Source organism: Frigoribacterium sp. PvP054 (assembly GCF_040547465.1).
Lineage (GTDB): Bacteria > Actinomycetota > Actinomycetes > Actinomycetales > Microbacteriaceae > Frigoribacterium.
In genome coordinates, this window is record NZ_JBEPPU010000016.1 from 1 (window position 1) to 44,595 (window position 44,595).

Here is a 44,595-nt window from a genome sequence, read left to right on the forward strand (position 1 = left end):
GGCCCGCGGGCGGGGGCGCCGAAGCGGGCCCGCGGGCCCCCCGCCCTGTGGCGGGCGCACCGCCGAATGTGGCGGTGCGACGTCCATCCGGCGGTGCGACCCAGGCTCGCCCCGGCGTCAGCCGGCGGGCGCGACCACCACGTCGACGCCGGCGGCCGCGAACCCGGCCAGGGCCTCGGGCGTCGCCGTGGCGTCGGTCACGAGGGTCCAGCCGTCGGGCAGCTCGGCCCGGGCGTGGAAGGTCTCGCGGCCGAGCTTCGAGCCGTCGGCCAGCACGTAGACGTGCTCGGACTGCCGGCACATCAGCTCTTTCAGCCGGGTCTGCACGAGGTCGGCCTCGACCACGTGGCCCGACGCGAGCACGCCGTCCGCGCCGAGGAACACCCGGTCGAAGGTCATGCGTTCGAGCGCGGCCTCGGTCAACGGCCCGACAAAGCCCTGGCTCGCCGGGCGGAGCGTGCCGCCGAGGCACTCGAGGTGGATGCCGTCCGAGTCGGCGAGCTGCTGGATGACGGCGATCGAGGTGGTGGCGACCGTCGCGACCAGACCCGAGCGCGCCTCCCGGGCCAACGCCGCGACCGACGACCCGGCGTCGAAGAGCAGGGTCTCACCGTCGCGGACGAGCGTGCGGGCGCACCGGGCGATCTCGGCCTTGGCCACCCCGGCCTCGCGATTGCGTTGGCGGAAGGTCGGTTCGGCACCGGGCACGCCGAGCGGCATGGCGCCACCGTAGGTGCGCGCGATCTCACCCTGGCGGGTCAGCTCGGCCAGGTCACGCCGGATCGTCGACGGGGTCACCTCGAAGCGACGGCTGAGCTCGTCGACGCTCGCCAACCCCGTGGTGTGGGCCAGCTCGACGATGTCGCGGCGTCGCTCTCGCGCGGTGGTGCTCATGCGGTGACCGTCCTCGTCGTGCGGCGGGCTCAGGCCGACGGCGCCCCGACCCGGGCCGCGTCGGCCGGGCTGGGCGACATCTCGACCGCCTGGCGCAGCGCCTCGATCATGCTACCGACCGCCACGACGCCCGTTCCCGCGATGTCGAACGCCGTGCCGTGGTCGACCGAGGTGCGGATGACGGGCAGTCCGACGGTGATGTTGACGCCGGCCTCGATGCCGAGCACCTTGACGGGGCCGTGGCCCTGGTCGTGGTACATCGCCACGATGAGGTCGTAGTCGCCACGACCGCCGAGGAAGAACGCGGTGTCGGCGGGCAACGGCCCGACCGCGCGGATGCCGTCCGCCTGCAGCACCTCGATCGCGGGCGTGATCTTCTCGGCCTCTTCTCCGTGGCCGAAGAGGCCGTTCTCGCCGGCGTGCGGGTTGATCGCGCAGACGCCGATGCGGGGATCGTCGACGCCCGCCCGACGCAGGGCCTCCCAGCCCCGGCGCACGGTGCGCTCGACCAGGCCCGGCTCGATCTTGGCGATCGCGTCGATCAGTCCGATGTGGGTGGTCACGTGGATGACCTTGATCTTGGGCGTCGAGAGCATCATCGACACCTCGCCGACGCCCATGAAGTGGGCGAGCAGCTCGGTGTGCCCGGGGAACACGTGGCCGGCCTCGTGCAGCGCCGCCTTGTTCAGCGGCGCCGTGCAGATGCCCTGCACGAGCCCCGCCATGCCGAGCTCGCAGGCGATGCGGACGTACTCGTACGCGGCGTGGCCGGCCTCGGCCGAGACGGCTCCCCAAGGCAGGTCGGCCGGCAGGAGGTGCGGGTCGACGACGTTGATGCGGCCCGGCGTGAAGACGGCGTCGGCCGGCCCGTCCACCTCGACGATCTCGGCCTCGACCCCGAGGGCGGCGGCGCCGAGCCTCAACCGGTGCGCGTCGCCGACGACGACCGGTCGGGCGTCCCGGTAGGCGGCCTCGTCGAGCAGGGCGCCGACGGTGACCTCGGGTCCGACGCCGGCGCCGTCACCCATCGTGACGGCGATGAAGGGCCGGCTGTCGGGGGTCGTCGTGGTCATGGGGTTCTCCGTTTCGTGGGGGCGCCGGACGCGGCCGACGCGGCGAGGTCGTGGGGGTCGACCCCGGTGCGCGTGCGGCGCACCAGGTCGACGAGGTCGGCGAGCACTGTCGGCCCGCCGAAGCTGCCGGGCTTCGTGGCGACGAGTCGGTCGTCCGCGGTCGCGCTGAGCACGGCACCGTGCTCGACCTGGGCGAGCGGCCGGAGCGACGTCGTCGCGAGTCGGTCGAGGACGGCCCGCGCCGTCTCGCCGCCGGTCAGGACGAGGTCGACCGCTTCGGCCCCGGCGACGCGGGCGACGACCTCGGCGAGCGTCGTCGCGGCCGCGAGGGGGTCGGGCAGCCGTCGTCCGGTGACGGTCACGACCGCGAGCGGTGACCGGGCCAAGGAGGCGCGGGTCGCGCCGACGAGGTCGCCGACGGCCGCCGCCGGGTCGAGCACGTGCACGTCCGCACCGGTCGCGGCGAGCACGTCGACGTGCCCCCGGGCCACCTCGGCGGCCGAACCGACGACGACGAGGACGGGCCGCTCGGGCCCGGTCCACCCCCGGGGCCCGGCGTCTGCGGACGTGGGCCGATCGACGCCCTCGCCGACCGCGGGGTCGCCCCCGGGGCGGGTCGTGGGCTCGACCGCGTCGGCCAGGGCGGCGGCGAGCGCCGCACTGCCGGCGAGGGCGACCGGCCGGCGCGCCCCGGGGCGCGCCGCGAGCCGGAGCACGGCCGCGACCACGGCGGCCACGTCGTCGTCGGTCTCGGCGTCGACGAGGACGAGGGGTCCCCCGACGAGCGCGTCGTCGAGGCACCCGGCGAACGCGGACGGACCCGAGCGCACGACGTCGAGGCCGACGAGCACCGACGGCTGGTCGACCAGCTCGGCCAGCACCCCGGGGGCGGGGCGCGGCTCGAGGTGCCAGAGGGACGTCTCGGCCAGTGGCCGACCGTCGACCAGGGGGCGCCCGTCGACGACGGTGCGGCCGAGCGCGGGCAGCGCCCCGGCCACGACCACGTCGTAGCCGCGGGCGGCCAGGGCCTCGAGTTCGGGCCCGACGTGACCGCGCCACAGCGAGTCGGTCTTCTTCAGGACGAGGGCGCCGGGTGACAGGGGCAGCGCGTCGATCGCGACCCGCGCCTCCTCGGCGGTGCCCGCCCGGGTGCCGAGGTCGACGACCGTCACCGGCACGAGCGGGCCCGTGGGCACGCCGAGCGAGACCGCGGTCTCGTGACCGCGCAGCCGGAACTGCTCGGCGGTCTCGGCGGCGCCGGACAGGTCGTCGGCGATGACGGTGATCTGGGGCATGATGCGGTCATCCTGACACGGCTGCGCGTTTCGCGCCAGCAGTCTTGCGCAGAACGCGCAGTGATGGCACAGTGTCCCTCAGCCCGGACGAGGGCCTCGCAGCGCTGCGGTACCGGGCGTCGGGTCGACCTCGTCGAACCCCTGGATCGAGAGGTCGATGATGACCGTTCCGTTCGCGGACCACGAGATGTCGCGCCGCACCCTGCTGAGATGGGGTGCCGCGGCCGGCCTCTTCGTGACCACCACCAGCCTCGCCGGCTGCGCCGGTCCGACCGGCCTGCCGGGCCCGGGCACGCTGACGCTGGCCCTCAACCGCTCGTTGGTGAGCCTCGACAACAAGCTCAACCAGTTCGACGCCGCCGTCACCGTGCAACGTGCCGTGCGGCAGGCGCTCACGCGGATCGGCCCCGACATCACACCCGAGCTCGTGCTCGCCGAGAGCTTCGAGCCGACGAGCGACACCCGGTGGACCGTCCGGCTGCGCGAGGGCGTGCAGTACTCGGACGGCACGCCGGTCACGGTCGAGGACGTCGCCACGGCCCTGCAGATGTACGAACAGGTGCAGGGCTCGTTCGTGGCCAGCTTCTTCCCCGAGTTCCCGACCGTCACCGCGATCGACGAGCGCACCTTCACGCTCGACTCGTCGCAGCCGATCCCCGTGCTCGACGCCCTGATGAGCAACATCCTTATCACCCCGGCGGCGGCCAACGCGCCCGAAGAGCTGCAAGACGGCGTGGGCAGCGGGCCGTTCGTCGTCACGCGCTTCAACCGCGGAGCCGGCACCTACAGCCTCACGCGCAACGAGCAGTACTGGGGTGAGGCGCCGGGCGTCGAGCGGGTCGAGGTGAGGTTCCTGCCCGAGGAGTCCAGCCGCGTCATCGCCCTGCGCAGCGGCGAGGTCGACGTGATCGACTCGATCACCCCGGACTCGGCGACGCAGCTGCAGGGCCTGCCCGGCATCGCGCTCGACGAGGCGTCGAGCCTGCGCATCAACCAGATCTTCTACAACTTCCGCAAGCCCGAGGGGCACCCGCTGGCCGACGCCCGGGTGCGTGAGGCGCTCAGCCACGCGATCGACGGCCGCGCCCTGGTGCGCGACGTGCTGACCGACTCGGTGACGCAGGCCGACGGCGTCGTGCCCTCGAGCCTGCTCGGCTACGCGAAGACCGGCGAGTACACCTACGACCCCGACCTGGCCCGCAGCACCCTCGCCGAGCTCGGGGCTAGCGACCTGACCTTGCGCATCATCTGGGAGACCGGCGAGTTCGCGGGCGACACTTTCATCATGGAGGCCCTCGTCGAGATGTTCGGGGCGATCGGCGTGCGGACCACCCTGCAGCAGTTCGAGCCGGGCGGGGACATCCTGCAGTGGCGTCAGGGCAAGGCCGGGGACTGGGACCTGCTGGGCAACGGCTTCTCGGCCCCGACCGGCCTGGCGCTGACCATCTTGCAGGGCATGTACGCGGGCACCGCCGAGAAGGAGCAGACCCGCGACACCTACCAGGGCTATGTGCAGCCCGACGTCGCCGAGGCCATCGCCCGGGCCTCGACCGAGCCCGACGCGACCCTGCGCCAGCAGCGGCTCGCCGAGGCGCAGCAGGCGGCGTGGGACACCTGGCCGTGCGCCTGGGCCTTCGTGCCCAAGTCGGTGCTCGCCCGCCGCGAGCGCGTCGAGGGCCTCGAGCTCGCGTCGTCGAACTCTTACCCGCTCTCGACCGTCCGACTGGGGGCCTGACCGTGGCGACCTACATCCTCAAGCGCCTCGGCCAGGGCCTGCTCACCGTGTTCCTCACGGTGTCGACGGTCTTCGTGCTGATCCGCCTCGCGCCCGGCGACCCCGCCGTCGCCTACGCCGGCCCCCTCGCCACGAACGAGCAGCTGGCCGCCGTGCGCGAGCAGTTCGGCCTCGACGATCCGCTGCTGCAGCAGTACGGCGTGTTCCTCCAGCAACTGTTCACCGGCAACCTCGGCACCTCGTACTCGTTCCAGGCCCCGGCCGTGCAGGTCGTGCTCGAACGACTGCCGTACACGCTGACCCTGTCGTTCGCGGCGATCCTGCTGGCCGCGGTCGTGTCGATCCCCCTCGGCGTCTGGATGGCCCGTCGCACCGACACCCGCAGCGAGACCGGCGTCAACGTCGTCGCGATCGCCGGCCAGTCGATGCCCGACTTCTGGACCGGCATCCTGCTGCTGAGCGCCTTCGCCGTGGTGATCCCGGTCTTCCCCGCCTCGGGGTTCGCGACCTGGGGCGGCCTCGTGCTGCCGACGGTGACGATCGCCATCTTGCAGGTGGCCCTCATCTCGCGGCTCGTCCGGCGCGAGATGGCGACGAACTTCTCGGCGCCCTACCTCACCGTGGCCCGCTCGCGCGGGGTCTCGGAGCGTGCCCTGACCTGGCGCTACGCCATGGGCAACTCGGCGATCCCCGTCTTCACGGCCCTCGGCACCCGCTTCGCGGCGATGCTGAACGGCGTCGTCGTGGTCGAGGTCGTGTTCGCCTGGCCCGGCGTCGGGTCGCTCATCGTGCGGGCGCTCGAGACCCGCGACTACCCCCTCATCCAGGCGACCGTGCTGGTCACGTCGCTGCTCGCCGTCGGCGTGCAGCTGCTGATCGACCTCGCCTACCCCCTGCTCGATCCGCGCGTGCGGCTCGGAAAGGCGAGTGCCGCATGAGCCGCATCGACACCACCGGGGAGGCGCGACCCACCGCGGTCACGCCCCGCCTGCTCTCCAGGTCGGAGGCGGCCCGGCGCTCCTCCGCCGCACGGGTCAAGCTGTGGGTCGGCGCGATCTGCGCCCTCGTGGTCATCGTCCCGATCGTGCTGGCCCAGGCCCTGCCGCTGCCCGACGCGAACGGCCAGGACCTCGGCAACCGCCTCGCGCCTCCGTTCACGGCCGGTCACCTGTTCGGCACCGACCAGCTCGGCCGCGACCTGCTGTCGCGGGTGCTGCACGGCGGGCAGGTCTCGCTCGCGATCGGGGTGCTCGCCGTCATCGTCTCGGGTGCCATCGGCGTCGTGCTCGGCTCGATCGCCGGCTTCTACGGACGCTGGGCCGACACCCTGATCAGCCGCCTGCTCGAGGCCCAGATGTCGCTGCCGCTGCTCATGATGCTGCTGCTCGTCGTGGCCCTGTTCGGCCCGTCGATACCCGTCATCACCTTCGTCATCGCGATCGCCCAGTGGCCGGAGGTCGCGCGACTGACGAGGTCGCTCGTCCTCGTCGAACGCGAGAAGCCCTACGTCTCGTCGGCCAGGACCCTCGGCCTGAACCGCTTCACCATCCTGCTGCGCCACGTCGTGCCCAACGTGATCAAGCAGGCGACGCTCGTCGTGCTGCTGCTGCTCGCGCAGGCGGTGCTGCTCGAGAGCGCCCTGAGCTTCCTCGGGGCGGGCCCGCAACGACCCTTCGCCACTTGGGGCCGGATCATCTCGGACGGCCAGGACTACGTCACCACCGCGTGGTGGATGGTCACGATCCCCGGCCTCTTCATCGTGCTGCTGGTCGTCGGGGTGAACCTGCTGGGCGACGCCCTGCGGGACCGGCCGCGCCGGTCGGCGGCCTCGAACCTCCGTCGGTTCGTCGGGCTGCGCCCCTCGACGCCCGCCGCCCCTCCGACGCCCGCCACCCGTCCGACGACCGCCGCCCCCGAGAAGGGAACACCCGCATGAGCCTCGCGACCGCCGACGGCCACGACCCGGACCTGCTGCTCGAGGTGCGCGACCTGCAGATCGAGCTGATGACGACGAACGGCGTCGTGCGCGCCGTCGACGGCGTCTCGTTCCACATCGCCCGCGGCGAGACCGTCACGATCATCGGCGAGTCCGGCTCGGGCAAGTCGACCACCGCCATGGGCGTGCTGCAGCTGCTGCCCGCCGACCTCGCCGTCGTCTCGGGGCACGTCCGCATCACCGGCCTCGACGTGCTCGCCGACGCCTCGGCGGTGCGGAAGGTCCGGGGGCGGGCCGTCGCCTTGATCCCTCAAGACCCCATGACCGCGCTCAGCCCGGTCCGGTCGATCGGCTCGCAGCTCGGCGAGGCGATCCGCATCGCCGGGGCGGCCAGTGGGCGTGCGGGCGTCACCGCGCGAGCCGTGCGACTGCTCGAACAGGTGCACATCCCCGACCCGACGGCCCAGCTCAAGAAGTTCCCGCACCAGCTCTCGGGCGGCATGCTGCAGCGCGTGCTGATCGCGATCGCGCTGGCCTGCGAGCCGCAGCTGATCGTGGCCGACGAGCCCACGAGCGCCCTCGACGTGACGGTGCAGGCCGGCATCCTCGACCTCCTGCTCGAACTGCAGGAGCAGCGCGGCATCGGCCTGTTGATGATCACCCACGACCTCGGCGTCGCGCGCCTGGTGTCCGACCGCATCCACGTGATGAGGGCGGGCGTGTTCGTCGAGTCGGGCGACGTCCGACAGATCGTCGAGCACCCGGCCGACCCCTACACGCAGGGGCTGCTCGCCGCGGTGCCCACCCTGGGCGCCTGGGACGAGACCCCCGGCGCGCCCACGACCACCCGCAGCAACGACCGCCCGGAGGCCACCCGTGTCTGACACCATCCTCGAGGTCGACGACCTGGTCGTCGACTACGGCAGCGGCACGAGCACCCACCGCGCCGTCGACCACGTGTCGTTCTCGGTGCGCCGCGGCAGCACGTTCGCCATCGTCGGCGAGTCGGGCTGCGGCAAGTCGACGATCGCCAAGGCCGTCATGCGGCTGCTGCAACCGACCAGCGGGCGCATCGTGCTCGACGGCACCGACCTGGCGACCCTGTCGGAGGCGCGGCTGCGGCCCCTGAGGCACCGGTTCCAGATGGTGTTCCAAGACCCCTACGGCTCGCTCGACCCGCACCTCAGCGCCCGCGACATCGTCGCCGAGCCGCTGCGGCTGCGGGGCGTCCGGTCGGCTCAGGACCGCGCCGCGGAGGCCGCCCGCCTGATCGACCGGGTCGGGCTGCCCTCGACGGCGCTCGACCGTCGCCCGCACGAGTTCTCGGGCGGCCAACGACAGCGCATCGGCATCGCCCGGGCGCTGGCCTCGAGCCCCGACCTGCTGATCTGCGACGAGGCGACGAGCGCCCTCGACGTGTCGGTGCAGGCGCAGGTGCTCGAGCTGCTGCGCGAGATCCAGGTCGACACGGGCATCACCTACGTGGTCATCTCGCACAACCTCGGCGTCGTGCAGCAGATCAGCGAGAGCGTGCTGGTCATGAAGCAGGGGGCCGTCGTCGAGCAGGGTGACACCGCCCGGGTGCTCACCTCGCCCGCCGAGGACTACACGCGCCGCCTCCGCCGGGCCGCCCTCGACCCCGCGACCATGACGGGCGTCAAGCCGCGCCACGTGGTCCGCAGCCTCTCGACCGGAGTGACCGCATGACCCGGACCGACACCGTGACGACCGCCGACGAGGCCGGGACGCGCACCGCGCCTCCCCGGCTCGTGCTCGGCACGATGACCTTCGGCGACACCGTCGACGAGGCCACCGCCGGCCGCATGCTCGACACGGCGCTCGACGCCGGCGTCCGCTGGGTCGACACCGCCAACGCCTACGTGGGCGGCGTCACCGAGACCGTGCTCGGCCGGCTGCTCGCCGGGCGACGCGACGACGTCGTGCTCGCCTCGAAGGCCGGCATGCCGCACGCCGACGCCGGCGGGCTGCCCCCGCTGTCGGCCGTCGCCCTGCGGGCGAGCGTCGAGGCGAGCCTGCGCCGCCTGGGCACCGACCGGCTCGACCTGTTCTACCTGCACCAGCCCGACCGGCTGACCACGCTCGACGAGACCCTGTCGACCGTCGCCGCCCTGGTCGACGAGGGCAAGCTGCTCACGCTCGGCGTCTCGAACCACGCCGCCTGGCAGATCGGCGACGTCGAACGCGTGGCCGACGCCGTCGGGGCGCCCCGCCCGGTCGTCGCCCAACAGCTCTACAACCTCGTCGCCCGACGCCTGGACGACGAGTACCTCGAGTTCGCGGGCGTCCACGGCATCGAGACGATGGTCTACAACCCGCTCGGGGGCGGCCTGCTGACCGGTCGCCACCGGTTCGACGAGACCCCCGTCGCCGGTCGCTTCGGCGACTCGGCCCTCGCCGAGATGTACACGAAGCGGTACTGGGACGCCGGGCTGTTCGCCGCGATCGACCGACTGTCGGGCGTCGCCGCCGAGGCCGGGCTGTCACTCGTCGAGCTAGCCCTGCGCTGGGTCGCCCACCGCCCGGGGGTCGGCTCGGTGCTGCTCGGCGGGTCGCGCCCCGAGCAGCTGACCGCCAACGCCTCCGCGATCGCCGACGGGCCGCTGCCGGACGACGTGGTCGCGGCCTGCGACGAGGTCGGACGGTCGCTGCGGGGGCCGATGCCTCCGTACGCCCGGTGACCCGCACCTCCTGACCCCCGCCTCCCGACCTTCCCGCACGCACGCCCCGCACGCCCCGCACGAGAGAGAGAACCATGAGCACCGCCAGCGACTTCGCCCGGACGATCCGCCACCGCGAGAAGGCGGTCGGCTACTGGGTCACCCTCGACGCCCCGCCGGCGACCGAGCGCATCGCGCGACTCGGCTACGACTACGTCTGCCTCGACGCGCAGCACGGCCTCTTCGGCTACCAGGGCATGATGACCGGCCTGCTCGCGATCGACGCCGGGCAGACCTCGGCCGGCCTGGTGCGGGTCGAGGCGAACGACATCACGCCCATCGGCAAGGCACTCGACGCGGGCGCGGCCGGCGTCATCGTGCCGCTCGTCGACACCGCCGAGGACGCCGCGGCCGCCGTCCGCAGCGCCAAGTACCCGCCGCACGGACGCCGCTCGTACGGGCCCATGCGGTCGAGCCTGCGCATCGGCCCCGTGCCCGCCGAGGCGGACGACACCACGCTCGTGCTCGCCATGATCGAGACGCCCGACGGGCTCGCGAACGTCGAGGCGATCGCCGCGACCCCCGGGCTCGACGGGCTCTACGTCGGCCCGAGCGACCTGTGCATCGCGGTCGGCGGCGCCTACCCCGGCGACCCGGCCGTGCAGGAGGCCTTCGACGCGGCACTCGTCCGCGTGGCCGCCGCGGCCGAGGCGGCGGGCGTCGCGGCCGGCATCCACACCCCGCACGGCGACGTCGCCCGACAGCGCCTCGCTGCCGGTTACACGTTCGCCACGGTCGCCGGCGACCTCAACCACCTCGAGGCCGCGGCGCGCGACCACCTGCAGCGCGCGCTGGCGGGCGACGACGCGGACGCGACCGCGGGAGGCGCGGCGTGAGCACCGAGGACGCCCCCGCGGCCGACACGGCGTCGGTCGGCCCGGACGGCTTCGTCGCGGACGGTCGGCTGCGGCCCGACGAGGACGGGCGTGCCTGGGCGTACCTGCCGACGGCCACGGTCCAGTCGCACGCGGCCAACCTGGCCGAGCTGCCCGACGGCCGCCTGGCCTGCGTCTGGTTCGGCGGCACGCAGGAGGGCGTGTCCGACATCCACGTCTGGTCGTCGACGCTCGACGGCGACACGTGGTCCGAGCCCGTCCGCCTGAGCGACGACCTGGCACGCTCCGAGCAGAACCCCGTGCTCTTCGTCGCCCCGTCGGGCGACGTCTGGCTGCTCTACACGGCGCAGCGGGCCGGCAACCAGGACTCCGCCGAGGTGCGCCGCCGGGTCTCGACCGACGGCGGCAGCACCTGGGGCGAGCCCTCGACCCTCTTCGCCGCGGACGAGGTCGGCGGCGTCTTCGTGCGCCAACCGCCGCTCGTGACCCGCGGCGGCGACCTGCTCGTGCCGGTCTTCCGCTGCGTGACGACCCCCGGGCGCGCGTGGGTGGGCGACCACGACACGAGCTCGGTCATGACCTCCCGGGACGGCGGCGCCACGTGGGGTGAGGTCGCCGTCCCGGGCAGCACCGGAGCCGTCCACATGAACGTCCACGAACTGCCCGACGGGTCGCTGCTCGCGCTGTTCCGCAGCCGCTGGGCCGACGCCGTGCACGAGTCGCGCTCGACGGACGGCGGCCGCACCTGGTCGCGGCCCGTCGCGACCGAGCTGCCCAACAACAACTCGTCGGTGCAGTGGGTGCCGCTCGCCGACGGTCGCCTCGCGATCGTCTACAACCACCGCCGTGCGGACGCCACGACCGAGCGCCGGCTCGGGCTCTACGACGAGATCGACGAGTCCGGCATCGTCGAGCAGGCGACGCCGCCCGGCGTGGACGCCGACGCCGATGCCGACGGGGGCATCGTCACCGACCAGGAGGCGCGGGCCGGCGACGGCCGGACGGCGTTCTGGGGCACCCCCCGAGCGCCGATGTCGCTGGCCGTGTCGTCGGACGGCGGCCGCAGCTGGCCGCACCGCGTCGACCTCGAGGACGGCGACGGCTGGTGCCTCTCGAACAACTCGCGCGACGGGCTCAACCGTGAACTGTCGTACCCGAGCATCACGCAGACGAGCGACGGCGCCGTGCACGTGGCCTACACCTGGCACCGCCGGGTGATCCGCCACGTGCGCCTGTCGCCCGCCGACCTGCCCGGCCCGGGCCGGGTGGACTGAGACGTGGCCGACGCAGGGACGGATGCCGTGCCGACGGGGGTCGGGGCAGGTGCCGGCCGGCACGCCGTCGTCACGGGCTGCAGCTCGGGCATCGGGCGGGCTATCGCCGAGTACCTGCTGGCCGGGGGCTGGCACGTCACCGGCCTGAGCCGTCGTCCCGTCGACCTCGGCGACGGGTTCGCCTGGATCGGCTGCGACCTCTCGGTGCCGGCCGCCGTGCGGGCCGCGGTCGCCGACGTGGGGCCGGTCGACGCCGTCGTGCACGCCGCCGGCTACCAGGTCGCCGCGCCGCTGGGCCGGCTCGACCCGGCCGCCCTCGAAGGCATGTGGGCCGTGCACGTCGGGGCGGCGGCCACCCTCGTCGACGCGCTCGTCGACCGGCTCTCGGACGGCGGCCGCATCGTGCTGATCGGCAGCCGCACCGCCGTCGGCGTCGCGGGCAAGAGCCAGTACGCGGCGACCAAGGCGGCGCAGGTCGCGCTGGCCCGCAGCTGGGCGGCCGAGCTGGCGCCCCGCGGCGTCACCGCTAACGTCGTGGCACCGGGCCCCACCGACACGCCGATGCTCGCGGACCCGGCCCGCGCCTCCTCGGCTCCGGTCGTGCCGCCGCTGGGCGCGCTCGTCGACCCGGTCGACGTGGCCGCGCTCGTCGCGTTCGTGCTCGGGCCGCACGGGCGGAGCATCACGGGGCAGGCGCTCGTCGTCTGCGGAGGCGCCTCGCTCTGAGGCCCGGGCGGGCCACGACGTCGCGGGGCGTCGACCGTCGGCCGCACGGGCCGCGGGGGCCGCACCACCGTCGCGTCGTCGAACCACCCCGGAGCGCGGTTCGACGACGCGAGCGTGGTGCGACCTGCCCCGGGTAGATGTCCGGAAACCGATGCGCAGCCCCACCGTTGTTTTGATTCATTCAAAAGAAGGCGTAGAGTGGTGTCCACGCCGACGAAGGCCAGGGCCACCGTCGAGCACCTCGGCGACGCCCTCCCCCGCCGGTCACCGCCCGCTCGATCGAACAGGTCGCGGGCCCCCGACCAGCCGCAACCACCCAGCCCCGAGGAGTCACCGTGAACACCAGCACCACGACCACCCGCACCGCCGTCACCCCCCTCGGCGGCCGCTACGTCGGCACGACCGACCTCTCGACCGTCGGCTCGTACGTCGGCCCGGTCGCCGCCGACGTCGCGCCCGGCGCCTACGTCAGCACGGCCGCCCGTCGCGACCTCTCGATCGGCCGCTACACGGCGAGCGCCCTGCGCCGCCTCTCGACCGTGACGTCGTCCGTCCGGACCGCCACGGGGTCGATCCACACGGCGACCGGTTCGGTCCGCACCGCGTAGTCCCCCACCCCGTCCGGTCGCACGACCTGAACCCGTGCGACCGTGCCCCGAGGAGGCGCGGGTCGCGTCCACGTGGACGCCCCGCCCCCTCACGCGACATGCCGCCCACCTCGAGAGGTGGGCGGCATGTCGTGCGTCGTACGTCGTGTGACCGGCGACCGGCGCCACACGTCAGGCGCCCGGCGAGTCGCGCCCCGCTACAGCGTCTCGGCCGACGGGTCCCAGCCCTCGTCGAGCGGCACGGGCTGCTGCACGGCCGACTCGACGGCGACGGGCGACCCCTGCTCGGCGGCCGACGAGATCGCCAGCAGGACGTCGAGCACGTGCGAGGCGACGGCCCCGCTGGCCCGCTCGGCGTCCCCGCCGCGGATGGCCCGGGCGAGGTCGAGCACGCCCGACCCCCGACCGTAGGTCGAGCCCACGGCCGTCAGGGTCTCCGGCTCGTCCCGGCCGAAGCGCCAGAGGCTCGAGTCGCCCTCGAACGTGTTCGGATCGGGCAGCACGAGGGTGCCCTCGGTGCCGCTGATCTCGACGAACCCCATGCGCGGCAGGGCGTTCTGGAACGAGAACGTCGACTGCGCCGACTGCCCGCCCGCGAACTCGATCAGGGCCGCGTGGTGCGTCGGCACCTCGACGGGGAAGGCCTGACCGGCGCGGGGGCCGCTGCCGACCGTGCGCGTGTCGAACGACTTGGACGACACGGCGCTGACCCGGCTGGCCGAGCCGAAGGCGTGCACGAGCGTCGTCACGTAGTACGGCCCCATGTCGAACAGGGGCCCCGCGCCGATCGCGAACAGGAAGTCGGGGTTGGGGTGCCACGACTCGGGCCCGGGCACGTGGAACATCGTGGTCGCCGTCAGCGGCTGGCCGATGTCGCCGCGCGCGATGGCGCGCATGGCGGTCTGGACGCCGGCACCCAGGACGGTGTCGGGCGCGCAGGCCACGCGGACGCCCGCGGCCTCGGCCGCCGCGAGCAGGTCGCGGGCCGACTCGTGGTCGAGGGCCAGCGGCTTCTCGCTCCAGACGTTCTTGCCCGCGGCGACGATCCGCCGCCCGACCTCGGCGTGCACGGCCGGGATCGTCAGGTTGACGACGATCTCGATCTCGTCGATCGCGAGCAGCTCGTCGACCGTGCCGTGACCCGGGACGCCGTACGTCTCGGCCTGCGCCTTGGCGCGGTCGAGGTCGAGGTCGGCGACGAACAGCACCTCGAGGTCGGCGAACCGCGTCATGTTCTCGAGGTAGGTGCCGCTGATGACACCCGCGCCGATCACGCCGACGCCGACGCGACCCGTGCGGGGGGCCGCGGTGTCGAGGCCGCTCACTTGTCGTTCTCCTGCAGCCAGGCGAACGACTCGGCGACGCCGTCGAAGACGTCCGCCGCGTAGTCGTCGAACTCGACGACGCGAAGCGCGTGCGGCGCCGCGGCGAGCACGGCCGCCACGTCGACGTCGCCCTGGCCGGCCGGGGTCTGGTTCTTGAAGGCGGCGGCGAGCGCGTCGGGCACCTCGAGGGCGCTCTCGCTGCTCGGCAGGGCCGTGGCGATGTCGCCCGAGATCTTGCCGTCCTTGACGTGCAGGAACTGCACGCGGTCACCCAGCGAGCGCAGCAGCGCCGGGGTGTCCATGCCGCCGACGGTCGACCAGAACGTGTCGATCTCGAGGACGACGTCGTCGTTCAGGCGCTCGAGGAAGAAGTCGTAGACGGGCCGGCCGTCGACCTGGTTCGCGAACTCCCACTGGTGGTTGTGGTACCCGAAGCGCAGGCCCGACGCCGCGGCGAGCACCTGCAATTCGTTGACGCGGTCGGCGATCGCCCGGGCGTCGTCGGCGGTCTGCCAGCGGTCGCTCGGGATGAAGGGGTCGATGACGGTGCCGATGCCGAGCTGGACCGCGGCGGCGAAGGCCCGCTCGGGCTCGTCGGAGTCGATGACCGGCGCGTGGCCCGAGGGTGCGGTGACGCCCGAGTCGGCGAAGGCCTTCTCGAACTCGTCGGCGCGCTCGACGAACGAGTACGGCTCGACCTTGGTGAAGCCGATCTCGGCGATGCGGGCGACGGCGCCCTGCAGGTCGGCCGAGACGGCATCTCGGACCGTGTAGAGCTGCACGGAGGGTGACGAGGTCATGGGGGGACTCCTTTGTCGTGGTGACGGCGGGTGGCTCGCGTCAACTCTGCCACTTATGTCGACCGTTGACAAAAGATCGACGCGAATCGACACCGAACGGACATCGGCGACGGCCGTCGCCCGACGACGCGAGTGACGCCTGCGACGCCGAGGCGCGGGAGGCGCGGGTCGGGAGGCGCGGACGGTGGCCGACCCGCGCCTCCCGGGTTCACCGCCGGCCGGCCGTCTCGCGGTCGTCGACCGTGCGCACGGCGCCGGTCTCGACGCGCTCGGCGAGGATGCGCCGACGACGACGGCCGAGCGACAGGGCCCCCGGCACCACGAGGACGACGGCGATGGCGATCCAGAGCCCGACGGTCAGCGGGCTCGACACGAGGATGCCCGGGTCGCCCTCGGACAGGATCATCGCCCGACGCAGCTGCTGCTCGAGCAGCGGCCCGAGGATGAGCCCCACGACGGCGGGCGCGACGGGGATGTCCGCGATGCGCAGCAGCAGGCCGAGCGCACCGATGCCCGCCAGCAGGAAGAGGTCGGTGGTCGACCCGCCCGCCGAGTAGGCGCCCAGGCAGGCGAACACGACGACCGCGGCGTAGATGGCCCACGCCGGGATGGTCAGCACCCGGGCCCACACCTTGACCAGCGGCAGGTTGAGCACGAGCAGCATGACGTTGCCGATGTAGAGCGACGCGATGAGGGCCCAGACGAGGTCGCCGGACTCGGCGAACAGGGTCGGCCCGGGCTGCAGGCCGTACGACTGGAACGCCGTGAGGATGACCGCGGCCGTGGCCGAGGTCGGCAGCCCGATGGTCAGCAAGGGCACGAGCACGCCCGCCGCGGCGGCGTTGTTCGCGGCCTCGGGCCCGGCCACGCCCTCGATGGCGCCGTGGCCGAACTCGTCCTTGTGCTTCGAGAGCCGCTTCTCGGTCGCGTACGACAGGAAGGTCGGGATCTCGGCCCCTCCGGCCGGCAGCGACCCGATCGGGAACCCGAGGGCCGTGCCGCGCAGCCACGCGGGCCACGAGCGCTTGAACTCGTCGCGGGTCAACAGCGCCCGCCCCTTGACCGGCTGGACGGTCGTGCGGCCGGTCTTCGCGAGGACGTGCCCGAGCGCCTCGCTGATGGCGAACAGGCCGACGACCACGAGCACGACGTCGATGCCGTCGAAGAGGCCGCCGTTGCCGAAGGCGAGCCGGGCCTGGCCGGACTGCGCGTCGATGCCGACGAGTCCGATGGTGAGGCCGATCAGCAGGCTGGCGGCGCCCTTCAACAGGCTCGGGCCGAGCAGCGCGGACACGGTCACGAACGCGATCACCATGAGGGCGACGTACTCGGGCGGCCCGAGCTGGACGGCGAAGTCGGCCACCCAGGGGGCGACGAACGTGATGGCGATCGTGCCGACCGTGCCGGCGACGAAGGAGCCGAGTGCCGCGGTGGCGAGGGCCGACGCGGCGCGACCGGCCTTGGCCATCTTGTTGCCCTCGATGGCCGAGACGATCGAGGCGGACTCCCCCGGGGTGTTCAACAGGATCGACGTCGTCGACCCGCCGTACATGCCGCCGTAGTAGATGCCGGCGAACAGGATGAGCGCCGCCGCCGGGTCGAGGCGGAACGTGATGGGCAGCAGCAGGGCGACCGTCAGGGCCGGCCCGATGCCGGGCAGCACGCCCACCGCGGTGCCGATGGTGACGCCGAGCAGCGCCCAGAGCAGGTTCTCGGGCGTCAGCGCCGCCTCGAAGCCCTGCATCAGCAGGTTCAACTGGTCCATGGTCTAGAACCCCCAGGGTCCGGCCGGCAGCGCCAGGCCGATCACGCGGTCGAACAACAGGACGATGACGCCGGCGAGCACGAGCCCGTAGAGCGCCAGCCGCCACCACGGGCGCGGCGAGCCGAGCACGAGGGCCCCGGCGACGAACAGGGCGACCGAGACGACGGTGAAGCCGACGAAGGGCAGCAGCAGCCCGTAGACGACGATGCCGGCCAAGAGGCCGAGCACGCTCCAGAGGCGCGGGCTGACCGGGCCGACGCCGCGACGCACGACGACCAGGACGAACCGCAGGTTCACGACGACGAGCGCGGCACCCACCAGTGCGAGCAGCACCCCGATGATGGTCGGGAAGGCCGCGGGCCCGAGGGGCTCGCTCGTCGGGCGCAGCGACGCGGCGTCGCTCAGCACGACGACCGCGGCCACGACGAGCAGCAGGCCCACGACGGCCGTGACGGCGCCGCTGACCACCGCCGGGTGGTCGACGGCCCGCGCGGCGACGGACGACGGAGGCGCGGCGCGGCGGTCGCGGACCGTCCGCACCTCGGTGGTGTCGAGGCCGGGCGGCCCCGGCTTCTCGCGCCGGCGGGCGCTCATCGGTCGCCTCCCAGCCCGATGTCGTCGAGGACCGTGCCGATGGTCTCCTCTTGCGCGGCGACGAACTCGTCGAACTCGGGGCCGGTCAGGAACTCGTCGCCCCAGCCGCGGGTCTGGACGATGTCGCCCCAGGCCTCGGTGTCGTGCATCTCGGTGAGCATGGTGACCAGCGCCTCCTCGTCTTCTTCGCTGATGCCGGGGGGCGCGGCGACGCCGCGCCAGTTCTGCAGCTCGACGTCGAGGCCCTGCTCGTGGAAGGTCGCCACGTCGGGCAGGTTCTCGACCCGCTCGGGGCTCGACACCGCGAGCGCCCGCACCGAGCCGTCGGCGATGTAGGGCGCGATCTCGCTGATGCCCGAGATGCCGGCGGTCGACCGACCCGAGAGGAGGGTCGTGAGCGCCTCGCCGCCACCCGAGTGGGCGACGTACGAGACCTCGGCCGGGTCGGCACCGGCCGCCTGCGCGAAGAGGCCGGCGAGGATCTGCTCGACCCCGCCCGCCGAGCCGCCCGAGATGGACTGGGCGCCGACGTCGTCGCGCATGAGCTGGGCGAACTGGTCGAGGGACTCGATCTCGGAGTCGGCCGGCACGACGAGCACGAGGTACTCGGTGCTCAACCGGGCCAGCATCGTGACGTCCTGCAACGAGTAGGGCGACTCGTTCGTGATGACGGCGCCGATCATGATCGCGCCGGTGGCCATCAGCTGGCTCGCGTCGCCGCGGTGCTGGACGAACTGGGCGAGGCCCGGGGTGCCGCCCGCGCCTCCGACGTTGTAGACCTCGCTGCGACCGATCACGTCGGCGAGCGACGACTGCATGGCGCGCGCCGTCTGGTCCCAGCCGCCGCCGGGGTTGGCCGGCGCCATGATGCGCAGCTGCTGGCCGCCCAGGGCAGCCTGGATGGCGGTCGCCGGGCTGGCGCTGCGGGCCAGGTTGGTCGTCACGAGGGCGACCACGACGGCGATCGCGAGGGCGACGACCACCCCCAGGCCGATGCGGTCTCGGAGGCCCCCGCCGGGGGCACGTTCGTCTTCGGGCACCGTTGCTCCTGATCGATCGTCGACGTCTTCGTCACACTCTGTATACAGTGACGAGCCCCCGACGTCAACGAGGAGGCACGCTCGGCCGGGCGGGTCAGCCCAGTTCGGCGTCGACCTCGAGGCGCAACAGGTCGAGCCGGATCTCGCGGGCGCGCTGCATGTGCCGCCGGGCGACAGCACCGGCGCGCACGGCGTCACGCTCGCGGATCGCCGCCACGATCAGGGCGTGCTCGTCGAGGGCCTCGACCCAGCGGTCGCCCACCGACAGGGTCGAGCTCGGGGTGTGGATCAGGTGGACCGACAGCCGTTCGAGCAGGTCGAGCAGCACGGGGTTGTGCGCGGCGTCCCACAGCGCCGCGTGGAACTCGAGGTTCGTCGTCATGCGCAGGCGGTCGGAGGGCTCGACGAGAGCGCGGTCGCGGGCCACGAGCCCGTCGAGCCGCTCGAGGTCGTGGTCGTCGCGGGTGGTGGCAGCCTGCGACGCCACCTCGGCCTCGAGCATGATGCGCACGTCGTAGACCTGCACGACCTCTCGCGCGTCCACGCGCTTGACGAAGAGGCCCCGGGCACCGCGCTCGAGCAGGCGTTCGTGCTCGAGTCGCCCGAGCGCCGCCCGCACGGGCGTGCGCGAGACGCCGAAGCGCTCGGCCAGCACGACCTCGCGCAACGCGGCACCGGGCGGGATGGCGCCCGAGAGGATCTGGGCGCGCAACTCGTCGTGGATCGAGTCGCCGTCGTGTCGCATGGGCCGCTCGGCCCCGTCGCCGCGCACGTCGTCGGCCGCGGCCGCACCCGCGGCGCCGGTCGACCTCACCGGCTAGGCGGCCAGGCCGGCCCGCCGGCCGAACACCGCCCCTGCCGCCAGGCCGGAACCCCCGGGGTAGTTGCCGGAGAAGAGCCCGCCGAGCGCCTCGCCGACGGCGAAGAGCCCCGGCACGGTCGACCCGTCGTCGCGCCGCACCCGGCCGTCGACGTCGCCCGCCAGTCCGCCGAAGGTGAAGGTGATGCCACAGGTCACAGGGTAGGCGAAGAACGGACCCGTCTCGAGGGGCGTCGCCCAGTTGCTCTTCAGGGGCGTGACGTCGGCCCGCCGGCCGTCCTTGACGGTCGGGTCCCACGGCACCGAGAGGTCGATCGAGGCGTTGTACTCGCGGATCGTCGCGACGAACGCGTCCGCGTCGACGTCGAGCGAGGCGGCGAGCTGCTCGAGCGTGTCGGCCTGCACGACGCTGATGCCGGGCATGTCGTACTCCTCGGTGCGCAGCATCGGACGCAGCGTGGCGTCGAAGACCTGGTAGGCGATGCCGCCGGGTTGTCCGAGGATGCGCCCGCCGAACTTGGCGTACGTGTAGTTGCGGAAGTCCTCGCCCTCGTCCACGAAGCGCCGGCCCTCACGGTTCACGATGACCCCGAGCGGGTAGCTCTGGCGGGTGAAGCGGTTGGTCAGCTCGCGGTTGCCCTCGTTGTCGGGGTGGAAGGCGTCCCACTGCACGCTGTGCGCGGTGGTCCAGTCACCGCCACGGGCGGCCCCGAGGTCGAGGGCGGCCTCGATGAGCTCGCCCGTGTTGAGGGGCGTGCCGCGCACGACGGCCGAGCCCCAACCCGGGCCGAGGTGGCGCTCCCGCAGCTCGGGACTCGACTCGAACCCGCCCGACGCGACGACCACCGACTCGGCCCGCACCTCGTGCTCGCGACCCTCGGCGTCGACGCAGGTCACGCCCGTGACCGACACCGGCGCCGCGCCTCCCGCCGCCGCGTCACCGACCTCCGCCGCGCCTCCGTCGGGCGACGTGACGAACCCGGTGACGCGGACCCCGTAGGCGACCCGGTAGCCGAGCCGGTCGGCGACCGCGCGGTGGTCGGCGATCAGCCCCTTGCCCCCGTCGACGTTGCCGAGGTGGAGCCCGCCCCAGAACAGGTAGCCGCCGCCGTCGCGCTCGTAGGCCTGGCGCTCGTACATGAGGCGGTAGCGGAGGCCCAGGTCGTGCAGCCAGGCGACGGCGTCGCGCGACTCGTCGACGAGCACGGCCGTCAGGTCGGGGTCGTTGCGGCCCGAGGTGACCTTCCGGAGGTCGGCCGCGTACTCGGCGGCGGGGTACGGCGGCACCTCGGTGACGTCGTGCCGGTCGTCGGGCTCGACGATGTCGACCAGGTCGGCGAGTCCGTCGTGCGCGATGCGGGTCGCCCCGGCGGTGTAGTAGCTGTTGCCGCCCGACTCGGCTTCGCCGCCCCGTTCGAGGAGCAGCACGCTCCGGCCCCGCGAGGCGGCGGCGTGGGCCGCCGTGAAACCGGCGTTGCCACCACCCACCACGACGACGTCGACGGACTCGGGCAGGGACGTGTCGGGCATGGGTTCTCCTCGTCGAGACGGACCATTAGTGTATACACTAACTAGCCCCGGTGTCGACCCCGGGGGCCCGAGGAACGAGGGCGTCCGGTCCCGCCGACCGGGCGCGTCACCCGAGGACGGCCTACCGTCGCCCGTGTCATGACGCCCCCGACCGACCCGACCGCCCCCTCCTCCGCCACCTCCGATGCGGACGGCGTCCGGGTCGCCCCGACGGTCGGCCCGGTCGACGCCCCCGACCTGCACCTGATGACCTACAACATCCGTCGTCGCATGCCCCAGGTGCTCTCGACGAGGCACGCGCGGGCGGACCGCTGGGCGTCCCGGCTGCCGGCCCTGCGCCTCCTGCTCGAGGCCGAGGCCCCGGCGGTGCTCGGCATCCAGGAGGCGCTGCCCGACCAGTCGGCGCAGCTCTCGGAGGCACTCGGCGAGCGGTACGCCTCGGTGGGGACCGGGCGCGACCGCGACCGTGGCGGCGAGCGCGTCGAACTGCACGTCGACACGACCCGCCTCACCATCGTGCGGCACGAGTCGTTCTGGCTGTCAGCGACGCCCCGCGTGCCGGGCTCGCACACCTACGGCAACATGATCCCCCGCACGGCCGTCCACGCCGAGCTCGAGGACCGGGCGACCGGTGCCCGGCTGCACGTCGTCGTGACCCACTTCGACCACCTCTCGGCCCGGTCGCGGCGGCACTCGGCCGTGCAGCTGCGCACCTTCACCGACGCCCTCGAGGGTCCCGTCGCGGTGATGGGCGACTTCAACGCCGTCGTCGGCTCGCCCGCGCACCGCGAGCTGACCCGCGGACGACTCGTCGACAGCCGCGAGGTCGCCGACGAACGCCTCGACCCGGGCTGGGGCTCGTACTCGGACTACGGGCCGCCGCGCGTCGGCGGCCGTCGCCTCGACTGGCTGCTCGTCGACGGCGCGGCCCACGTCGACCGGGCGGGCGTCGGAGCCCTCCGCCCCGGCGGCGTCGCCCCCTCCGACCACGACCCCGTGCACGCCGTCGTGCAATGGCCGTCCCAGCAGACCCAGTCCGGGCAGACCCCGTCCGAGCACCGCCCCCAGGAGGCCTGAGATGCCCACCGTCGCCGAGGCCTTCCTCCGCCGCCCGCACGGCACGCTCGAGTACGTCGCCGACGCCGTCCGGGTGGTCGCCGCCCTGAGCGTCGTCGTGGTCGGCGTCGGGTGGGGCGTGGTCGAGATCGCAGTGCTCATGCTGGCGCTGCTCGGCACCCTCGTGCCCCGCATGCTGGGCCTGCGCGCCTCGGTCGACCTGATGGTCGGCGTCGCCGTCCTCGGGGCCGCCTGGAGCAGCGTCTTCGAGCTCTACACCCGCGTCGCCGGCTACGACACCGTGGTGCACTTCGTGCTCAACGGCCTGCTGGCCGCGGTCGTCGTCGTGCTCGCCCGGCGTGCCGGCTGGGTGGTCTCGCCGAACGACGCCGGACGAGGAGGCGCGGGGCGCTCCGCCCGCGTCGGCTCAGTCGTGCTGACGGTCGCCTTCGGCCTCGCCGCGGGCACCCTGTGGGAGATGGGCGAGTGGGCGGGCCACACCCTCGTCGACTCCGCGATCTTCGTGGGCTACGACGACACGATCGGCGACCTCGCCGCGGGCGGCCTCGGGTCGCTCCTGGCCGGGCTGGCGATGCCGTTCGTCGTGGGGGGCGACGTCCGCGGGCGTGTCGCGCGCGCCTCCTCGTCCGGCGTCGACGGTGGCGCGGTCGGCGTCGGGCCCGACGCCGTCGGACACGGCCGCCCGCGCGTCCACCACCGGTGACGGTGCCCAGCCGAGGCGCGTGAACAGGCCGGCCGGGTCGGCCCGCAGCCAGCGCGACCAGGGCAGGCCGTCGGTGCCGTGCACCGTGAACGAGTGCAGCGCCCGGTAGGTGCGCAACCACGGCGCGTTGCCCGGGTCGAGCGGCCGGGCCGAGATGCCCGTGACGACGTCGCGGCGGTAGGCGATGCGCCCGCGGCCGGCGAGCTGGCGGTCGCCGAGGTGCAGGGCGAGGTCCATGTCGTCGTGCAGCAGGGTCTCGTGCCGGTGCACCTCGTCGCGCACGTCGAGCCAGGCGGTGCGACGCATCATCATCGTCGAGCCGAACAGCGGCCAGTGCGCCAGGGCGGCCCCGATCACGAGGTGGTACGCACCGACGTACAGGGCCGAGAGCAGGCGCTCGACCCCGACCGGCGCGTCGTAGAAGCGGGCGTTCGTGCTGACGGCGAGCACGTCGGCGTCGTCGGCGAGGGTGCCCACCAGGTCGGCGACCCAGGTGCGGGGCAGGACGCTGTCGGCGTCGACCCGGCCGATGAGGTCGGCGGGCGGGTGCGGGGTCGGGGAGGCCGCGGGGCGCCCGTCGGGGCCGACGCCCGCGGCCGTGTCGTAGCCGGTGCTCGCCGCGGCGGCGATGCCCACCTGGGGCTCGGTGACCACGCGGGCACCGTGCCGCAGGGCCACCTCGACCGTGTCGTCGGTGCTGCCGTTGTCGACCACGATCACCTCGTCGGGCACGCGGGTCTGCCGGGCGAGCGACCGGAGGCACGCGTCGAGCAGGGCTCCGTCGTCTCGGACGGGGACGACCACGGAGACACGCACCAGCCCATCCAACCCGGTCGAGCACGTTCCCGTCGACCGCCGACACCCCAGGACGTCGCCGAGACCCCCGCGCGCGCACGCGGGTCTCGGCGACTTCCCGGGGTCTCGGCGCTCCGCGGGGTCCGCGGGGTCCGGCCGCGCGTCCGCCCGCCGGGAGCAGACTCGGCACATGATCCCGACCGCCGCCGAACCGATCGTCCCGATGCTCGCCAAGGCCGTGGCCGAGGTGCCCGAGCCCGACTCCGTCGAGGGCGGGCTGAGCTACGAACCGAAGTGGGACGGGTTCCGCGGCATCGTCTACGCCACGCGGGCCGAGGCCGACTCCGCGGGCGACGCCGAGGCCGACGCCCCGGGCGACGCCCGGCTGACCGTCGAGATCGGCAGCCGCGGGTCGAAGATGCTCACGCGGTACTTCCCCGAACTCGTCGAGGCCCTGGCGCGCGTGCTGCCCGGGCCCTGCGTCCTCGACGGCGAGATCGTCGTCCGCACCGGCGAGCCGGGCCACGAGCGGCTCGACTGGGAGGCCCTCGGCCAGCGCATCCACCCCGCGGCCTCGCGCGTCGCCACGCTCAGCGTCGAGACCCCGGCGACGTTCGTCGCCTTCGACCTGCTCGCCCTGGGCGACCGCGACCTGCTCGACTCCCCCTTCGCCGAGCGTCGCGCGCTGCTGCTCGAGACCGTGGCAGGCGCGGGTCACCCCCTCCACGTCACGCAGGCGACCGACGACGTCACGACGGCCCGTCGGTGGCTGACCGAGTTCGAGGGCGCCGGGCTCGACGGGGTCGTGGCGAAGCCGACCCGCGCCTCCTACGCCCCGGGGAAGCGGACGATGCTGAAGGTCAAGCACCACCGGACCGCCGACGTGGTGGTGCTCGGCTACCGCGTCCACAAGAGCGGTTCGGGGGTGGGGTCGCTGTTGCTCGGCCTGTACGACGACGAGGGCGAGCTGCACGGCGTGGGAGGCGCGTCCGCGTTCTCGGACGCCCGTCGCCTCGAGCTCGTCGACGAGCTGGCGCCGTACGTCGACCGCGACGAGGACGGCGAGGTGCGGCACGCCGAGACCGAGCGCAGCCGCTTCTCGTCGGGCAAGGACGTGTCGTTCGTGCCCCTCCGCCCCGAGCGCGTGGTCGAGGTGCGCTACGACCAGATGGAGGGCACGCGCTTCCGCCACACCGTCCAGGTCGAACGGTGGCGCGACGACCGCGAGGCCCGCTCGTGCGGCTACGACCAGCTCGAGGTGCCCGCGGCGTACGACCTGGGTGAGGTGCTCGCCTAGGCGACCCGCGCCTCCTCGGTGCCACCGCACCGGGTCTCGTGCACCGCACCGCGTCTAGGCGAGGTGTGATGCACGAAAGGCGGTGCCGCGCGGCGCGGGTCAGTCGGCGGCGGGCTTCCGCGCGCGGCTGGGCTGGACGCGCGGCGGCTCACCCGGCATCTTCGGGAAGTCCGGGGGGAAGGGCAGTTCGCCGAGGCCGTCGGCGACGTCGCGCTCCCACCAGGCGAGCAACGTGTCGATGCGCCCGGGCGACTCGTGCATCGACGCCCACGGGTCGCCGTGCGTCTGCAGCCGCTCGGGCACGGTCAGCACGGTGTGCTCGGCGGGGTCGACGCCGGGCAGGTCGTCCCACGAGACCGGCAACGACACGGAGGCGCGGGGCAGCGCCCGAGGAGACCAGGCACCCGCCATGGTCCTGTCGCGGTTGGCCTGGTTGTAGTCGACGAAGAGGCGGTCGCCGCGCTCCTCCTTCCACCAGGCGGTGGTGACGCGGTCGGGCGTGCGACGCTCGAGCTCACGGGCGGCGGCGATCACGGCGTGCCGCACCTCGAGGAACTCGTGCGTCGGTTCGATCGGGGCGAAGACGTGCAGGCCCCGGTTGCCGCTGGTCTTGACGAACGCGGTCAGCCCCGCCTCGTCGAGCACAGCCCGCAGGTCGAGCGCCGCGGTCACGGCGTCGGCGAAGCTCGTGCCCGGCTGCGGGTCGAGGTCGACGCGCAGCTGGTCGGGCAGGTCGGGCTGCTCGGCGCGGCTCGCCCAGGGGTGGAAGACCAGGGTGTTCATCTGGGCCGCCCAGACGGCCGCGGCGGGCTCGTCGATCACGAGCTGGGGGTGCACCCGGCCGCTCGGGTAGGTGACGTCGACGGCCCGGACGTAGTCGGGGGTGCCGCGCGGCGGGTTCTTCGAGAAGTACTGGTCGCCGTCGACGTCGCCACCGAAGCGCTGCAGCGAGATCGGCCGGTCGCCGTTGGCCGCGACGAACGGTCCGCCGACCTCGACCAGGTACCGGGCCAGGTCGAGCTTCGTCACGCCGAGGTCGGGCCAGAGCACGCGCGACGGACTGCTGATGCGGACGTCGCGGTCGCCCACCCGCAGGGTCGTCGCCTCGGATGCCATGCCCGTGACGCTAGTCCCGCCGGGCCGGTCCGGGTCGGCGCGGGTCGGCGCGGGTCGCGTGGGCAAGCGCGGGTCGGCGCGGGTCGGCGCGGGCCCGCCGAACCCCGTTCGCGAAGAGGAACCCCGTTCTTCCGTGGTTCGTCTTCGTGGACGGGGTTCGAGGCGGGGCGCCCGCCCTGACGGCGAACCCCGTTCACGGCTCGTTCACCTGCACGTCGCCTCCGTCCGAGATGGTTCGGTCCACACCCGACGAAACGGACCCCCGCATGCGCACGCCCCTGCTCCGCCTCGGCGCCCTGACCCTGGCCGGCTCGATCGCCGCCGCCGGGCTCGTGGCCACGAGCGCCCTGCCCGCCCTCGCGGCCGACGCCGACGTCGTCGTCAACGAGATCGACACGACCGACGACTGGGTCGAGCTGCTCAACACCGGCCAGGCCTCGACCGACGTGTCGGGCTTCGTGCTGCGTGACAGCAACGACACCCGCACGCTGGCCCTGCCCGCCGGCACCGTCCTGGCCGCGGGCGAGCGGCTCGTCGTCGACGTGGCCGACGACGCCGTGTGGGGCACCGCCGCCTACGGGCTCGGACGCGACGACGCCGTCCGGCTGTACGCCGCCGACGGTGCCACCCTGCTCGACTCGTACGCCTGGACGCAGTTCCCGACGACGACCTACGGCCGGTGCGCCGACGGCACGGGCGAGTTCACGACCACCGCGGCGGGCACCCGGGGTGTCGCCAACTCGTGCGTCACGGCGCCGGCCCCGACCGACCCCACCACGCCGACCGACCCCGACCCCGTCCCCGCCGAGCCCGCCACCACCGACGTGGTGGTCAACGAGGTCGAGTCGAACGGCGACGACACCGACTGGGTCGAGCTGACCAACGTCGGCACCGCTCCCGTCGACGTGTCGGGCTACACGTTCCGTGACGAGGACGACGTCCGCACCCCCTTCACCCTGCCCGCGGGCTCGATTGTCGACCCCGGCGCGTTCTTCGTGATCGACCAGGCCTCGGGCTCGAACCCGGTCGGCTTCGACTTCGGGCTCGGCCAGCCCGACTCGGCACGCCTGTTCGACACCGCCGGCACGCTCGTCGCCTCGTACGCCTGGAGCGTCCACAGCACCGTCAGCTACGGCCGCTGCCCCGACGGCACCGGTGACCTCACGACGACGACCGCCTCGACGAAGGGCGCGGCGAACGACTGCTCGTCGCCCGTGCGCGTCAACGAGGTCGAGAGCCAGGGAGGCGCGCCCGGCGACTGGGTCGAGCTCACCACCGTGGGCACCACGTCGGTCGACCTCGGCGGCTACGTGCTGACCGACTCCGACCCGACGCACCGCTACGTGATCCCGGCCGGCACGGTCGTCGCGCCCGGCGGGTTCGTCGTGCTCGACGAGGCCACCCCGACCACGGCCGGCTTCGACTTCGGGCTGGGCGGCGCCGACTCGGTGCGCCTGCTGCTGCCGGACGGCACGACGGCAGCCGACGGTTCGACCGTCGCGGACGAGTACTCGTGGACGACGCACGCCGCCACCACCTACGGCCGCGGCCCCGACGGCACGGGCGACTTCGCCGTCACGTCGGCCCCCACCAAGGGCACGACGAACACCTTCGCAGGCGTGACCGTGCCGTCGGCCTGGCCCGGTGGACCCGACGAGGTCCCCCTGGACGACGAGGGCACCTTCACCGGCGACCTCAGCGGCCTCGACTACGAGCCGACCGGCACCGCGACCCCCGGCACGCTCTGGGCCGTGCAGAACGGCGACGGCCTGCTCTACCGCGTGGTGTCCGACGGCGCGGGCGGCTGGATGCCGCAGACGACCGACGGCTGGGCCGCGGGCAAGAGGCTGCTCTACCCGAGCGGCGTCGCGTCCGACGTGGTCGACGCCGAGGGCGTCACCGTGGCCGGCGACTCGTCGGCGGGCGGTGTCTACGTCTCGACCGAGCGCAACAACGCCTCCGGCTCGGTCAGCCGCCCCTCGGTGCTGCGCTACGACGTGACCTCGGCCGGATCGGCCACGACCCTCGTCGCGACGGACGAGTGGAACCTCGCGGCGGACTTCCCCGGACTGGGAGCGAACGCGGGCCTCGAGGGCATCACCTGGGTGCCCGACGCGTGGCTGACCGAAGCGGGCTTCGTCGACGAGGCGACCGGCGCCTCCTACGACCCGGCCACCTACGCCGGCCACGGCGACGGGCTGTTCTTCGTCGGCGTCGAGGGCACCGCGAGCGTCTACGCCTACGCCCTGATGGCCGACGGGTCGTTCGAGCGGGTGGCCACGATCGCCACGTCGTTCGCCCTGGTCGCCGACCTGCAGTTCGACGCCGACCTCGACGCGCTCTGGGTCGTCTGCGACGAGGCCTGCTCGGGTCGCACCGCGCTGTTCTCGGTCGACGAGGCGGGCGCCTTCGCCGAGGACGTCGTCTACGACGCCCCGGCGAACGCCGACCGGGGGCTCGCCAACGAGGGCTTCGCCATCGCCCCGGCGGCGACGAGCGTCGACGGGTCCCGCCAGACCTTCTACGCGGACGACAACGACACCGACGGGTTCTCGCTGCGCGCCGGGACCTTCCCCGGCGTCGCGGCCGAGCCCGGCACGCCCGGCGACCCCGGGACGCCCGGCGACCCGGGCACGCCCGGTGCCCCCGGGACGCCGATCGAGCCCGGCGTCCCCGGGTCGCCGGCCGACCCCGGCACCGGCGTGACGCCCGTCGGGCAGGGCTCGGGCCCCGCCGGGGTGGACGGGCAACTCGCCTTCACCGGGTCCGACGCCCGGTGGGCGGCGGCTGCGGCCCTCCTGTTCGTGCTGGCGGGGGCGGCGACCCTGGTCGTGCGCCGTCGTCGACTCACCCGCGACTGACCCGCGACGCGCCTCGAACCCCGTTTCGAACGATGCACCCGGAAACATCCGGGTTCGTCGTTCGAAACGGGGTTCATCGTCGTGCGGCGCCTGAGCGACGGCCCGGCAGGACGGCTCAGCCGCTCAGCGGGCCGGCGCGTCGGGCAGGGGCGTCGCCGTGCCCGTCACGGTGATGCCGCCGGTGACGGGCACGTCGACCACGAGCAGGCTCGGCCGACCCACGTGCCGGCCCTGCCGCACCACGACCCGGGCAGGAGGCGCGATCAGGTCGAGCGCGCGGAGGTACCCGCCCAGCGACGCGGCCGCCGAGCCCGTGGCAGGGTCCTCGGTGATCGAGCCGACCGGGAAGAGGTTGCGCGCCTCGACCACGGTCGCACCGGACTCGTCGACGCCCTGGTCGCAGAACACCGTGACCGTGCCGGCCCAGCCCTGCTCGTCCATCAGGGCCCGGAGGGCGGCCGGGTCGAAGCCGAAGCCGTCGAAGACCCGCTGCTCGCGGACCGCCACCACGGGGTGACGGTTGCCGGCGAACGACTCCCGCAGGGGACGTCGGTCGTCGAGGTCGGTGCGCCCGAGACCGAGGAGCGCCAGCAGGCGGTCGGTGACGGCCGGGTCGAGGTCGCGCACGACCGGCTCGACGCTCGTGAACGACGCCGTCACCGGGCCCCGCACAACGTCTCCGGAACCGTCACCCCGCGCCGTCTCGATGACGACCGGCCCGACCGCGGTGTCGAGCGTGAACGCCCCGACCCCTCGTCGCTCGGCCAGGGCGACCGCGGTCGCGATCGTCGCGTGCCCGCAGAACGGCACCTCGGCCCCGGGTGAGAAGTAGCGCACGGCCACGCGCCGGTCGTCGCCGGCGACGGACGCGTCGACCACGAAGGCCGTCTCGGCGTGGCCCACCTCGGCCGCGACCCGCAGCATGTCGACGGCCGTCAGGGCCGACGCGTCGAGCACCACGCCGGCGGGGTTGCCGCCTCCGGGGCCGACGGCGAAGGCCGTCAGGTGCAGGACGTCGGCGGACGGGGCCGACGACGACGGGTCGGCGGACGGGGCCGACGACGACGGGTCGGCGGACGGGGCCGACGACGACGGGCCGTCGGACGGGAGGGGCTCGGGCGCGGGTCTGCGGTCGGTCACGACGCCACTGTGCCGCACCGCGCCTCCTCGTCGCCAGCGCCACCTCGCACCCGGTGGCCCGGGGCCGACGGGGCGGCGCTGTCCTCGTCCGCGACGGGACGCCCGGCATCCCCGTCGCCCCCGTCGCCCGGACCGGCGACGACGCGACCCGCCTCGAGGCGGACGACGCGGTGCGCGGCACCGATCAGCGTCGGGTCGTGCGAGACGACGAGCACGGCCGTGCCGTGGGCCGCCTCGTCGAACAGCGTCGTCAGGATGCGGGCGGCACCGGCGGCGTCGAGGCCCGTCGTCGGCTCGTCGAGCAGCAGCAGGCGGGCACCGCGGGCGAGGCCGTGGGCGAGGAGCGCCCGTTGCCGCTGGCCTCCCGACAGGGCCGCGAAGGGGCGCCGGGCGAGGTCGGCGACGTCCAGACGGACGAGCGCCTCGTCGACGGCGGCCCGGGCGCCACGATCCAGGGGGCGCCACCGGCCGACCCGGCCCCAGGCACCGACCGAGACCACGTCCCGCACGGTCAGCGGCAGGCGGTCGGAGACCGACGTGCGCTGCGGCACGAAGGCGGCCGTCGCGGTCACGGCACGCGTCCCCGACGTCGGCGGTCGGACGCCGGCGACGACCTCGAGCAGGGTCGACTTGCCGGCGCCGTTGGGTCCGGCGACCACCGTGACGGCACCCGCGGGCACGTCGAGGTCGACGCCGGCCAGGGCGACGCGGTCGCCGTACGAGACGCCCACGCCCCGGAGGCGCGCGAGGGACGAGGGACGGGTGACGGTCGGCATGCCACCACCCTAGTTGATAAGCGTTCTCATTCTCAGCTACGGTCATGTCTCGTGCCCTTCCTCTCCCCCGCCGTCCTCGAGCCGTTCTCGTTCGACTTCGTCCAGCGCGCCCTCGTCGGCGGCGGCCTCGTCGCCGTCCTCTGCGGCGTCGTCGGCACCTGGGTCGTCGTGCGGGGCATGGCCTTCCTCGGCGAGGCCCTCGCCCACGGCCTGCTGCCCGGCGTCGCGATCGCCACGGTGCTCGGCGCGCCGGTCCTGGTCGGCGGCGCGGTCAGCGCCGTCGTCATGAGCCTCGGCGTCGCCGCCCTGCAGCGCCGCGGGCGGCTGTCGTACGACACGAGCATCGGCCTGTTGTTCGTCGCGATGCTCGCGCTCGGCGTCGTCGTCGTCTCGCACTCGGGCAGCTTCGCGACCGACGCCACGTCGATCCTGTTCGGCGACGTGCTCGCGATCTCGGCCACCGACCTCGCCCTGCTCGCCGCGGCGACCGTGGTCGGCGTGGTCGTGGCCGCCGTGTTCCACCGCCCGCTCGTGGCCCTCGCACTCGACCCCCGCCTGGCCGCCGTGCTCGGGCTGGGGCCGCGGTCGGCGCAGGCCGTCCTCGTCGGGCTCGTCACCCTCGCCGTCGTCGCCTCGTACCAGGCCGTCGGCTCGTTGCTGGTCGTCGGCCTGCTGCTCGCACCGGCGGTCGCGGCCGGCCCCTGGACGACGCGCCTGCCCGCCCGCATGGCGCTCGCCTCCGGGGTGGGGGTGCTCGCCGTGGCCGTGGGGCTGCTCGTCTCGTGGCACGCCGCGACGGCCGCGGGAGCGTCGATCGCGGCGACGGCCGTCGCCTTCGCGGGGCTGTCGGGGGCCGGCCGAGCCGTCGTGAGCCGACGGCGGTCCGGACGAGCCGGCCCGCACCTCCCGGCGACCGACGCCGTCACGGCCTGACCCGCCCCGCCCGCGGGCGCAGCACCCACCCGTCCACCCCACCCACCCGCTCCCGGAAGGACCGCATGCGATCCCCCCTCCTCTCGACCTGCGTGGCCGGCGCGCTCGCCCTCGGGCTCGTCGCCTGTTCGACCGGCCCCACCGCCGACGGCACCGGCACCGGCCCCACCGCGGACGCCCCGACCGGCGGGTCCGGCGACGGCCACGGCGCCGTGGCCGGTGCCGAGGAGCTGCCCGAACCGCGCCTCGGCCTGACCACGATCGACCCCTCGGGCACCGTCGGCCACCTCGACCTGCTCGACGGGTCCGTCACCGGGCTCGGCTCGGTCGGCGCCCCGACCGCCGTGTCGACCGACGGCCGGTACCTGTTCGCCGAGACCGGGGACGGCGTCGAGGTGGTCGACAGCGGCGCGTGGACCTGGGACCACGTCGACCACTTCCACTACTACCGGGCCGAGCCACGCCTGCTCGGCACCGTCGAGGGGGACGGCCCGGCGACCGTCGCGACGACGAACCTCTCGACCTCGGGCTCGACCGGCGTGCACTTCGCCGGCTCGGGCGACGCCGTCCTGCTCGACACCGAGGCCCTGTCGCGTGGCGAGCTGCGCGAGCGGTTCCGCCTCGACGGCGACCCGGGCGACGGCATGGTCGTGCCCGTCGGATCGTTCGCCCTGGTCACCGAGGGCCGCGGCGACCGGACCACGCTGGTCGGCCGCACCGCCGACGGCGACGAGACCGGCCTCCGCGAGACCTGCCCCGACGCGGCCGGCACGATCACCACCCGCGTCGGCGCCGTCGTCGGCTGCTCGGACGGCGCCCGGCTCGCGACGGTCGTCGACGACGAGCTCGTGGTCGAGCGCATCCCCTACCCGCAGGGCGCCACCGCGGCCCCGGCGACGGCCTTCGACAACCGGGAGGGGCGACCCACCGTGGCCGCGCTCGCCGGCTCCGAGGGCGTCTGGCTGCTCGACACCCGGGCCCGTGCCTGGACGCTGCTGCCCGCACCGACCCCGCTGGCGCACGTGACCGCCGTGGACGACGCCGACCAGCGCCTCCTCGCCCTCGCCCGGGACGGCCGGGTGCTCGTCCTCGACGGCGGCACCGGCGCGATCGTGGCCGAGACGGCGCCGCTCGTCGCCGACTCGCTCGCCGCGGGCCGCACCCCGACCCTGATCGCCGACCAGCAGCGGGCCTACCTCTCGGCCCCGGTCGAGGGGATGCTGCACGAGATCGACCCCGCCGACGACGCGCGCGTCGCCCGCAGCTTCGAGACCGGGACCGAACCGGCCTTCGTCGCGGAGACCGGCCGGTGAGCCGGTCGCGAGCCCTCCTCGCCGGACTCACCGCAGCCGCCGTCCTGGCCCTCACCGCCTGCGCACCCGCGGGCGACGACCGCCCCACCGTCGTCGTGTCGACGAACATCCTCGGCGACGTCGTCGGCGAGCTCGTCGGCGACCAGGCCGAGGTGGTCACGCTGATGGCGCCGGACGCCGACCCGCACTCGTTCGAGATCTCGGCACGGCAGGCGGCCCGCATGCGGGCGGCCGACCTCGTCGTCTCGAACGGCCTCGGCCTCGAGGAGGGGCTGCAGCAGCACCTCGACGCGGCCGTCGACGCCGGCGCGCCCGCTTTCGTCGCGGGAGACGCGATCGACGTGCTCGAGTACCGAGAGGGAGACGCGGCCGGCACGCCCGACCCGCACCTCTGGACGGACCCCGGACAAATGCTCGACGTCGTCGACGCGCTCGAGCCGGTGCTCGCCGAGGTCGACGGCGTTGACGACGCCCTCCTCGCCACCCGGACGGCCGACTACCGCGCCGCCCTCGACCGGCTCGACGCCGAGATGAGCACGGCCTTCGCCGCGATCCCGGCCGACCGCCGCGCCCTCGTGACGAACCACCACGTGTTCGGCTACCTCGCCGAGCGTTTCGACTTCGACGTCGTCGGTGCCGTGATCCCCGGGGGCACGACGCTCGCGGCCCCGTCGGCGTCCGACCTCGCCGACCTGGTCGACGCCGTCGAGAGGACGGGCGTGCCGACCGTCTTCGCCGAGTCGTCGTCGCCCGACCGGCTCGTGCAGGCCCTGGCGAGCGAGGCGGACGTCCACGTCGACGTCGTCGAGCTGTTCACCGAGTCGCTCACCGCGGCCGACGGCGACGCCCCCGACTACCTGACCATGATGCGCGTCGACACCGAGCGCATCGCCACCGGGCTCTCCCCCTGAGCGCCCGTCCACCAGAAAGAGGAACACCCATGCGCACCCCCCACCTGCGACGGACGGGCGGCACGTTGCTCGCCCTCGGCGTCGCCGCGACCCTCGTCGCCTGCTCGACCGGCGGGCCGGGCACCGCGTCCGACGCCACGGACGGCGCCGACGCGACCCGCGCCTCCTCGTCAGGCCCCCGCCTCGCCGTCTCGTCCGAGGGCCGCGTCGTCGTGCTCGACGGCGAGACCCTCGAGCCGGTCGGCGACTTCGGGTCCGAGGAGTTCACCCGCCTGAACCCGGCCGGCGACGGTCGTCACGTGCTGGTGACCACGAGCGCCGGCTTCCAGGTGCTCGACACCGCGGCGGGCAGCGCCGACGAGCCCGCCCTGACCGACCTCGTCTTCGACGCCGACACGGCCGGCCACGTCGTCCGGCACGGCGGCACGACGGTGCTCTACGCCGACGGCACCAGCGACACGACCGTGTTCCGGTCGGCCGACCTGACGGCCGCCGTGGCCGACGGCGAGCTGCCCGTCACCGAGACCGTCGAGGGCGTCGAGGCGCACCACGGCGTCTCGGTCGTGCTCGAGGACGGCACGTTCCTGACGACGGTCGGCGACGCCGACGGGCGCACGGGCATCGAGGTGCGCGACGCCGACGGCGCGGTCGTGGCCGAGAGCGACCAGTGCCCCGGCGTCCATGGCGAGGGCACCGCGGCCGACGAGGCCGTCGTGTTCGGCTGCGAGGACGGCGCGCTGGTCTACCACGACGGCACGATCACCAAGCTGGACTCGCCCTCGCAGCCGTACGGGCGCATGGGCAACGCGTACGTCAGCGAGACCAGCCCGGTGGTGGTCGGCGACCACAAGGACGACCCCGACGCCGAGGGCTACCTGCTGCACGCCGTCACCCTGATCGACACCGAGGCGGACACCCTCGACGTCGTCGACCTGCCCGAGGGCGTCGAGTACACCTTCCGGGGCGTCGCCCGCGGCCCGAGCGACCTCGCCTACCTGATCGGCACCGACGGCGCCGTGCACGTGCTCGACCCCGCGACGGGCGAGCTGACGGCGTCGTGGCCCGTGATCGAGGCGTGGGAGGGGCCGGTCGACTGGCAGGACGCCCACCCCGCGATCGTCGTCGCCGGCGACGTCGGCTACGTCACCGAGCCGGCCACGAACGGCGTGCACGCGGTCGACCTGACCACCGGCGAGGTGCTGACGTCGACCGAGCTCGACGTCACGCCGAACGAGGTCGCGGTGGCGACGGCCGTTTGACGCGACCACCCAGGGGACGAGGAGGCGCGGCGCGACGGCACCGCGCCTCCTCGTCGTCGGGGGCTGCGCACGGCTCGCGCACCCCGGCACGACTTTTTCGTGACGTTCCGGCCCCGGCGACCGTCCTCATCGTGTGCCGTCCTCCACCATGGCGGCAGCGCACGACGGATCGAGAGGACCACCATGCCGAGCTTCTACGTCAGCGAGCCCGACGGAGAGCCCGACGCGACCGGTGGCGTCACCCCGGCCCCCGTCGACCTGACGGGCGGCACCGAGACGACCTACCGGCGCGTGCAGGACGGCGGCACCGACCTGCGCGAGGCGACCAGGCGGCTCGAGACCCACTACCGCGGCCGACGGTTCGAGTCCGAGGCGACCGACGCCCCCTTCGAGTACTCGTACGTGCTCGCGGGCGACGACCGGCTCGTGCTTCAGACCTCGTCGTTCTCGGCGCCCATGCGGGGCGAGATCCCCTTCCCCGGGCAGTACATCGTCGCGTGGAACCGCAGCGGTCGCACGACCCTGCACCAGCGCGGGCACACCTTCACGAGCGACGGCGCCACGCCGTTCCTGATGCCGGCGGAGGAGGCCTTCTCGTTCGAGTCGACGCCTCGCCGCAACAGCATGGTGCAGCTGGGCACCGCGTTCCTCGAGCAGACGGCCGCCGAACGACACGGCGGCCCCTCGCAACGGATCGTGTTCGACTACGCCGTCACGCCCCGCCCCGAGGCCGTCGCCGCCTGGCGCGCCACGGTCGGCTCGAGCGCCGCCGCCGTCGTGGCCGAACAGGCCTCGCCGATCATGCGGCTCGAGGCGCAGCTGGCCCTGGCCCGGTCGCTGCTCGACCTGTTCCCGTGGCGCGCCGTCGACGTGCCGGTCGGCCTGCGCACGCAGGAGGCCGCCCGGGTGCGGCACGCGGTCGAGTACATCCACGCCCACGCCGCCGAGCCGTTGACCCCGGCCGACATCGCCGCCGCGTCGGGCATGCACACCCGCACCCTGCAGACCTCGATGAAGGAGCACCTCGGCACGTCGCCGGCGGCCTACCTGCGGCAGGTGCGGCTCGACCGCGCCCACGACGAGCTGCTCGCCGCCGCCCCGACCGAGACACGCGTGTCGGACGTCGCCCGCCGGTGGGGGTTCGGCAACTTCGGCCGCTTCGCGGGGGCCTACGCCGAGCGCTTCGACGAGTACCCGCGCGACACGCTCGCGCGCTGACCGCAGCCGCGAGGCGCCCGTCGAGTGGGCGGAAGACGCGCTTCACCGGCGATCGAAGGACGTTTCCTGCCCACTCGATCGTCGGGAGCCGGCACCGGGCGCGGCGTCAGCTCGGTCGGGGGCGCCCTGCTGCTCGGCGTAGGCCTCGGGGCCATGTTCGGCGGCCTGAGGGTCCATCCAGCCGAACTCGAGGATGTTGCCGTCGGGGTCGGTCAGCTGGCGCTGGTACATGAAGCCGTGGTCGGTGGCCGGGCGGGCCTCCGTGCCTCCGGCACCGAGGCCGGCCGTCACGGTCGCGTCGACGTCGTCGCGTGAGTCGAGCATCACGGCGGTCGCGACGGACGCCGCGGCCGTCGGGTCGCCGACGGGCAGGTCGGTGAAGGTCTGGAAGAACTCGCGGGTCAGGATCATGAACGCGCTGTGGTCCTCGTCGACGATCACGCAGGCCGCGTTGTCGTCCGTGAAGAGCGGGTTGATGGTGAACCCGAGGGCCGTGTAGAACGTCTTGGCACGGTCGAGGTCGGTCACGGGCAGGTTGACGAAGATCATGGCCATCGGGTCCTCCTTCGGACGGTCGTCAGGTGGTGACGCACACAGTGGCCCTGCCCCGGTCCGTCGTCAAGACCCGGGTGCCCGACTCGACGCGGCCCCCGCGACCGGCCCGACCTCGGGACCGGCGAGCCGGTAGGTTGTCGAGGAGTCGTCAGCATCGGTGCCCGAGCCGTGCGCGACCGCCCGAAAGGTCCCGACCCGTGCGCATCGCCGCCTTCATCGTCTCCGTCCTCGTCTCGAGCGCGCTCGCGCTGGGAGGGACGCTCCTGGTCGTCTTCGCCGCGCCTCCCCGGGTCGACTGGACCCTCTTCCTCGCCACGGTGGGCTTGGTGGCCCTCGTCTTCGGGCCGCTGACGCTCGGCTCGCTCACCGCGTACTGGGACTTCGGGGGCGACCCGGCCCGCCGTCGCCTCCTGAGGCGGTGGATCGTCGGGGTCGTGCTGGCCGAGGTGGCGGGCGTCGCGGCCGTCGTGGCCTACGCCGTGCTGAACGGGTCGCCGTGGTGGCTCGTGGTCGTCTTCGCCGGAGGCGGCGCCCTCCTGACCGCCGTCGCGCTCGTCGTCGGGCCGGCGCTGCAGCGACGGGACGACGCGTCGCGCGACCCGAGGCCGACCTGGGTCCCGATCACCCGGCGCGAGATCACCCGCAAGGTCGTGACGGTGGCCGCCGTGTTCGCCGGGGCGCTCGTGGTCGGCCTGGTGGTCGCCGTCGTGGTCTCCACCACCGTCGACGGGCTGTCGGACATCCTGCCGAGCGGCCTCGGTTTCGCCGTGGCGCTGGCGTTCTTCGCGGGTGCGATCACCTGCGTGACGACGACGCTGTCGTTCAACCGGGCCCTGCGGGAGGCCACGGGCCGCGACCCCGCACTCGTGCAGAAGGTCGGCAGGGTGGTCCTCCGGGGCAAGGCGGTCGACCTCGATCCCGGCGAGCGGGTCGCCGCCGCGCGGTACGCCCAGGTGGTCGCCGTCACGCTCCCGTTCCAGCTGGCGTACCTCGTCATGCTCTACGCCGGACTCGCCATCCAGCAGGTGCAGGGGCTGCTGTCGGGCACCAGCCCGTTCGCCCTGCCCCTGCTGGTCCTGCTCGTCGTGGTGCTGGTCGCGTTCTTGCCGTGGACCCTGCTCCGCATCGCCCGGGCGCGGCGGTACGCCCGAGCGCACGCGGCCGAGGCTGACGCCGACGCGGCACCGCGGGCGAACGTGTAAGCGCAGGCCGAGGCCCCGCAGGAGGCGCAGGCCGACTCCGACGCGGACGCCCGGCCCTGAGGCGGCTCAGAAGTCGAGCAGGCGCAGCGTCACGCTGACGGTGTCGCCCACCCCGACGCCCAGGGCGTCGCGCACGGCCCGCTTGACCGGCAGGGCGTAGGCGGCCTCGTCGCCGAGGGGGAAGACCGACGTGGCGAACGTGGACGACCCGATCCGCGCCTCCACGCGGACCGACCCCCAGCCGCGCAACAGGTCACCGGCGACCATGAGCACGTGGTCCTCGACTTCGGGCGGCAGGCTGACGAACGTGTAGAAGGCGCGCCGGCTCTCCCACCGCCACAGGTCGCCGTCGAAGCGGAACTCCATCGTCGTCCTCTCGATCACCCGACCCCTGGCAGCCTATTGTCCGGGCGTCTGGCAAGATCTCCTGATGCCCGCCGACCGAACGCCCCGCCGCCCCGACGTCACGACCCTCGACCTCGTGGGCGGTGCCGAGCCGGTGCGCATCACCTTGCACGACTACGACGAGCGCTGGCCCGCCGCGTTCGAGGCGCACCGCCGCCGCATCGTCGAGGCCCTGGACCCGTCGGGCGGCGACGTCCAGGTCGAGCACATCGGCTCGACGTCGGTGCCGGGGCTCGCCGCCAAGCCGATCGTCGACGTCGTGGTGGTGGTGCCCGACATCACGGCCGAAGAGGACTACCTCGACCCGCTGCTCGCGACGGGCTACGAGCTGCGGGTGCGTGAGCCCGGGCACCGGCTCGTGCGGACGCCCGAGCGCGACGTGCACGTCCACGTCTACGAGCGCGGGGCGACGGCGGTCGACGAGTACCTCCTGCTGCGCGACCACCTCCGCGCCGACGCCGCCGACCGCGACCTGTACGCGTCGACGAAGCGCGAGCTGCTCGACCGGCCCTGGGACGACATGAACGACTATGCCGACGCCAAGACCGAGGTGATCACGGCGATCAAGGAGCGTGCCCGCGCCGCCCGCGACCACTGACGCGACAGGCTCTTGCCTCCGGGTCGAGCGTCACTTATCTTTGTGACCGAACCACCCGGCAGACGTCGAGGGCCAACCACCCTCGAGCGGCCCGGTCGTCCGCGATCTCACCAGTCGCGCCCGACCGCTCCGTGCTCCCGCCGCCTCGCCGTCACCGTCGTTCCAGGATCAGGAAGCACCGCCATGCCCATCTCCACGCCCCGCGCCGCCCGTCTCGCCGCCTTCGTCGGCGTCCCCGTCGCCCTCGTCGTCTCGGGCGTGCTCGTCTCGGCCGCGTCGTACTCGGCGTTCTCGGCGACGACGACCAACCCGACGAGCAACTGGACGGCCGGCACGGTCGCCCTCGCCGACGACGACGCGAACGCCGCGCTGTTCACGGCCACGAACCTCAAGCCCGGCTCGACCGCCTCGAACTGCATCAAGGTGACGTCGACGGGGTCGCTGCCCTCGAACGTCGTCCTCTACGGCACGGGCGGCACGGCGAACACCCCGCTCGGGACGGCCCTCACCCTCACGGTCGAGCAGGGCACCGGAGGCGGCTTCGGCTCGTGCACCGGCTTCACGCCCGACGCGACGAACGGCACCGCCTACACGGGCACCCTCGCCGCCTTCGCCGGCAGCCGCACGTCCTTCGCCACCGGAGTCGGCTCGTGGACCACGACGGGCGCCGCGAGCGAGTCGAAGGTCTACCGCATCACGTACGCGCTGCCCACGAACGCGGCGAACTCGCTGCAGTCGGCCACCACCTCGCTCGGCTTCACCTGGGAGGCCCAGAACAACTAGTCCGCCACCCGGACCCGCTGCACCCGCACCGGACGAGAGGCCGTCGTGAGCACGCACCCCGCGCACGCCCTGCCGAGGCGCCACGCCTCGGCAGGCGCGTCCGGGCTGGCCGCCGTCGGCACCGGGGGGCTCGCCGACTGGTCGCGCATCGTCGTGGCGACCGTGGCCCGCGGGGTCGTCGCCGCCCTGCTCGGCCTCGCGTTCTGGGCCGTCGCCCCGGCGGTGCTCGGCTGGCAGCCCACCACGGTGATGACCGGCTCGATGGCGCCCCGCATCCCCTTGGGCGACGTCGTCGTCTCGCGACCCGTCGACCCGCTCTCGCTGCACCAGGGCCAGGTGCTGCTCTTCGACGACCCCGACCAGCCCGGCCACCTCCGTCTGCACCGGTTCGACGCCCCCGGGGTCGACGGGGCCATCGTCACCAAGGGCGACGCGAACCCGTCGGCCGACTCGAGTCCCGTCGCGCGCGACGCCGTGCACGGGGTGGCGATGGTCCGCGTCCCCGCCGTGGGGCTTCCGGTCGTCTGGGCGCGCGAGGGCGACTGGGCGCACCTCGGCCTCGCGGCGGCGGCCCTCGCGGTGCTGCTCGTGCTGACGACGCTCGACTCCCCGCTGCGTCGCCGCGCCTCCGAGGCGACCGGCGTCGACGGCGACGGGACGCCTCCGGGCGGAGGCGGGCGTGCGGGCCAGGACGAGGAGGCGCGGCGCGAGAACCCGACGCCGCCCCGGCGCCTGCACCGCCGGCTGCACCGCCGGGCCCGACGGCGTCGGACGACCGCGGCCGTCTCGGCCGTCGTGGTCGCCACGTCGACCATCGGACTGATGCTGCCGGCCGAGGCCGTCGCCGCCTCGTTCCTGGCGACGACGACGTCGCCGCAGAGCTCGCTCACGGCGACGACGGTCGTCGCGCCGACGGCCCTGACCTGCGCGAACACGAGCGGCTCGAGCGGCGTCGTGATCGGCTGGTCGTACTCGGGCGAGGCCCCCGACAAGTTCGAGCTGATGTACGGCAGCACGGTCCTCGCGACGACGACGGCGGGCACCCAACGTTCGGTCACCTACGACCAGGGCGCCCTGCTCGCCCTCGGCAACCGATACACGCTCACCGTCCGCACGACGCTCGCCGGCTCGTGGACCGCCACGTCGACCTCGACGACCTCGGTCCAGGTGACCGCCCTGGTGCTCGCCTCGGCGGTCCGCTGCTGACGACCCCGGCCCGCGGCAGCCCGTCGGCCCCCGGCAGCCCGTCCGCCCCCGACCCCGATTCAGCCCGTCTCGGCGGTCGTCAGCGCCTGCAGCCCGGTGACCCGCAGCAGGTCGAGCCGCGCCTCGTCGTCCGACCCCGGGGCGACCGTGTAGACGACGATCCGCAGGTCGCCCGGGGCGGTCAGCACGTCGCAGTCGATGGCGATCGGCCCGACCGGGGTGCCGGTGACGGTCTTCCGGCTGGACCGGTGCTCGGCGACCTTCGCCTCGGCCCAGCAGCGCTCGAACTCGGGCGACGTGGCCCGGAGCCGGGCCACGAGGTGCACCAGCGACGGGTCGGACGGGTAACGCCCGACGGCCGCCCGCAGGTCGGCGGCGAGGTCGCTCGCGAAGTCCTCCTCGTGCTGGGCGTCGAACTCGGTGCCGGCGTGGCCCGAGGTGAAGTGCCGCCAGACGAGGTTGCGCTCGAGCCCGACGAGGTGCGACGGGTCGCCGTTGACGGCGGCCCAGAGCGGGTTCCAGAGCAGGATGTCGTGCGTCGCCGAGAAGACGGCCAGGGGCACGTCGCCGAGCCGGTCGACGATGCGCTGCACGCCGGGACCGACGTGACGCGGGACGACCCCGACCGACGGAGGTGCCGCGCCGGCCGCCCGGTAGAGGTGGTCGCGCTCGGCGTCGCTCAGGCGCAGGGCGACGGCCAGGGCACGAAGCATCTGCGGCGACGGGTTCGACGCACGCCCCTGTTCGAGGCGGACGACGTAGTCGACGCTGACCCCGGCGAGCGCCGCCAGTTCTTCCCGGCGGAGGCCGGTGGCCCGCCGGCCCGCCCCGGCCGGCAACCCCACGTCGGCCGGGCCGACCCGGTCGCGCCACGACCGCAACACGCTGGCGAACTCGCTCATGCGACCATCTTCGGCCCTGACGGCCCTGCGAGGGTGGTACCGGCAGTCCTCCCGTCGTGCGGGGCCTGGGTCACGGTGGGCGACGAGGCGCAGCATGGCTGCATGACCACCACACTGATCACCGGGGCCAACAAGAGCCTCGGCCTCGAGACCGCCCGGCGCCTGCTCGACGCCGGCCACACCGTCCACGCCGGCATGCGCGACCTCGACTCGGGCGACGCCGTCCGGGCCCTCGGCGCCCACGCCGTGCAGCTCGACGTCACCGACCAGGCGAGCGTCGACGCGGCGGTCGCCTCCCTGCCCGAGCTCGACGTGCTCGTGAACAACGCGGGCGTCCTCGGTTCGTCGTTCGGCGTCGACGACCTCACCCCCGAGGCGCTGCAGGAGGTCCTCGACGTCAACGTCGTCGGCATCGTCCGCGTCACCCAGGCGGCGCTGCCCCTGTTGCGACGGTCCGACCGGCCCGTGATCGTGAACGTCGCGTCGGGCGTCGGCTGGCCGCGCTGGTTGAGCACGGAGGGCCACGACGAGTTCCCCGTCGCCGCGGTGCCCTACGCCGCGTCGAAGGCGGCCGTGATCGCCCTGACCGTGCAGTACGCGAAGAACCTGCCGACCTTCCGGGTCAACGTCAGCGACCCGGGCTACACCGCGACCGACTTCAACGGGCACGGCGGCCACCAGACCGTCACCGAGGGCACGGACGCCACGGTCGCCCTCGCCCAGCTCGGCCCGGACGGGCCCACCGGCGAGTTCCACGACCGCCGGGGCCGCATCGACTACTGAGCGGCGACCCGCAGGAGGCGCGGTGCCGGTCCTCGGGACCGGCGCCGCGCCTCCTGCGCCCGGACGGACTAGACCTGACCTCGTGCCGTCACCGCTCCTCCTCGCCTCGCTCGCCGGTCTGCTCTCCGGTCTCTCACTCGTGGTCGGGGCGGTGGTGTCGTGGTTCGTGAAGGTGCCCCGCGAGGTCGTCGCGCTCGTGATGGCCTTCGGTGCCGGCGTGCTCATCTCCGCCCTCTCGTTCGACCTCGTCGACGAGGCGACCAGCAGCGGCGGCCTCGTGCCGACCCTCGCCGGGTTCCTGGCCGGTGCCGTCGTGTACGTCGTCCTCGACCAGCTGCTCGAACACGGGGGCTTCCGCCGCAAGCGGCACAGCCGGGGGTCGGCCGGGTCGGGCACCGGCCTCGGCATCGCGCTCGGGGCGTTGCTCGACGGCGTGCCCGAGACCGCAGTGCAGGGCGTGAGCCTGACGGGCGGGGGTGCGCTCAGCGTCGCGGTGCTCGTCGCCGTCGTCATCTCGAACTTCCCCGAGGGCATGTCGAGCACGGCCGACCTCAAGTCGTCGGGCCGGTCCGCCCGCTACGTCTTCGGGCTGTGGTCGGGCATCGCCGTGGTCTGCGCCCTCTCCGCGCTCGGCGGGTACGCCCTGCTGGGCGGCGTGCCCGAGGGCGGCCAGTCGTTCGTGATGGCGTTCGCGGCCGGGGCGATCCTCGCGATGATCTGCGACACGATGATCCCCGAGGCGTTCCGCAAGACGCAGACGCTGACCGGACTGGTCACGGTGCTCGGCTTCGTCGCGAGCTACGTGGTGCACCAGGTCGCCTGACGCCCGGCGACCCCGCCGGGGGCCCCGAACTGGGTCATCCGTTCTGCGACGGTGCCGCACCCCGCGGGTCGGCGCTCGAATATCCTGCATCGGTGAGCCCCGACCTTCCCGCCACCCCGGAGAACCATCCGGAGTCCGTCCGGCTGCTCGCATCGACCCTGCGGACCCTCGACGAGGCGCACCGGCGCTACCGGCTGCACGCGGCGAAGGTGATCGGACTGGGTCATACCGAGCTCTCGGCCCTCGTGGCCATCGGCGAGGCACCGGGCCTGACGCCCGGCACCCTCTCGCACGAGCTGCTGCTCAGCACGGGCGCGACGACCGCCGTCGTCGACCGGCTCGAGAAGTCGGGCCACGTCGTCCGCACCCGGCACCCGGACGACCGCCGCAGCCTCTTCCTGCACCTGACGGCCCTGGGTGAGGCCACCACGGGCACCCTGACCGAGGCCTACCAGTACGTCCTCTCGACGACGGGCACCGACGAGACGATCGCCGACGCCCTCCCCCAGCTCGACGCCATCGCCGCGGCGCTCGACGCCGCGTCCCGCGAACCCGCGTCCTGACCCCCCGCGGCCCCGGGGGCCGGGCCGTGCGCCCGCCGACCCCGCGCCTCCCTGGCGTGCGCGCCCGCCGGTGCCGCGCCTCCTCGGGGTGCGCGCCCGCCGGTGCCGCGCCTCCTCGGGGTGCGCGCCCGCCGCACCCGCGCCTCCTGCCCGTGTCGCACCGCCCTGTGAGCGTCGCACCGCCCCATTCGGCGGTGCGACGTCCACCTGGCGGTGCCACACCACCCCGCCGCCCTTCGCCGCCCAGGTCGCACCACCGTCGCGGGGGGGGGGGCCCCCCCCGGGGGGGGGGGGGGGGCCGCCCCCCGGGGGGGCCGGGGGGGGGGGGGGGGCGCGGGGGGGGGGGGGGGGGGGCCCCCCCCCCGGGGGGGCCCCCCCCCCCGCCCC

General features: G+C 74.2%; 42 protein-coding genes and 1 pseudogene. 26 read left to right on the forward strand and 17 right to left on the reverse strand.

The genetic code is table 11. The annotated features are described in order from the left end of the window. Positions 1–117: 117 nt before the first annotated feature. Genes ABID81_RS14465 through ABID81_RS14475 form a run of 3 tightly spaced genes read right to left on the reverse strand, consistent with a single transcriptional unit; the run spans position 118 to position 3,262 of the window. Positions 118–894, reverse strand: a complete 777-nt coding sequence (locus tag ABID81_RS14465) for a DeoR/GlpR family DNA-binding transcription regulator (protein WP_354595483.1) — start codon at positions 892–894, stop codon at positions 118–120. A 29-nt stretch (positions 895–923) separates the two neighbouring features. Then, a complete protein-coding gene (gene pdxA / locus ABID81_RS14470) occupies positions 924–1,967 on the reverse strand; it encodes a 4-hydroxythreonine-4-phosphate dehydrogenase PdxA (protein WP_354595484.1) in 1,044 nt (347 codons plus the stop codon). After that, a complete protein-coding gene (locus ABID81_RS14475; RefSeq protein WP_354595485.1) occupies positions 1,964–3,262 on the reverse strand; it encodes a four-carbon acid sugar kinase family protein in 1,299 nt (432 codons plus the stop codon). Before ABID81_RS14475 ends, pdxA begins: the two co-directional genes overlap by 4 nt. A 160-nt stretch (positions 3,263–3,422) precedes the next feature. Between ABID81_RS14475 and ABID81_RS14480 the strand changes: the two genes are divergently transcribed. The 10 genes from ABID81_RS14480 to ABID81_RS14525 all read left to right on the forward strand — a co-directional run bounded on the left by ABID81_RS14480 (position 3,423) and on the right by ABID81_RS14525 (position 13,115). Further along, complete coding sequence (locus ABID81_RS14480; RefSeq protein ID WP_354595486.1) at positions 3,423–4,997, forward strand: ABC transporter substrate-binding protein; 1,575 nt, start codon at positions 3,423–3,425, stop codon at positions 4,995–4,997. A gap of 2 nt (positions 4,998–4,999) precedes the next feature. After that, entirely contained in the window at positions 5,000–5,935 is a 936-nt protein-coding gene (locus ABID81_RS14485) for an ABC transporter permease (protein ID WP_354595487.1), read from the forward strand. Then, complete coding sequence (locus tag ABID81_RS14490) at positions 5,932–6,933, forward strand: ABC transporter permease (RefSeq protein WP_354595488.1); 1,002 nt, start codon at positions 5,932–5,934, stop codon at positions 6,931–6,933. Before ABID81_RS14485 ends, ABID81_RS14490 begins: the two co-directional genes overlap by 4 nt. Beyond that, positions 6,930–7,817 carry an ABC transporter ATP-binding protein gene (locus ABID81_RS14495; RefSeq protein ID WP_354595489.1) on the forward strand — a complete coding sequence of 296 codons (888 nt, stop codon included), beginning with the start codon at positions 6,930–6,932 and terminating at the stop codon, positions 7,815–7,817. The genes ABID81_RS14490 and ABID81_RS14495 overlap by 4 nt, the downstream gene beginning before the upstream one ends. After that, the gene (locus ABID81_RS14500) at positions 7,810–8,640 is read left to right on the forward strand and encodes an ABC transporter ATP-binding protein (RefSeq protein WP_354595490.1); all 831 of its coding nucleotides are present in this window, start codon (positions 7,810–7,812) and stop codon (positions 8,638–8,640) included. The genes ABID81_RS14495 and ABID81_RS14500 overlap by 8 nt, the downstream gene beginning before the upstream one ends. After that, entirely contained in the window at positions 8,637–9,632 is a 996-nt protein-coding gene (locus tag ABID81_RS14505) for an aldo/keto reductase (RefSeq protein WP_354595491.1), read from the forward strand. Before ABID81_RS14500 ends, ABID81_RS14505 begins: the two co-directional genes overlap by 4 nt. 74 nt (positions 9,633–9,706) lie before the next feature. Beyond that, positions 9,707–10,507 carry an HpcH/HpaI aldolase family protein gene (locus ABID81_RS14510; protein ID WP_354595492.1) on the forward strand — a complete coding sequence of 267 codons (801 nt, stop codon included), beginning with the start codon at positions 9,707–9,709 and terminating at the stop codon, positions 10,505–10,507. Beyond that, a complete protein-coding gene (locus ABID81_RS14515) occupies positions 10,504–11,781 on the forward strand; it encodes a sialidase family protein (RefSeq protein ID WP_354595493.1) in 1,278 nt (425 codons plus the stop codon). The genes ABID81_RS14510 and ABID81_RS14515 overlap by 4 nt, the downstream gene beginning before the upstream one ends. A gap of 3 nt (positions 11,782–11,784) precedes the next feature. Then, positions 11,785–12,507, forward strand: a complete 723-nt coding sequence (locus ABID81_RS14520) for an SDR family NAD(P)-dependent oxidoreductase (RefSeq protein WP_354595494.1) — start codon at positions 11,785–11,787, stop codon at positions 12,505–12,507. 335 nt (positions 12,508–12,842) lie between these two features. Continuing rightward, positions 12,843–13,115, forward strand: coding sequence for a hypothetical protein (locus ABID81_RS14525; protein WP_354595495.1), 273 nt, complete (start codon positions 12,843–12,845; stop codon positions 13,113–13,115). 197 nt (positions 13,116–13,312) lie between these two features. Here ABID81_RS14525 and ABID81_RS14530 read toward each other — a convergent pair whose 3' ends face one another. The 7 genes from ABID81_RS14530 to tcuA all read right to left on the reverse strand — a co-directional run bounded on the left by ABID81_RS14530 (position 13,313) and on the right by tcuA (position 20,989). Beyond that, on the reverse strand, positions 13,313–14,440 hold the full coding sequence (locus tag ABID81_RS14530; RefSeq protein WP_354595496.1) for a Gfo/Idh/MocA family protein: 1,128 nt from the start codon (positions 14,438–14,440) through the stop codon (positions 13,313–13,315). Beyond that, a complete protein-coding gene (locus ABID81_RS14535) occupies positions 14,437–15,240 on the reverse strand; it encodes a sugar phosphate isomerase/epimerase family protein (protein WP_354595497.1) in 804 nt (267 codons plus the stop codon). The genes ABID81_RS14530 and ABID81_RS14535 overlap by 4 nt, the downstream gene beginning before the upstream one ends. 208 nt (positions 15,241–15,448) lie before the next feature. After that, on the reverse strand, positions 15,449–17,005 hold the full coding sequence (locus ABID81_RS14540; protein ID WP_354595498.1) for a tripartite tricarboxylate transporter permease: 1,557 nt from the start codon (positions 17,003–17,005) through the stop codon (positions 15,449–15,451). 3 nt (positions 17,006–17,008) lie between these two features. Then, positions 17,009–17,599, reverse strand: a complete 591-nt coding sequence (locus ABID81_RS14545; protein ID WP_354595499.1) for a tripartite tricarboxylate transporter TctB family protein — start codon at positions 17,597–17,599, stop codon at positions 17,009–17,011. Continuing rightward, entirely contained in the window at positions 17,596–18,639 is a 1,044-nt protein-coding gene (locus ABID81_RS14550; protein WP_354595500.1) for a Bug family tripartite tricarboxylate transporter substrate binding protein, read from the reverse strand. Before ABID81_RS14550 ends, ABID81_RS14545 begins: the two co-directional genes overlap by 4 nt. Before the next feature lie 94 nt (positions 18,640–18,733). Further along, positions 18,734–19,453 carry a GntR family transcriptional regulator gene (locus ABID81_RS14555; RefSeq protein ID WP_354595501.1) on the reverse strand — a complete coding sequence of 240 codons (720 nt, stop codon included), beginning with the start codon at positions 19,451–19,453 and terminating at the stop codon, positions 18,734–18,736. Between the two features lie 3 nt (positions 19,454–19,456). Further along, the gene (tcuA, locus tag ABID81_RS14560) at positions 19,457–20,989 is read right to left on the reverse strand and encodes an FAD-dependent tricarballylate dehydrogenase TcuA (RefSeq protein ID WP_354595502.1); all 1,533 of its coding nucleotides are present in this window, start codon (positions 20,987–20,989) and stop codon (positions 19,457–19,459) included. Between the two features lie 138 nt (positions 20,990–21,127). Between tcuA and ABID81_RS14565 the strand changes: the two genes are divergently transcribed. Next, positions 21,128–22,066, forward strand: a complete 939-nt coding sequence (locus ABID81_RS14565) for an endonuclease/exonuclease/phosphatase family protein (protein ID WP_354595503.1) — start codon at positions 21,128–21,130, stop codon at positions 22,064–22,066. A 1-nt stretch (position 22,067) separates the two neighbouring features. Further along, on the forward strand, positions 22,068–22,769 hold the full coding sequence (locus ABID81_RS15720; protein WP_502915238.1) for a DUF2238 domain-containing protein: 702 nt from the start codon (positions 22,068–22,070) through the stop codon (positions 22,767–22,769). Between the two features lie 225 nt (positions 22,770–22,994). Here the strand turns inward: ABID81_RS15720 and ABID81_RS15725 are convergent. Then, positions 22,995–23,756, reverse strand: a pseudogene (locus ABID81_RS15725) (glycosyltransferase); the annotation flags it as partial. On the opposite strand from ABID81_RS15725, the gene ABID81_RS14575 reads away from it, so the two are divergent. Continuing rightward, entirely contained in the window at positions 23,755–24,861 is a 1,107-nt protein-coding gene (locus ABID81_RS14575; RefSeq protein WP_354595505.1) for an ATP-dependent DNA ligase, read from the forward strand. The pseudogene ABID81_RS15725 and the gene ABID81_RS14575 sit on opposite strands and share 2 nt — an antisense overlap. Positions 24,862–24,960: 99 nt before the next feature. On the opposite strand, the gene ligD is transcribed toward ABID81_RS14575, so the two are convergent. Then, on the reverse strand, positions 24,961–25,977 hold the full coding sequence (ligD, locus tag ABID81_RS14580; protein WP_354595506.1) for a non-homologous end-joining DNA ligase: 1,017 nt from the start codon (positions 25,975–25,977) through the stop codon (positions 24,961–24,963). 266 nt (positions 25,978–26,243) lie between these two features. Here ligD and ABID81_RS14585 point away from each other — a divergent pair, with 266 nt between their 5' ends. Then, positions 26,244–28,838: a lamin tail domain-containing protein gene (locus ABID81_RS14585; RefSeq protein WP_354595507.1), complete on the forward strand. Its 2,595-nt coding sequence runs from the start codon at positions 26,244–26,246 to the stop codon at positions 28,836–28,838. Between the two features lie 123 nt (positions 28,839–28,961). Here the strand turns inward: ABID81_RS14585 and ABID81_RS14590 are convergent, their stop codons facing one another. Next, positions 28,962–29,978, reverse strand: a complete 1,017-nt coding sequence (locus tag ABID81_RS14590; RefSeq protein ID WP_354595508.1) for a PhzF family phenazine biosynthesis protein — start codon at positions 29,976–29,978, stop codon at positions 28,962–28,964. Continuing rightward, positions 29,975–30,754 (reverse strand): zinc ABC transporter ATP-binding protein AztA, encoded by a 780-nt coding sequence (aztA, locus tag ABID81_RS14595; protein WP_354595509.1) that lies wholly within the window; start codon positions 30,752–30,754, stop codon positions 29,975–29,977. Before aztA ends, ABID81_RS14590 begins: the two co-directional genes overlap by 4 nt. 51 nt (positions 30,755–30,805) lie before the next feature. Here aztA and aztB point away from each other — a divergent pair, with 51 nt between their 5' ends. From aztB to ABID81_RS14620, 5 genes are all read left to right on the forward strand, one after another. After that, complete coding sequence (gene aztB / locus ABID81_RS14600; protein ID WP_354595510.1) at positions 30,806–31,687, forward strand: zinc ABC transporter permease AztB; 882 nt, start codon at positions 30,806–30,808, stop codon at positions 31,685–31,687. Positions 31,688–31,752: 65 nt separating this feature from the next. Beyond that, on the forward strand, positions 31,753–33,000 hold the full coding sequence (locus ABID81_RS14605) for an ABC transporter (protein ID WP_354595511.1): 1,248 nt from the start codon (positions 31,753–31,755) through the stop codon (positions 32,998–33,000). Beyond that, a complete protein-coding gene (gene aztC, locus ABID81_RS14610) occupies positions 32,997–33,911 on the forward strand; it encodes a zinc ABC transporter substrate-binding protein AztC (RefSeq protein ID WP_354595512.1) in 915 nt (304 codons plus the stop codon). The genes ABID81_RS14605 and aztC overlap by 4 nt, the downstream gene beginning before the upstream one ends. A gap of 29 nt (positions 33,912–33,940) precedes the next feature. Next, positions 33,941–35,170 carry a zinc metallochaperone AztD gene (gene aztD, locus ABID81_RS14615; protein WP_354595513.1) on the forward strand — a complete coding sequence of 410 codons (1,230 nt, stop codon included), beginning with the start codon at positions 33,941–33,943 and terminating at the stop codon, positions 35,168–35,170. 183 nt (positions 35,171–35,353) lie between these two features. Next, entirely contained in the window at positions 35,354–36,388 is a 1,035-nt protein-coding gene (locus tag ABID81_RS14620) for a helix-turn-helix transcriptional regulator (protein WP_354595514.1), read from the forward strand. Between the two features lie 42 nt (positions 36,389–36,430). On the opposite strand, the gene ABID81_RS14625 is transcribed toward ABID81_RS14620, so the two are convergent. Next, positions 36,431–36,943, reverse strand: a complete 513-nt coding sequence (locus ABID81_RS14625; protein WP_502915239.1) for a VOC family protein — start codon at positions 36,941–36,943, stop codon at positions 36,431–36,433. A 197-nt stretch (positions 36,944–37,140) separates the two neighbouring features. On the opposite strand from ABID81_RS14625, the gene ABID81_RS14630 reads away from it, so the two are divergent. Beyond that, on the forward strand, positions 37,141–38,145 hold the full coding sequence (locus ABID81_RS14630) for a hypothetical protein (protein ID WP_354595515.1): 1,005 nt from the start codon (positions 37,141–37,143) through the stop codon (positions 38,143–38,145). A gap of 66 nt (positions 38,146–38,211) precedes the next feature. On the opposite strand, the gene ABID81_RS14635 is transcribed toward ABID81_RS14630, so the two are convergent. After that, a complete protein-coding gene (locus tag ABID81_RS14635) occupies positions 38,212–38,529 on the reverse strand; it encodes a DUF1905 domain-containing protein (protein ID WP_354595516.1) in 318 nt (105 codons plus the stop codon). Between the two features lie 46 nt (positions 38,530–38,575). Between ABID81_RS14635 and ABID81_RS14640 the strand changes: the two genes are divergently transcribed. From ABID81_RS14640 to ABID81_RS14650, 3 genes are all read left to right on the forward strand, one after another. After that, a complete protein-coding gene (locus ABID81_RS14640; protein WP_354595517.1) occupies positions 38,576–39,148 on the forward strand; it encodes a GrpB family protein in 573 nt (190 codons plus the stop codon). A gap of 183 nt (positions 39,149–39,331) precedes the next feature. After that, positions 39,332–39,931 (forward strand): hypothetical protein, encoded by a 600-nt coding sequence (locus ABID81_RS14645; protein ID WP_354595518.1) that lies wholly within the window; start codon positions 39,332–39,334, stop codon positions 39,929–39,931. A gap of 45 nt (positions 39,932–39,976) precedes the next feature. Continuing rightward, complete coding sequence (locus ABID81_RS14650; RefSeq protein ID WP_354595519.1) at positions 39,977–41,137, forward strand: S26 family signal peptidase; 1,161 nt, start codon at positions 39,977–39,979, stop codon at positions 41,135–41,137. Between the two features lie 59 nt (positions 41,138–41,196). On the opposite strand, the gene ABID81_RS14655 is transcribed toward ABID81_RS14650, so the two are convergent. After that, positions 41,197–42,039 carry a helix-turn-helix transcriptional regulator gene (locus ABID81_RS14655; RefSeq protein ID WP_354595520.1) on the reverse strand — a complete coding sequence of 281 codons (843 nt, stop codon included), beginning with the start codon at positions 42,037–42,039 and terminating at the stop codon, positions 41,197–41,199. 102 nt (positions 42,040–42,141) lie between these two features. On the opposite strand from ABID81_RS14655, the gene ABID81_RS14660 reads away from it, so the two are divergent. The 3 genes from ABID81_RS14660 to ABID81_RS14670 all read left to right on the forward strand — a co-directional run bounded on the left by ABID81_RS14660 (position 42,142) and on the right by ABID81_RS14670 (position 44,208). Beyond that, the gene (locus ABID81_RS14660; RefSeq protein ID WP_354595521.1) at positions 42,142–42,822 is read left to right on the forward strand and encodes an SDR family NAD(P)-dependent oxidoreductase; all 681 of its coding nucleotides are present in this window, start codon (positions 42,142–42,144) and stop codon (positions 42,820–42,822) included. Between the two features lie 82 nt (positions 42,823–42,904). Continuing rightward, positions 42,905–43,645, forward strand: a complete 741-nt coding sequence (locus ABID81_RS14665; RefSeq protein WP_354595522.1) for a ZIP family metal transporter — start codon at positions 42,905–42,907, stop codon at positions 43,643–43,645. Positions 43,646–43,737: 92 nt separating this feature from the next. Beyond that, on the forward strand, positions 43,738–44,208 hold the full coding sequence (locus tag ABID81_RS14670; protein WP_354595523.1) for a MarR family winged helix-turn-helix transcriptional regulator: 471 nt from the start codon (positions 43,738–43,740) through the stop codon (positions 44,206–44,208). The last annotated feature ends 387 nt before the right edge of the window (positions 44,209–44,595 follow it).

What these genes read in the sequence shown, in the direction of transcription:
- ABID81_RS14465 (WP_354595483.1), bottom strand. Translation starts at nt 894, where the DNA reads ATGAGCACCACCGCGCGAGAGCGACGCCGCGACATCGTCGAGCTGGCC.
- pdxA (WP_354595484.1), bottom strand. Translation starts at nt 1,967, where the DNA reads ATGACCACGACGACCCCCGACAGCCGGCCCTTCATCGCCGTCACGATG.
- ABID81_RS14475 (WP_354595485.1), bottom strand. Translation starts at nt 3,262, where the DNA reads ATGCCCCAGATCACCGTCATCGCCGACGACCTGTCCGGCGCCGCCGAG.
- ABID81_RS14480 (WP_354595486.1), top strand. Translation starts at nt 3,423, where the DNA reads ATGACCGTTCCGTTCGCGGACCACGAGATGTCGCGCCGCACCCTGCTG.
- ABID81_RS14490 (WP_354595488.1), top strand. Translation starts at nt 5,932, where the DNA reads ATGAGCCGCATCGACACCACCGGGGAGGCGCGACCCACCGCGGTCACG.
- ABID81_RS14495 (WP_354595489.1), top strand. Translation starts at nt 6,930, where the DNA reads ATGAGCCTCGCGACCGCCGACGGCCACGACCCGGACCTGCTGCTCGAG.
- ABID81_RS14505 (WP_354595491.1), top strand. Translation starts at nt 8,637, where the DNA reads ATGACCCGGACCGACACCGTGACGACCGCCGACGAGGCCGGGACGCGC.
- ABID81_RS14510 (WP_354595492.1), top strand. Translation starts at nt 9,707, where the DNA reads ATGAGCACCGCCAGCGACTTCGCCCGGACGATCCGCCACCGCGAGAAG.
- ABID81_RS14535 (WP_354595497.1), bottom strand. Translation starts at nt 15,240, where the DNA reads ATGACCTCGTCACCCTCCGTGCAGCTCTACACGGTCCGAGATGCCGTC.
- ABID81_RS14540 (WP_354595498.1), bottom strand. Translation starts at nt 17,005, where the DNA reads ATGGACCAGTTGAACCTGCTGATGCAGGGCTTCGAGGCGGCGCTGACG.
- ABID81_RS14545 (WP_354595499.1), bottom strand. Translation starts at nt 17,599, where the DNA reads ATGAGCGCCCGCCGGCGCGAGAAGCCGGGGCCGCCCGGCCTCGACACC.
- tcuA (WP_354595502.1), bottom strand. Translation starts at nt 20,989, where the DNA reads ATGCCCGACACGTCCCTGCCCGAGTCCGTCGACGTCGTCGTGGTGGGT.
- ABID81_RS14565 (WP_354595503.1), top strand. Translation starts at nt 21,128, where the DNA reads ATGACGCCCCCGACCGACCCGACCGCCCCCTCCTCCGCCACCTCCGAT.
- ABID81_RS15720 (WP_502915238.1), top strand. Translation starts at nt 22,068, where the DNA reads ATGCCCACCGTCGCCGAGGCCTTCCTCCGCCGCCCGCACGGCACGCTC.
- ABID81_RS14575 (WP_354595505.1), top strand. Translation starts at nt 23,755, where the DNA reads ATGATCCCGACCGCCGCCGAACCGATCGTCCCGATGCTCGCCAAGGCC.
- ligD (WP_354595506.1), bottom strand. Translation starts at nt 25,977, where the DNA reads ATGGCATCCGAGGCGACGACCCTGCGGGTGGGCGACCGCGACGTCCGC.
- ABID81_RS14585 (WP_354595507.1), top strand. Translation starts at nt 26,244, where the DNA reads ATGCGCACGCCCCTGCTCCGCCTCGGCGCCCTGACCCTGGCCGGCTCG.
- aztA (WP_354595509.1), bottom strand. Translation starts at nt 30,754, where the DNA reads ATGCCGACCGTCACCCGTCCCTCGTCCCTCGCGCGCCTCCGGGGCGTG.
- ABID81_RS14605 (WP_354595511.1), top strand. Translation starts at nt 31,753, where the DNA reads ATGCGATCCCCCCTCCTCTCGACCTGCGTGGCCGGCGCGCTCGCCCTC.
- aztD (WP_354595513.1), top strand. Translation starts at nt 33,941, where the DNA reads ATGCGCACCCCCCACCTGCGACGGACGGGCGGCACGTTGCTCGCCCTC.
- ABID81_RS14620 (WP_354595514.1), top strand. Translation starts at nt 35,354, where the DNA reads ATGCCGAGCTTCTACGTCAGCGAGCCCGACGGAGAGCCCGACGCGACC.
- ABID81_RS14625 (WP_502915239.1), bottom strand. Translation starts at nt 36,943, where the DNA reads ATGGCCATGATCTTCGTCAACCTGCCCGTGACCGACCTCGACCGTGCC.
- ABID81_RS14640 (WP_354595517.1), top strand. Translation starts at nt 38,576, where the DNA reads ATGCCCGCCGACCGAACGCCCCGCCGCCCCGACGTCACGACCCTCGAC.
- ABID81_RS14645 (WP_354595518.1), top strand. Translation starts at nt 39,332, where the DNA reads ATGCCCATCTCCACGCCCCGCGCCGCCCGTCTCGCCGCCTTCGTCGGC.
- ABID81_RS14655 (WP_354595520.1), bottom strand. Translation starts at nt 42,039, where the DNA reads ATGAGCGAGTTCGCCAGCGTGTTGCGGTCGTGGCGCGACCGGGTCGGC.
- ABID81_RS14660 (WP_354595521.1), top strand. Translation starts at nt 42,142, where the DNA reads ATGACCACCACACTGATCACCGGGGCCAACAAGAGCCTCGGCCTCGAG.